Source organism: Pseudonocardia sp. Ae150A_Ps1, assembly GCF_001932315.1.
GTDB lineage: Bacteria > Actinomycetota > Actinomycetes > Mycobacteriales > Pseudonocardiaceae > Pseudonocardia.
This window is the reverse complement of the sequence record NZ_MCIJ01000001.1, coordinates 5,229,870-5,278,746: the sequence shown is the minus strand read 5'-3', so window position 1 is coordinate 5,278,746 and position 48,877 is coordinate 5,229,870. Positions and strand designations below refer to the sequence as shown.

The following is a 48,877-nucleotide window of genomic DNA, read 5'->3' as shown; positions in this document are numbered from 1 at the left end:
CCCCCCCCCCCCCCCCCCCCCGCACGCACGGGATCTACTGGCCGCGGCCGGCGACCGCACAGCCGTGCTCAGGGGGGGCTCCATGACCACGTCCGTACCGGCCCGGGACGCTCCGTCCGTCTCCGTCCCGTCGTTCGCGCGCACACCGGTGGGGCTGATCGCCGCCGTCGTCGGGGTGTACCACCTCGTGCTCGGCGCGCTCGGGCGCGGGCTGTACTTCGACGAGTCGCTGATGCTCGCGATCGGGCGGCACCACCTGGACTGGGGCTCGGCCGACCAGCCGCCGCTCACGCCCGCCCTCGCCGCGCTGGCCGACGCCGTCGCCCCCGGGGTGAACGGGGTGCTGCGGCTGGTGCCGTCGCTGGCGACCGCGGCGGCCGTCGTCGTCGCGGCACTGATCGCGCGGGAGCTGGGTGGCGACCGCCGCGCCCAGACCCTCACCGCCCTCGCCCAGGCCACGGGCGTCTGGGTCACGATGACCGGGCACTTCGTCGCGCCGTACGTCCTGGAGCCGGTGCAGTGGCTGGTGATCGTGTGGCTCCTCGTGCGGTGGATGCGGCTCCGCGACGACCGGCTGCTGCTCGTACTGGGCCCGGTGCTGGGGCTCGCCGCGCTGACCAAGTTCCAGGTGATGCTGTTCGCGGTCGTGCTCGTCGTGGCGGTGCTCGTCGCCGGGCCGCGGGACCTGTTGCGCAGGCCGGCCTTCTGGGCCGCCGCCGTGATCGCGGCGCTGATCGCGACCCCGACGCTGGTGTGGCAGGCCCTCCGCGGATGGCCGCAGCTGGAGATGGGGGCGGTCGTCGCCGGCGAGTCGGTCCTGTTCGGCGGGCCGGTCCCCAACGCCGTCCTGATGGTGCTGTTCGCCGGCGTGGCCGGGACCGTGCTGCTGGTGGCGGGCGTCCTGGGCACCGTCACCGACCCGCGGTTGCGCCCCTACCGGTTCCTGACCCTCGCCTTCCTACTGCTGTGGATCTTCTTCGCCGTCACCGTCGGACGCGCCTACTACCGGGACGGGATCCACGGCGCGATCGCGGCCGTGGGCGCGGTGTGGTTCCAGCACCGCCGGGAGGCGGGCCACCGGCGACTGTCCTGGGCCGCCTGGCCGGGCGGGGTACTGGCGGTCCTGGTGGCGGCGACCACGTTCGGTCTGAGCACCGCCTTCACCGCGCCCGACATCCCGCAGCGGATCACCGACGCCGTCGCGGGCGTGTACGACGCGCTCCCACCCGAGCAGCGGGAGCGGACCGTCGTCTACGGGGAGTCCTACATCTACTCGTCCTACCTCGACACCTTCGGCTCGGCGTCCGGGCTGCCGCAGGCCTACGGCGGCAACCGCGCCTACGGCTACTTCGCCCCACCACCGGACGACCACGACTCGGTCGTCTTCCTCGGCAAGGACCCGTCCACGCTCGCGCCGACCGGCGTCGTCCTGCGGCAGGCGGCCGACCTCGGCGACGAGACCCGGGTGTGGGTCGGCGACGGGATGCGGCGGCCGTGGTCCGCGGTGTGGCCCGAGCTGCGCACGCTGCAGGTCAGCTGACCGGCGCACGTCCTGCGGCGGGGGTAGCGTCGGCGCCGTGCCCGAGGGAGACACCGTCTACCTGGCCGCGGTGCGGCTGCACGCCGCGCTGGCCGGCCACGAGCTCCTCCGCGGGGAGCTGCGGCACCCGCGGCTGGTGGAGCACGACCTGGCAGGACTGACCGTCACCGGCGTCGCCCCGGTCGGGAAACACCTGTTCACCCGGTTCGACGACGGCCGCAGCCTGCACAGCCACTTCCGGATGGACGGCGCGTGGCACCTGTACCGGCCCGGGATGCGGTGGCGGCGGGTCGCGCACGAGGCCCGCGCGGTGCTGGAGACCCGGGAGCGGGTCGCCGTCGGCTTCGCGCTGCACGACCTCGAGCTCCTGCCGACCGCCGACGAACACACCCTCGTCGGGCACCTCGGCCCGGACCTGCTCGACCCGGACTGGGGCGCCGGCCACGAGGCCGAGGCGCTGCGCCGGATGTCCGCGCGCGGGGACCACGAGCTCGGCCTGGTGCTGCTGGAACAGCGGGTGATGGCGGGGCTGGGCAACCTGTACCGCAACGACATCTGCTTCCGGCTCGGATTGACACCCTGGGTGCTGGTGCGGGACGTCCCGGACCTGCCGGGCGTGATCTCGCTGTCGCGCACGCTACTGTCGTCCAACAAGGACAGACCCGAGCAGACGACGACGGGGTCGCTCGCCGCGGGCGAGGCACACTGGGTCTTCGAGCGGTCGGGTCGGCCCTGCCGGCGCTGCGGGACCCGGATCCGGACCGCCGACCAGGGCGAGCCACCCCGGGACCGGGTCACCTATTGGTGCCCACGCTGCCAGCGGGGTCCCGCGCCCGAGCCGGTGCGCCGCAGGACCGGCCCGCGCCGCGGCGCCCCCGGCCGTCCTCCCCCGGGCGTACGCACCCGCTGACCCGCCGTGCCCGGACGCGCAGCCCGGGCCCCGCCGCCGCACCCCGTCGCCGCCCGGCGCGCCCCGACCTCGCCGACCCACCCCGTGCCCGGCCGACGCACCCCGTGCCCGGCCTACGCACCCCCCGACCGGCCGAGGCACCCCACGCGACGGGTGCCACGACCGGCGACGGGGTGCGTCCGGGCGCGCACCCCCGCCCGCGCGGACGCCGGCGCGCCCCTGCCCGGCCGATGCACCCCTGGCCGGCTGACGCACCTCTGCCCCGCCGACGCACCGCCCGGCCCTCCGACGCACCCCACGCGACGGGTGCCACGACCGGCGACGGGGTGCGCCAGGGCCGCCGTCGCGCGGGCGGCGCGGCGGTGGGCGGCGCGGCGGTGGGCGGCGCAGGACCACGGCCGGGGCCGGACGCGCGGACGCCGCGCCCCGGAGCGGGGCGCGGCGTCCGTGTGCGGTGGAGCGGCGGCTCAGGCGGTGCCGGGCTGCTGCTGGTTCTGCTGGGTGTTCTCCTGCGCCGGCGCGGGGTTCGACGGCAGCTGCTGGGTGCTCTGCTCGCCCTGCCCGACCTGAGGCGCCTGCTGCCCGCCGGCGATCGGGGTCCCGGACATCGAGGCCCGGATCTGGTCCAGCCGCGACGCACCGGCCATGTCGGTGGTCGACTGCTGGACCTCGAGCATCCGGCCCTGCACCGAGTTCTGCGCGAGCTCCGCCGAGCCGAGGGCGTTGGCGTACCGCTTCTCGATCTTGTCGCGGACCTCGTCGAGCGACGGGGCGTTGCGCGGCGCGGACAGCTCGCTCATCTGCTGGAGCGAGCTCGCGGCCTGCTCCTGCATCTTCGCCTGCTCGAGCTGGCTGAGCAGCTTGGTGCGCTCGGCGATCTTCTGCTGCAGGACCATCGAGTTGCGCTCGACGGCCTGCTTGGCCTGCTCGGCCGCACCGATCGACTGGTCGTGCAGCGTCTTGAGGTCCTCGACGCCCTGCTCCGCCGTCACCAGCTGGGTGGCGAACGTCTGGGCGGACTGCTCGTACTGCTGGGCCTTCTGCTCGTCGCCCTGGGCGCGGGCCTGGTCGGCGAGGACCAGAGCCTGCTTGGCCGACGACTGCAGCTTCTCGATCTCCCCGAGCTGACGGTTCAGCTTCATCTCCAGCTGCCGCTGGTTGCCGATGACCGCCGCCGCCTGCTGGGACAGCTGCTGGTGCTGCCGCTGGGCGTCCTCGATGGCCTGCTGGATCTGCACCTTCGGGTCCGCGTGCTCGTCGACCTTCGACGAGAACAGGGCCATCAGGTAGCTCCAGGCCTTGGTGAATCCGTTGGCCATCTCTCCGCCTACCTCCGCTGGGGCTCGCTCACGACCGTGCCCGCGTATCGGCGGGCGCACCGGGACGGGCCGACCCCGCGTTTCCCCCCCCCGCGGTCGGCGCCGGCACTCCGGCCCTCTCCATCCTGGCACCGCTGCCAGTACGCGCGCACCCTACCGTGACGAGCCGGGCGGGGATCCGAGCATCTCCGAAAGTCGATCAGGCGGCGGAGGCGACCGGGCCGCCGGCCGACGCGGGCGCCACCACCGGCGTGCCGGGACGGCCGGCCAGGCGCAGCTCGGCGTGCCGCTGGCCGATCGGGACCAGGACGTCGTCGCGGCGCAGCTCGCCGGCCATCTCCACGGCGACCGAGGTCAGCAGGTCCGGGACGGAGATGCCGAGTGCCTCGCAGATCGCGGCGAGCAGCTCGCTGGAGGGTTCCTTGCGGCCGCGCTCGACCTCGGACAGGTACCCGAGGCTGACCCGCGCGGCCCGCGAGATGTCGCGCAGCGTGCGCCGGCGCTCGGTGCGCGCCTGGCGCAGGCCGCTGCCGATCGCTTCCCGCAGCAGCATGTGCCCTCCTCGACTCGTCCCACCGGGGTGGGGTGGCACCGTGCCCCGGTGTGAATCACCGTACCGACTCGCGGACCGGATCGGCGGGACCGATCGTGCGCGACCCTGTCCGCCCACGGCGAACACCTCAACGCCCGCGGGCGGCGGTTCAGTCCTCGCAGGTCAGGCGGGCTGGGCCCGAGCGGCCTTGACGACGTAGTCGACGCCGGTCACGACGGTCAGCACCAGCGCGACGGCCATGACCACCCACTGCACGACCAGCACCGCGGCCACGGCCCCCGGGAGCAGCAGCGGCAGCGGGAGCAGGAACAGCCCGATGGCGACGGTCTGGGCGACCGTCTTCGCCTTCCCGCCGCGGCTGGCCGGGATGACCCCGCGCCGGATCACCGCGAACCGCAGCACCGTGATGCCGAGCTCGCGGCCGAGGATCACGATCGTCACCCACCACGGGACGACGGCCAGCATCGACAACCCGATCAGCGCCGCCCCGGTGAGTGCCTTGTCGGCGATCGGGTCGGCGAGCGCCCCGAACCAGGTGACGAGGCCCCGGCTGCGGGCCAGCTGCCCGTCGAGCCGGTCGGTCAACGCCGCGACCACGAACACGGCGAACGCGATCAGCCGCCAGACGGTGTCCTCGCCGCCCCCGGTGAACAACGCCGCGACGAACACCGGGACGAGGACCAGCCGCAGGCAGGTCAGCGCGTTCGCGATGTTCAGCAGCGGCGCCTGCCCGCCGACCGGCACGGTGCCGCCGGCGGGCTGCGACGAGCTCATCCGGCCGCCACCGCGGGCACGGGGTCGTCGATCCCGGCGCGCGGCAGCAGCTCGCAGGCCTCCACGAGCAGGTCGACACCCTCGGTGTCGAGCACCCGGCAGCGGACGAGGTCCCCCGGGCGCAGCGACGACGGGTCCGGGCCGTCGTCGGCCGCGGCGACGACGTAGGACTCGCCGTCGGCGTCCGGGCCCTGGTGGGCGGCGCGGCCGGCGCAGTCGTCCTCGTCGTCGGCATCGGTCCGCTCGACCAGGACGACGACCTCGGTGCCGATCCGCTCCTCGGCCCGCTGCTCCATGAGCTCGTCGGCCAGCGCCGAGATCCGCGCGACGCGGGCCTGCACCTCGGCCGGGTCGACCTTGCCGTCGTAACCCTCGGCCTCGGTGCCGTCCTCGTCTGAGTACCCGAACACGCCGACGGCGTCGAGCCGGGCCCCGGTCAGGAACGCCTCGAGCTCGGCGAGGTCCTCCTCGGTCTCGCCGGGGAACCCGACGATCACGTTGGACCGGATCCCGGCCTCCGGCGCGAGCTCGCGGATCCGCGTGCACAGGTCCAGGAAGTCGGTGCGCGAGCCGAAGCGGCGCATCCGGCGCAGCACGGTCGCCGACGCGTGCTGGAACGACAGGTCGAAGTAGGGCGCGATCCCCGGCGTCGTCGCGATCGCGGCGAGCAGGTCCGGGCGCAGCTCGGCGGGCTGCAGGTACGACACGCGCACCCGCTCGACACCGGGGGTGGAGCCGAGGCGCGGCAGCAGGTCGACCAGCGCGCGGGTGCCGCCCGGCAGGTCCTTGCCGTACGACGTCGAGTTCTCGCTGACCAGCACCAGCTCCCGCACGCCCTGCGACGCCAGCCAGGCCGCCTCGCCGAGGACGTCGGCCGGCGGGCGGGACACGAAGCTGCCGCGGAAGGACGGGATCGCGCAGAACGCGCACCGGCGGTCGCAGCCCGAGGCGAGCTTCAGCGACGCGACCGGTCCGCCGGCGAGCCGGGTGCGGGCGATGCCCGCGAGGTCGGGAACCCAGTCGTGCCCCGGCACCGACACGTCGGCGGTGGCGGCGGGCCGCTCCACCGGCGAGATCGGCAGCAGGGTGCGGCGGTCCACCGGCACGTGCGGGGCGGGCGCGTGGCCGCCCAGGACGTCGCCGAGCCGCTCGGCGAGCTCCGGGTAGGCGTCGAAGCCGAGCACGGCGTCGGCCTCCGGCAGGTCGGCGGCCAGCTCGGCGCCGTACCGCTCGGCCAGGCAGCCGACCGCGACGACCTTCGCACCGGCCGGGCGGGCCACGTCCGAGGCGGCCAGCACGGTGTCGATCGAGTCCTTCTTGGCCTGCTCGACGAAGCCGCAGGTGTTGACGAGGATGACGTCGGGCGAGCCGCCCTCGGCGTCGACCAGCTCCCAGCCGGAGCCGGTCAGGCGGCCGGCGAGCTCCTCGGAGTCGACCTCGTTCCGCGCGCAGCCCAGGGTCAGCAGGGCGGCGCGCCGGGGCGCGTTCTCGGGGGAAGCCACGGCCTCCAGGATAGACGGCGGCCCGGCCGGCCCACGCGGTGCGGTCTAGGCTCGGCGTCCGTGGCCGATCCCGACCCCGACGTGCACGTCCGCCGCGCCCGCACCCCCGACGTCCGCACGATCCGCGAGCTGGTGGACCAGTACGCCGGGAAGGTGCTGCTCGCGAAGGAGACGGTGACCCTCTACGAGGCCGTCCCCGAGTTCCTGGTCGCCGAGCTCGACGGCCGCGTCGTCGGTTGCGGTGCGCTGCACGTGCTCTGGGAGGACCTCGGTGAGATCCGGACGGTCGCGGTCTCCCCGTCGGTGCTGGGGCGCGGCGTCGGGCACCGGATCGTCGACGCGCTGATCGCCGGCGCCCGCGACCTCGGCCTGAAGCGGCTGTTCGTGCTGACCTTCGAGAAGCAGTTCTTCGCCCGTCACGGGTTCGCCGAGATCGACGGGACGCCCGTGTCGGCCGAGGTGTTCGCCGCGATGCTGCGCTCCTACGACACCGGCGTCGCCGAGTTCCTGGACCTCGCGCACGTCAAGCCGAACACACTGGGCAACGTCCGGATGTTGCTGACACTCTGACCCCATGGCCGGACACGGGGCCGCACACGACGCCGTCGGGGCGTGGCGGTGGCGCACCTCGGCCGCGCTCCGCCCGCTGGTGCCCGAGATCTGGGCGTGGCGGTCGCCTGCCGGGCCGGCGGGCACCCACCAGGGGGTGTCGAGCGGGCACCTGACGGTGATCCTCTGCCTGGAGGGTGCGGTCGAACTGCTGCGCAAACCCGACCCGGGACGGGGAGCGGGACGCTTCGCGGCGTCCGCGGCCGGGCTGCACGCCGCCCCCGCCGTCATCGCGACCGGGGAGCTGCAGGCCGGCCTGCAGCTCGCCCTGACCTGGCGGGGCGCCCGGGCGCTGCTGGGGCTGCCCGCGTCCGAGCTGGCGTCCGACGTCGTCGACCTGGGGCTTCTCCTGCCGGACACCGGCACGCTGCTGGACCGGTTGCACGCCACGCCGTCGTGGGCGGGCCGGTGCGCCCTCCTCGATGCCGAGCTGTGCCGGATCGCCGCACGGCGCACGGGCCCGGCCGGTCCACCGCCGGAGATCGGGCGTGCCTGGGACCTGCTGGTCCGTTCCGGGGGCACGGTGCGGGTCGCGGATCTCGCCGACGACGTCGGCTGGTCGGCCCGGCACCTCGGCGAGCGGCTCCGCCGAGAGACCGGGCTCGGCACCAAGACGGCGGCGCGGGTGATCCGGTTCGAGCGGGCCTGCGCGCTGCTGCGCTCGCGTACCGCTCCTGCACTCGTCGACGTGGCCACGACCTGCGGCTACGTCGACCAGCAACACCTCGCCCGGGACTTCCGCGAGCTCGCCGGGACGACCGCGCGGGGCTGGCTGGCCGAGCGGCCCTGACCCGGGCCCGGCTCAGCCGGCGATCGCGCGGACCGCGGCGACGACCGCCCACACCAGGGCCGCGACGATCAGGACGACCAGCGACAGCACCAGCAGCACCGGTGCCAGGACCAGTACCACGCCGATGAGCACCTTCGCCGCGGTGCCGAGTGCGGCGAAACCACCCTTGATCGCGCCCCAGAGCACGTTGCGCCCCTCCGCGTAAGCGCGCCCGGCACCCACCGCCGCGCCGACGCCGGGACCGCCCTCGCTCGCGATCCGCTCCAGCCCGGCGGCCAGGTCGTCGACCTTCTCCAGGGCCGCCTGGGCGAGCCGGTCCACGACCGCGGCGAGCAGCCGCCCCCCCGCCACGCGCAGTGTCGTGGCCAGGTCCGGCGGCGGCCCCGTCCGCGGGACCGCCGTGCCGGTCGGGACGGAACGCAGCGCCGGGCGTCCGACCGCCGGCGCCGTCACCGGCGCACCCCGGGCCGGGTCCCGGTGGGGGCATCCCCCGTGCGGGTGTCGGTGGGCATCGCCGCCCCTTCCGCCGTACGTCGTCGTGGGCCGTGATCGAGCGTAGGTCGCCACGCCGCGCACCGGGGCCTCCGTCCGGCCGCACCGCATCGGCAATCGGGTGGAGCGAGGGTGCCGATCGTGCGGAGCCGGACGTACCGTCCGGCGACGAGCGCCCCCGGTGGGAGGAGTCCCGATGCGCGTCCGCGACCGAGCCACGCTCGACCTGGTGATCCTTTCCGCGGTGCAGGCCGAGCCGGGCGACGGCACGGCGATCGCCCGGCTGGTGCGCGACCGCACCGGCGGCGTCGTCGACCTCTCCCCCGGCACCCTGCACAGCACGCTGCACCGGATGCGCCGCAACCGGCTGGTGGCCAGGGCCCCGGGGTCGACCCGCTACCGCCTGACCGCGTCCGGCGCGCGGGTGCTGCGCGGACGCCGTCGCGAGTTCGAGCGCGGGGTGCGCGCGGTCCGGGCCGTGCTGCCCGCCGACGGGGACTGACCACCGGCCCCGCCGCCCCCGCCTCCTGCACGACGGCGAGTGCCCCACCACCACCCGGTGGCGCACCGGTCCACCTGGTCGACGACGACCCCGCCGGCCGGCTCGCGCGCATCCGGACCCACCCTCACCCCTCGACGCAACCGCACAGGTTTCGGGCGTTCGCACGGGTTGCAACATGTGCGGTGGGCCCGGAGCCTGTGCGGTTCAGGCGGTACCTGTGCAGCCCGACCGGTGTCTGCGCGACCGGGCCGGTACCCGCGCGACCCGACCGGTACCCGCGCGACCCGACCGCTGCCTGCGCGACCCGACCGGTGCCCGTACGAACGGCCCGGTGCCCGTGCGGTCACCGGGCGAGCCGGCGCGGCCTGATCCCGGCCGCGCCGGCCACCCGCGCCCCGGGCTCAGCCGCACAGGTTCCGGGCGTCCGCACGGGTTACGACCTGCGCGGGTGACCATGAGCGTGTGCGACGGGACTCGAGCCTGTGCGACGGGGCCCGAGCCTGTGCGGCGGCGTCCGGGGCCTCCGCGGGCGGTCGTGCGCGAACGGTGGAGCGCCGGGACCCGGCACGGCGGCCGGGGCGATACTCGGCGCCGTGTTCCGACTCGCCCTGCACACCCCGGAGATCCCGCCCAACACCGGGAACGTCATCAGGCTGGCCGCGAACACCGGCGCCGAGCTGCACCTGATCCGGCCGCTCGGGTTCTCCCTCGACCAGCGGGCGGTGCGCCGGGCCGGGCTCGACTACGGCGAGCTCGCCGACGTCGTCGTGCACGCGGGGACCGACGCCTTCGCCGCGTGGGTGGCGGACGCCGGGGCGCGGGTCTACGCGTTCACCACCGGCGCGCCGGTGCGCTACACCGACGTCGCCTACTCCCCCGGCGACGTGCTGCTGTTCGGCCGCGAGTCCACCGGGCTCCCGGCCGACGTCGCCGGGGCGGCGTGGGTGACCGGCCGGGTGGCGCTGCCGATGCGGCCGTCGAACCGGTCGCTGAACCTGGCCAACGCGGCGGCCGTCGCCGTCTACGAGGCGTGGCGGCAGACCGGGTTCCGGTAGCGCGCGAGGCGCCCGGCCGTCAGCCCTGCCGTCAGCCCTGCCGGACGGCCTGCACGTCGAGCTGGATCTCGATCGTCGAGCCGACGACCGGCAGTCCCTTCGCGATCGTCTGCTGCCAGTTGAGCGTGTAGTGCTCGCGGTGCAGCTGCCCGGTGGCGATCGCGCCGACCCGGTCGCCGTTCCACTCCGCGGAGCCGAGGAACGTGGTGTCCAGCGAGACGTCGCTGGTCAGGCCGTGCAGGGTGAGGTCGCCGTCGACGGTCCAGCGGTTCCCGCCGTGCGCGGCGAAGCGGACGCTGGAGAAGCGCAGCTCGGGGAACCGCTCGACGTCGAGGAAGTCGGCGGAACGCAGGTGGGTGTCGCGGGCGTCGGCGTTCGTGTCGACGCTCGCGGAGTCGATGACGACGTCCACCGACGACTCCTCGAACGGCTCCGCGATCCGGATCCGGCCCTGGAACCGGTTGAACCTTCCGTACACCTTGGACAGTCCGATGTGGCGGGCGACGAACCGGACCGAGCTGTGGTCGGGGTCGATCACGAACAGGCCGGGCCGCGGCGGGCGCAGCGCCGGGTCCTCGCCGAGGACGATCGTGCCCATGTCGGCGTGCTGGCCCCAGGAGACCTCGACGACGTCGGTCACCTGCTGATAGCCGCCCGCGTCGACCCGCACGCGGTACTGGCCGGGCATCAGCGACGCGGCGAACCGGCCGAACGGGTCGGTGTCGAGGTGCGCGACCCGGCGGTCACCGCCGTCGATCACGGAGATCTCGGTGCCGTGCAGCGCCCCGCCGCGGCCGTCGCGGACCTGGCTCGACAGCACGCCGCCGGTGAGGGGGATCGGGACCAGGGCGTGCCGGTCGGTGGTCCCCCGTGCCGGACGACGACGGTCCTTCTTCCTCCAGAACACCGGCCAGACCTCCTCCGCCCGGGCACCGGGCAGGACGACGTGCGGCCACCGGACAGTGACCCCGGCCGTCACTCTGGCACGTTCGTGACGGTCTCGTTAACCCGTCCAAGCCAAAGAGTGATCACGCTTGGTATTGGTCACACCACACCATCACTCGTCGTCGCCACCACCGACCTCGCCGCCGTCGGCGGTGCCGCCGCCGCGGATCAGGTACAGGGCGTTCTCCAGCTCGTCCGGCTTCACCAGCACGTCGCGGGCCTTGGAACCCTCGGACGGCCCGACGATGTGCCGGGTCTCCAGCAGGTCCATCAGCCGGCCCGCCTTGGCGAAGCCGACGCGGAGCTTGCGCTGCAGCATCGACGTCGAGCCGAACTGCGACGTCACGATCAGCTCGGCGGCCTGCAGCAGGACGTCCAGGTCGTCGCCGATGTCGGCGTCGATCTCCTTCGCCTCGCCGGCCTTGGCCGCGGTGACACCCTCGGTGTAGCTGGGCTCGGCCTGCTCCTTGGTGAACCCGACGACCTTGGCGATCTCGTCGTCGTCGACGAAGGCGCCCTGCATGCGGACCGGCTTCCCGGCGCCCATCGGCAGGTAGAGCGCGTCGCCCATGCCGATCAGCTTCTCCGCGCCCGGCTGGTCGAGGATGACCCGGGAGTCGGTCAGCGACGACGTCGCGAACGCCAGTCTGGACGGGACGTTCGTCTTGATCAGGCCGGTGACGACGTCGACCGACGGCCGCTGGGTCGCCAGGATCAGGTGGATCCCGGCCGCACGGGCCTTCTGGGTGATCCGGACGATCGCGTCCTCGACGTCGCGCGGGGCGGTCATCATGAGGTCGGCGAGCTCGTCGACGATGCACATAATGTACGGGTACGGCCGGTACACCCGCTCCGAGCCGGGCGGCGCGGTGATCTCGCCGGAGCGGACCTTGCGGTTGAAGTCGTCGATGTGCCGGACCCGGTTGGCCTGCATGTCCTGGTAGCGCTGCTCCATCTCCTCCACCAGCCAGGCCAGCGCGGCGGCGGCCTTCTTCGGCTGGGTGATGATGGGCGTGATCAGGTGCGGGATGCCCTCGTACGGGGTCAGCTCGACCATCTTCGGGTCGATGAGGATCATCCGGACCTCGTCCGGGGTGGCCCGGGTCAGCAGCGACACCAGCATCGAGTTGACGAAGCTCGACTTGCCGGAGCCGGTGGAGCCCGCGACCAGCAGGTGCGGCATCTTCGCCAGGTTCGCGACGAGGTAGTGGCCCTCGATGTCCTTGCCCAGCCCGATGCCCATCGGGTGCTGCTCGTTGCGCGCGGAGTTCGAGCGCAGGACGTCGCCGAGCCGCACCATCTCGCGGTCGGTGTTCGGCACCTCGATGCCCACGGCGGACTTGCCGGGGATCGGGGCGAGCAGCCGGACGTTGTCGTTCGCGACCGCGTAGGCGAGGTTCCGCTGCAGCTGGGTGATCTTCTCGACCTTCACCGCGGGGCCGAGCTCGATCTCATAGCGGGTGACCGTCGGGCCGCGGGTGAAGCCGGTGACCTGGGCGTCGATGTTGAACTGGTCCAGCACGCCGGTGATCGCCTCGATCATGGCGTCGTTGGCGGAGCTGCGGGTCTTCGGCGGCGGCCCGGCCTCCAGGGCGTCCGGCGGGGGCAGGACGTACTCGGTCTCGCCGACCGGCTCCCGGATCGCCATCGAGAGCTGCTCACCCTCGGTGGGCGGCGAGTCCTCAGCCGGCGGGGTCTCGACGACCGGCTTGCGCGGAGCCTTCTTCGCCGCCGCGGCGGCGGGGACCTCCGGGGGCGCACCGGGAACCTCGGCGTCGACCGGCGTGGGGGCGTGCTCGCCCTCCTCGACCCGGTAGGCGTCGGCCTCCGACGCCTGCTGACGGCGGCGCGACGGGCGCCGGCGCTTCGGCGCCTCCTCCCCGTTCTCGGCGGCCTCCTTCTCGGCGACGGCGTCGGCGACCGTGCGCGGCGCGCCGTCCTCGCCGGTCTCGTCGTCCTCGGGCGGGAGCTGCCCGGTGAGCCTGCGGAACCGGTCCGGCAGCTCCCGGACCGGGATGCCGGTCACGAGCAGCACCGAGTACAGCGTGAGCAGGACGAGCACCGGCACGGCCGTCCACAGCGTGAGACCCGCCTCGAGCGGGGTGCCCGCGACGTACCCGACGGCGCCGCCGGCACCGCGCCACGCGTCGGGCTCGGACGGACCGCCCCGGGCGAGGTGGACCAGGCCGAGTACGCCCAGCGCGAGCAGCAGCGACCCCGCCACGATCCGCGGCCGCGCCTCCGGGTGCGCCGGTGTCGTCACCAGGACGACGCCGATGCCCAGCAGGATCACCGGCAGCAGCACCCCGGTCACGCCCATCACGGCCTGGACGACGAACGTGAACCAGTAGCCGACCGAGCCGCCCGCCTGCCACCACAGTCCGGCCGCGGCGATCACGGCGAGCACAAGCATGCCGAAGCCGAGCCCGTCACGGCGGTGCGCGGGATCGATGTCCCGGGTCCGGCCGACGGCGCGGCCCGACGCCCGGAACGTCCGCGCGACACCCCGCCCGACCGCGTCGATCCCGCGGTCGATCAGGTCGGGTCCCTGGCGCTTCGGCGGCGTCCGGCGCGTGGTGGACCGCTTGCGGGACGCCGACGCGCGCGAGCCGGACCGCCCCGAGCCGCGACCCGCGGCCGCTCTCGTGGTGGTCCTGCCCGTGCCCGTACGTCCTGCCATGTCACACACGGTAGCCCGCGGTGAAGATCGAACCGTGGACCGACGCGGGGGCCTGCGGCTCGTGAGTGGTTATCGCGGTCATAGCCGCGATAACCACTCACGGGCGGCGCAGCCGCCTACACGGCGATGACAGTAGGCACGATCATCGGCCGGCGACGGTAGGTGTCCGACACCCAGCGCCCGACGACCCGCCGGACGCCCTGGGCGATCCGGTGCGGGTCGCTCACACCCTCGTTCTCCAGGCGGGACAGCTCGTTCTCGACGAGCGCCTGCGCGGCGTCGAGGGCCTTGGGGTCGTCGGAGAACCCGCGGCCGGACAGCGTCGGACGGGACAGCGCCCGCCCCGTCTTGTGGTCGATCGCGACGGTGATCTGGATGAACCCGCCCTCGCCGAGCGCGATCCGGTCGCCGAGGGTGTTCTCCCCGACGTCGCCGACAGCCAGGCCGTCGACGTAGACCTGGCCGACCTCGACCCGCCCGGTGATGCCGGCCTTGCTGTCGACGAGATCGACGACGACGCCGTTCTCGGCGATCACGACCGAGTCCTCCGGCACCCCGGTCTTGCGGGCGAGTTCGGCGTTGGCGCGCAGGTGGCGCCACTCGCCGTGCACCGGCATGACGTTCGACGGCCGTACCGCGTTGTAGAGGAACAGCAGCTCGCCGGCCGGGGCGTGCCCGGAGACGTGCACCTTGGCGTTGCCCTGGTGCACGACGGTCGCGCCCAGCCGGGTCAGGCCGTTGATCACTGCGAAGACCGCGGTCTCGTTGCCCGGGATCAGCGAGCTGGCCAGGATGATCGTGTCGTCCGGGCGGATCGTGATGCTGCGGTGGTCGCCGCGGGCCATCCGGGACAGCGCCGCGAGCGGCTCGCCCTGGGACCCGGTGGAGACGAGCACCAGCTGGTCGTCGGGCAGGCGCATCGCCTCGTCGATGTCGACGAGGAGCCCCTCCGGGATGTTGAGCAGCGAGTGGTCGTCGGCCAGGCCCATGTTGCGGACCATCGACCGGCCGGTCAGGCAGACCTTGCGGCCGTGCGCGTGCGCGGCGTCGAGGACCTGCTGGACGCGGTGCACGTGGCTGGCGAAGCAGGCCAGGATGATCCGCGACGGGGCCCGCCGCACCAGGTCGGCGATGACCGGCCCGATGTCGGACTCCGGGGTGACGAAGCCGGGGACCTCGGCGTTCGTGGAGTCGACCAGGAACAGGTCGACGCCCTCCTCGCCCAGCCGGGAGAACCCGGCGAGGTCGGTGAGCCGCCCGTCGAGCGGGAGCTGGTCGAGCTTGATGTCACCGGTGTGCAGCACCAGGCCGGCCGGGGTGCGGATCGCGACCGCGACCGCGTCCGGGATGGAGTGGTTGACCGCGAAGTACTCGCAGTCCCAGCCGCCGTGGGAGACCCGGTCTCCCTCGGAGACCTCCTGCAGGCGCGGGGTGAGCCGGTGCTCCTTGCACTTGGCCGCGACCAGGGCGAGCGTGAACCGCGAGCCGACGACGGGGATGTCCGGCCGCATCCGCAGCAGCCACGGCACGGCACCGATGTGGTCCTCGTGGCCGTGGGTGAGGACGAGCGCGTCGATGTCGTCGAGCCGGTCCTCGATGGCGCGGAAGTCGGGCAGGATCAGGTCGACGCCGGGCGAGTCGTCGGACGGGAACAGCACGCCGCAGTCGACGACGAGCAGTCGGCCCTCGTACTCGAAGACCGTCATGTTCCGGCCGACCTCGCCGATGCCGCCGAGCGCGAAGGTGCGCAGGCCGCCCTTCGCGAGCGCGGGCGGGCGTCCCTCCGGCAGCTCGGGACGGTCGATCTTCTCCGGCGGGGCGCTCAGGGACCGCCCGGGTCGGTTCCGGCGGTCGTTGCGCTGGGGACTCACTGGGGTTCGTGCCTCACAAGGTTCGTCACTGATGGATGGTGGGGCGGATCAGGTACGCGGGTACGCGATCTCGGCCCCGAGGTCGGTGGCGGTGCGTCCGCCGAGCGCGCCGTGCCCGGACTGGTAGAGCGGGACACCGGGCCGGGACAGCGGGTCCAGCGCGACACCCGCGACGGCGAGGTCCCCGGCGATCGCGGCGACCTGCTCCTCGGTGGCGGGCGGCAGCGGCAGCCGGGTCTCGCCGACGTCGATGCCGCGCAGCCGCAGCGCCGTCTTCGCGAAGACGGCGCCGCCGACGCGGCCCATCGCCCGGATCACCGGGAGCATCGCGTAGTGCAGCGCGCGGGCCCGCTGGTGCTCGCCCGCGTGGTAGGCGTCGATCATCGCACGAAGCCGGTCGGCGACGACGTGGCCGATCACGGACACGAAGCCGACGGCACCGACCGACAGCCACGGCAGGTTCACCGGGTCGTCGCCGGAGTAGTAGGCCAGCATCGTGGTCGCGAGGACCTCGGTGCCGACCCGCAGGTCGTTGCGGGCGTCCTTCACCGCGACGATCCGCGGGTGCTGGGCGAGCCGCTGGAACGTCTCGACGTCGATCCCGATCACGCTGCGCGGCGGGATGTCGTAGAGCATCACCGGCAGGTCGGTGGCGTCGGCGACCGCGGTGAAGTGCGCGATCAATCCCTCCTGCGGCGGCCGCGAGTAGTACGGCGTCACGGTCAGCAGACCGTGCGCGCCGGCCTGCTCCGCGCTGCGCGCGAGCTCGATCGAGTGCGCGGTGTCGTAGGTCCCTGCGCCGCTGATGATCGTCGCCCGGTCACCGACGGCCGCGACGACCGCGCGGATCAGCTCGCGCTTCTCGGCGTCCGAGGTGGTGGGGCCCTCACCGGTGGTCCCGTTGACGACCAGACCGTCGTTGCCCAGGTCCACCAGATGGGCGGCGAGCTCCTCCGCCTTGCCCAGGTCGAGCTCCCCGTCGGGGTCGAAAGGGGTCACCATCGCGGTGAGGACCTCGCCGAACGGACGACGTGGCGGGTGCTGCCCCGCCGGGGCGGTCTGGGAGCCGGAGTCCATGGGGGTCGACGGTACCGCCTCGGCGGTGCGATGAGACCTCAGAGCCCGGAGGGCGCGGCGCGGTAGGCCTCCACGTCGGCGGGCAGTCCCTGGACCTCGACGCGGGCCGCGTCGCGACCGAACGCGTGCAGCACCAGCTCCGACGGCTCGCCGACCACCGTGACCAGGCCGTGCCCGGTCGCGACGACCTGCTGCGCCCCCTCCGGGCGCTGCAGCACGATGCCGACCGGGCTGCGCCGGAACAGCAGCTTCGACTGCGACGACAGCAGGGTCCACAGCTGCCCGTCGCGCTGTGGCTCGGACGGCCGCGGCTCCCAGCCGGCCTCGCCCCGCCGGAGGTCCTCGTGGTGGACGAAGAACTCGGCGCCGTTGGCGATCTCGTCGACCTTGCCGACCTTGAACGGCGACCACCCCGGGGAGCCCTTGCGGAGGTCGTCGATCATGTTCGGCCAGGCCTCGGAGGCGTAGGCCTCCATCGCCTTCTCGGTGACCCCGGACAGCGCGGGCACCAGGATGCCCGCCGCGCTCCACGGCTGCCGCTCCCGCACCAGGAGGTGGGTGAGCAGGTCGCGGGCGTTCCAGCCCTCGCACAGGGTCGGGCGGTCCGGGCCGGAGCGTTCGAACTCGGCGCAGATGGCGGCACGTTCGTCGGTCGCGAGGCTCACCGTGCCCAACGTAGTGCGCGCGGCCGTCCGACGCCCACCGGCGCACGACGAGCGGCGGACGAACGGTCGACAGACGGATGACGGAACGACGACGTTTTATAGCCAGTGATACAGATCTCACCCGTCGGGGTGCGCATACTCCCCGCGTCCCGTTCTCAGCGGAGAGGACTCCCATGACGCACGCTGCCGCCACGCAGCCCCCGAACTCGATGCGCCGCATCGCGCTCGCCAGCATGACCGGCACGGTGATCGAGTTCTACGACTTCTTCATCTACGGCACCGCCGCCGCCCTCGTGTTCAACAAGGTGTTCTTCCCCGAGCTCGGGGCCGCGGCCGGGACCGCGCTGGCGCTGGCCACCTTCGGCGTCGCGTTCGTCGCCCGGCCGTTCGGGTCGATCCTCTTCGGTCACTTCGGCGACCGCCTCGGGCGCAAGGGCACGCTCGTCACGACGCTGCTGCTCATGGGCTTCTCGACGCTGGCGATCGGCCTGCTGCCGACCACCGGGACGATCGGCGTGCTGGCACCGATCCTGCTGGTCGTGCTGCGGATCCTGCAGGGTCTGGCCGTCGGCGGCGAGTGGGCCGGCGCGACGCTGCTGACCGCGGAGAACGCACCGACGAAGGCCCGCGGCAAGTACGCCCTGTATCCGCAGCTCGGCCCGTCGGTGGCGTTCGCGCTGGCGTCGGCGACGTTCCTCATCACCGCGCTGACGATGAGCGACGCGGCGTTCGCCTCCTGGGGCTGGCGGATCCCGTTCATCGCGTCGGTGCTGCTCGTCGGCGTGGGCCTGTACGTGCGCCTCGCGCTGGAGGAGACGTCGTCGTTCCGCAGCAGCAAGGCGGCGACCACCTCCACCCGGCTCCCGGTCGCGGAGGTGTTCACCAGCCGTCCGGCCGCGGTGTTCCTCGGCGCCGGCTCGACGACGGCCGTGTTCGCCTTCTTCTACATCGGCGTCACCTACCTGACCAGCTACGGCACCCAGCAGCTGGAGCTGCCCCGGCCGACCGTGCTGGCGATGGGCATCGTCGGGGGCCTCGTGTTCGCGATGACCACGATCGCCTCGGCGATCCTGTCCGACCGCGTCGGGCGACGGCGGATGGTCGTGATCGGCAACATCGCCTCGGTGGCGGCGGGCGTCGCGGCGTTCCCGATCATCGACATCGGCACGGCGTGGTCGTTCGGGCTCGGGCTGTCGCTGGTCCTCGGCGTCGTCGGCATCGCGTACGGCCCGATCGGCGCGCAGCTGCCGGAGCTGTTCCCGACCCGGTACCGCTACACCGGCGCGGGGATCGCCTACAACCTCGCCGGCGTGCTCGGCGGCGGTGTCGTCCCGCTGATCTCCGCGGCGCTGGTGCCCGTCTACGGCAGCCTCGCGATCGGCCTGCTGCTGGCCGGGGTGTCGCTGGCCAGCCTGCTCTGCACGCTGGCGCTGCCGCAGACCGACGCCGACTCGCTCGCCGCGCAGGACGCGCAGCCGGCGACCGTCTGACCGCGGGCCCCGCCGGGCCCACCGCTCGTCCGTCCGGGCCGCACCGGGACGCCGTACGGCTTCCCGGGCGGGCCGGGCCGGGCTACCGTCCGCACCATCGGACGGCAGCCGGTCCCTCGACGGCCGCAGGAGGCGGGTGACGGGTGACGGCCGGGACGGCGGACGACGCGGGCGCGGACCGGGCCCACGGCCCGGCCGGCGATCCCGTCTCGCCCTTCCTCACCGCGCCGGCGACGCCCGTGACCGACCGGCTCGCCGGTCTGGGGACCCCGCGCCGCTACGCCCGCGGCGAGCACGTCTACCGGCAGGGCGAGCTGTCCACCCGGCTCCACCTGGTCGTCTCCGGGCGGGTGCGCATCTACCTGCACCGCCCGGACGGTTCCGAGCGGTCACTGGCCTACGCCGAACCGGGCGCCACCCTCGGTGAGGCCGCCTGCGTCGACGGGCGGCCGCGGCACCTCGCGTCGGTCTGCACCCAGCCGTCGGAGATCGTCTCGGTCACCCGGGACGCGCTGCTCGACGCGGCCCGCGCCGAGCCCGAGCTGCTGCTGGAGATCACCCGGCGGATCGCCTACAAGCAGCGCGTCATGCAGCTGCACGTCCTCATCGAGGGCCTGCCGGCCCGGGAGCGGGTCATCCTGCTGCTCGGGCACCTCGTGGAGGCCTACGGCGAGGTCGCGCTCGACACCGTCACCCGGCTGTCGATCCGCCCGGCCGTCGACGAGCTGGCCCTGCTCGTCGGCCTGACCCGGGTGACCATGAGCCGGGAGCTGTCCCGGCTGGTCGCCGAGGGCCTGGTCGAGAAGGAGGGCCGCAGCATCGTCGTGCGGGACCTGCCGGACCTGCGCCGCCGGGTGCACGCCGTCCTGGCGTGAGGAGCGCTCAGCCCTCGCTGACCAGCGGGCTGGAAGCGATCTCGGTGCCGTCGTCGAGCTTCTGGATCTCGAAGTCGGCGAAGACGTTCGGCACCTCGCGCTGCAGCTGACGCAGGCACTCCACCGCCAGGTTGCGGATCTCGACGTCGGCGTGCTCGGAGGCCCGCATCGCGACGAAGTGCCGCCAGGCGCGGTAGTTCCCGGTGACGACGATCTTCGTCTCGGTCGCGTTCGGCAGCACCGACCGGGCGGCCTGACGGGCCTGCTTGCGGCGCAGCGTGCCGTTCGGGACGTCGGCGAAGCGCTTCTCCAGCCCTTCGAGGAGCTTCTGGTAGGCGCTCAGCGCGTCCGCGGACGCCTGCAGGAACAGCTCGTGCAGCTCGGGGTCGTCGGCGATGACGTCCGGCTCGACCATCGCCGCGTCCCGCTCGGGGACGTAGCGCTGGGACAGCTGCGAGTAGGAGAAGTGCCGATGGCGGATGAGCTCGTGGGTCAGCGACCGCGAGATCCCGGTGAGGTAGAAGCTGACGCTGCCGTGCTCCAGCACCGAGAGGTGCCCGACCTCCAGGATGTGCCGGACGTAGCCGGCGTTGGTCGCCGTGCGCGGGTTCGGCTTGCTCCACGACTGGTAGCAGGCGCGCCCGGCGAACTCGGCGAGCGCCTGGCCACCGTCGGCGTCGGTGGACCACGGGACGTCCGCGGGCGGGGTGAACTCGGTCTTCGCCACCAGCTGGACGGTCAGCGGGACGGTCTGCGGCGCGGTCTCCGACATGCGCCCGAGCGTAGCCTCGGCGCCCCCCGACATCACCGGTGACGGCATCTCCTTGAAATGACATCGCGAGTGACGCCATAGTGACGTCATGGACCTCACGCCGTACGTCACGCAGCTGCGTGACGACCTCGCCGCCGCCGCGGCCGCCGGGGACGAGCAGGCCCGCCGCACGGCGGCGCTGCTCGGCTCCGCGATCGAGCCCGCCGCCCGCCTCGCGATCATGAACGCCCTCTCGGACCTCGCCTCGGAGGCGACCGCCGCCCTCGGCGACCGCTCCGTGGAGGTGCGGCTGCACGGCCGGGAGGTGCGGGTCTCGGTCTCGGGCACGCCGTCCGGCGACGGGCCGCAGCAGCCCGCCGGCCAGGCCCCGACCGGGACGACCGGGGGCCGGCCCGACGGGTGGGCAGGCGGGTGGCCCGGCGGGTCCGAGGGGACCGGCGGCCCGTCCGGGCTGCCGTTCGGCGCCGACGCGGGCGACATCAGCCGGGTGACCCTGCGGATCGTCGAGCAGATCAAGTCGCAGGCCGAGCGGGCGGCGCAGTCGCAGGGCGTCTCGCTGAACACCTGGGTGTCCCAGGCGGTGCAGGGCGCCCTCGCGGGCGCCGAGGAGCGCGCCCGCGGCGGGCGCGGACCGGGCGACGGACGGAACCTCCGGGGATGGGTGCAGGGATGAACGACGAGCGTGACGACACGACCGGCCCGATCGACGGCGGCGACGCCGGGGGTCCGGGCGCTCAGGGCGCGGGCGGCGGGCCCGGCGACCGCTCTCCCGGCTCCGGAGCGGGCACCGGTGACCGCGACTCCGATCCCGGTGCCGGGACCGGTTCCGGGGCCGGTGCCGGGACCGGTCCGGTCGACGCCCGCCGGGAGAGCTGGGCCTGCACCGGCCCCGCCGAGCTGGAGATCACCATCGGTGGCGGCGACGTCCGGATCGACCTCGTCGAGGACGCCGCCGAGGTCCGCGTCGAGGTGTCGGCCGACCGCTCCGGCGCCCCGTGGTCCGGCGGCCTGGGCGGTCTCCTCGACTGGATCGGGACGTCGATGAGCGGCGGCGGGGCACCGCCCGCCGCCGGCTGGTCCGGGCGCGGCTTCGAGCCGATCGTCGGCGCCCCCTGGGAGCGGACCGGCGACCCGTCGGCCGAGGCCGTCGACGCCGTGACCATCGAGTGGTCCGGCCCCGGCGGGCGGCTGGTCGTGCGCGGGCCCGACGAGCCCGGCCTGAGCAGCGTCCCGTTGAGCGTGACCGTCTCGGCCCCGGCCGGGTCGCGGGCCGCCGTGCAGACCGGCGCGGCGGGCGTCCGGGTGACGGGCCGCGCGTCCTGGGCGGCCGTCCGGACCGGGTCGGGCACGGCGCGCCTCGCCGAGGTGACGGGTGATGCCGACATCACCACCGGTTCCGGCGGGATCGACCTCGGCTCGTGCGGCGGGCGCGCCGAGCTCCGCACCGGCGGCGGTGGGGTCGAGGCCGGGTCGCTCGCCGGGCCGTCCCGGGTGCGCACCGGCAGCGGCGACGTCCGGCTCGGGCAGGTGACGGGCGATCTCGAGATTCGCAGCGGCTCCGGGGACCTGGTGCTCGCCGACGCGGTCAGCGGCGACGTGCGGGTCAGCACCGGCTCGGGAAACGTCCGCGTGGGGGTGCACTCCGGTGTCGCCGCCGAGCTGGACCTGTCGACCGGCTCCGGCCGGGCCCGCAGCGATCTCGACGTCCGGCACGACGGCCCGCCGTCCCCCGCGGCCGTCCGGCTCTCGGGCCGCACCGGCAGCGGGGACGTGCTCGTCGGACGGGCGGCCGCCGTCGCGGGATGACGCTATTCTCTCGATGATGGAGATGGTTGTTCATCGAGGAGTACGGTCGGTGGCATGGAGCGCACCGAGATCGCCGCGATGAACGCCGCCATGACCGGGCGGGTGCTGGCCATGCCCGCCGCACCCGTCCCGGACGGCGGGTACGCCCTGCGCGTGCTGCGGACCCGGGGACGGCGCAGCGGGGAACCACGGGACACCCCGGTGGGCGTGGTCGCTCACGGCGGGGCGGAGTACGTCGTCGCGCCGGTGGCGGCCCGGGACTGGGTGCGGAACCTGCGCGCGACGCCCGGCTGCACGCTCCTGGCGAGCGACGGCGGGAGCGAGCGGCGTGCCGTCGAGCCGGGGCCCGGCGAGGCGGCCGCGGCCGTCGTCACCTACCTGCGGGCGATCGACCAGCCGCAGGCGTTGCGGGCGTTCCCGGTCCCGGCCGACGCCTCCGCCGACGACGTCGCCGCCCACCTCGGCACGATCGCCGTGTTCCGGCTCGACAGGGACTGACACCTCCCCGCCGGCCCGGCCTCGCGGGGGTCGACCGTTCGGGCCGGACGGGCTAACCTCCCGGCTCCGATCAGCCGATCCGCGGGGGACCGTTGAGCGAGCAGACAGCACCGGAGACACCGTCACGGCTGACCCGGGCACTCGGCGTCGTCGAACGGGCCGGGAACAAGCTGCCCGACCCGGTGATCCTCTTCGTGGTGCTGTCGGTGCTGCTGGCCGGGCTGTCCGCGGTGCTCGCCGCGGCCGGGCTCACCGCGCAGGTCCCCGGCCAGGACGAGATCACCCCCGTCCGTAGCCTGCTCACCGGTGACGGCCTGCGGTTCGCGCTCACCGAGGCGGTCACGAACTTCGTCGAGTTCCCGCCCCTCGGGACGATCATCGCGGTCCTGCTGGGCATCGCCGTCGCCGACCGCTCCGGGCTGCTGCCGACACTGCTGCGGGTCACCGTGCTGCGGGCCCCGCGCCCGCTGGTCACCCCGGCACTGATGTTCGCCGGGGTCTGCGGGTCGGTCGCGTCCGACGCCGCGTACATCGTGCTGATCCCGCTCGGCGCGATGGTGTTCCGAACCCTGGGCCGCAACCCGGCGGTCGGGGCGGTGGCAGCGTTCGTGTCGGTCGGGGCGGGGTACGACGCGAGCATCCTCGTGACCGCGACCGACGTACTGCTGGCCGGCATCACGAACTCCGCCGCGGCCGTCGTGGACCCGTCGATCCAGCTGACCGCGCTGTCGAACTACTGGTTCAACGTCGTGAGCGCGCTGCTCATCGCCCTGGCGGCGGCGGTCGTCGTCGACCGGGTCGTCGAACCCGCCGCCGGCCGGTCCACCGAGGAACCGGCTGACGCCTCCGGGCACGAGGAGGCGGAGGCCGCGGAGGCACGGGACGCCGAGATCTCCCGCGACCAGGTGCGTGGCCTGCGGGACGCCGGCCTGACGCTGCTCGCGCTCCTGGCGCTCTACGCGGCGGCCTGGCTGCCTGCGGGTTCCCCGCTGCGGGACCCGGACACCGGGGACCTGGTGCCGTCGCCGTTCCTGGACGGCATCGCCGTCGTGCTGCTGCTGACCTTCCTCGCGGTCGGCATCGTGTACGGGCTGCGGGTCGGGACGGTCCGCCGCGCCGCCGACGTCCCGCGGCTGATGCGCGAGGGGCTCGTCGACGTCGTCCCGATCCTCGTGCTGTTCTTCGTGATCGCCCAGTTCCTGGCCTGGTTCACCTGGACCGGGCTCGGTCAGTGGATCGCGGTGTCGGGCGCGGAGGTGCTGCAGGCGTCGGGCGCCCCCGCGCCGGTGCTGCTGTTCCTGACCATGCTGCTGGTGTTCGTGCTCGGCCTGGTGATCACGTCGGGGTCGGCGCAGTGGTCGCTGCTGGCCCCGGTGCTGGTGCCGATGCTGCTGCTCGTCGGGATCGACGCCGACCAGACGATGGCCGCGTTCCGGATCGGGGACTCCGTCGCGAACTCCCTCACGCCGATGAGTCCGTACTTCGCCGTCGCGCTCGGGTTCCTGCAGCGCTACCGGCGTGACGCCGGCATCGGCACGCTCATCTCGATGACGCTGCCGATCTGTGCGGCGATGTTCGTCGTCTGGACCGTCCTGTTCCTGGCCTGGGTATCGCTGGGGATCCCGCTCGGGGTCTGATCAGGCCGCGTCTCTGATCAGGCGGCGTCCGAGCGACGGAGCTCCGCGTGCAGCGGCGCCGCGAGGCCGCCCCGCTCCCCCACGACGACGCCGTCGAGGCCCAGCCAGCCGGCCATCGTCGTCAGCTCGGCGGCGAGCTCGGCCGCGATCCGCGACTCCGGCCCCGGGGCGCCCGGCTCGGCGAACGCGCCCGGCACCCGCAGCACACCGGCGGCGCGGGCGGCCTTGAGGTCGACCCGGCCGACGAGGCGGCCGTCGAGCAGGAACGGGAAGACGTAGTAGCCGTACTCGCGCTGCGGCTCGGGCACGTAGATCTCGATGCGGTAGCGGAAGCCGAAGATCCGCTCGGTGCGGTCGCGCTCCCACACCAGCGGGTCGAACGGGCAGAGCAGCGCCCGGCCCTCGACCGTGCGCGGTGCCCGGGCCGCCGGGTCGCGGTAGGCGGGCTTCGCCCAGCCGCGCACCGCGACCGGTTCGAGCCGCCCGCCGTCGACGAGCTCGTCGATCGCCGTGCGGGTGCGTTCCGGGCCGAGCCGGTAGTAGTCGCGCAGGTCGGTCTCGGTGCCGACGCCCAGCGCCGAGGCCGCCTTGGCGATGAGCTCGCGGGCGGCGTCGGCCGGGTCGGGTGGCAGGCCGTCGAGGACCTCCAGCGGGAGGACCCGCTCGGGCAGGTCGTAGCGGCGCTCGAAGTGCTTCCGGGTGCCCACGGCCAGGTCACCCACCGCGAACAGGTACTCGCAGACCCGCTTGACCTCGGACCGCTCCCACCAGGTCGCGCCCGGCGGTCGCGGGCGGACGGTGCCCGCCCGGCCGCCGGGTGCCAGCGCCTTCTCGATCGCACCGGCGCCGATCGGGCCGGACTCGGCGACGACGTCGCGGATGTCCCCGGCCAGCGACGGGTGCTTCTCCAGCAGCGGCCCGTAGTGCTTCCACCACCGCCGCGGCAGCGTCTCGTGGCCGAGCAGCGGCCAGTCCTGCACGAGGACCAGGCTCGCCTCGTGCGCCCAGGTCTCGGCGAGCAGCCGTGGGCGGCGCGCGCTCGGTGACCAGGCGGCGTCGTCGAGCAGGGACGCCGGGTACGCCCCGAGCCTGCTGAAGATCGGCATGTAGTGCGCGCGGACGGCGACGTTCACCGAGTCCAGCTGCAGCAGCTTCACCCGGTCCAGCACCCGCCCGAGATGCCGCCGGGTCACCGCGCCCGCAGGCCGGGGGTCGGCGAAGCCCTGCGCTGCCAGGAAGGTTCGCCGGGCCACGTCTCCCGAGATCGTCCGCACCCGCCGGATGTTGCCACGGACCCCCGACAGGAACCGGCCCGCACCCCGTGGCCCGGCGCCGCACCCGTGGCCGGCGAGGCACCCACCGCCCGGCGCCGCATCCCGTGGCCTGGCGCCGCACCCCATTGCCTGGCGCCGCACCCCATCGCCTGGCGAGGCACCCGCCGCAGAGGGTGCGCCGGTCGGGGACGGGGTGCCGCTCCCTCGGCCGCACCCCACCCAGGTCCGTGCCCGCGCCCGACCGCCGCACTTGCCTGACCCGGCATGGCGCCCCCTGATCCGTCGCCGCACCCCACGGCCCGGCGTGGCACTCCACGGTCCGGCGTGGCACCCGCTGCAGACGGTGCGCCGACCGGTGACGGGGTGCCGCACCCGGCCGGGGGGTTCCGGCGCACGTCACTGCCCGAGCGATGCGCTTCCGGGGCTGCCGATTGCCAACCGCCTCGATCCCCGCACCCCGGCCGCGCCGCACCCGCTCGCCCGGCGAAGCACCCCGTGACCCGGCGTCGCACCCATCGCAGAGGGTGCGCCGACCGGTTACGGGGTGCCACGCCCTCGACCGGCCGCCGCCGTGGCCGGCTACCGCTCCCCTGACCGGTGCGGTACCCGCTGACCGGGAACCGCACCCCCTGACCCGGCGTGGCACCCCGTGGCAGGGCACCGCACCACGTGCCCCGGCGTGGCACCCCGTGGCAGGGCGCCGCACCCCGTGACCCGGCGTGGCGCCCGCCGCAAGGGGTGCGCCGGCCAGTGGCGGGGTGCGGCGCCCTGCCACGGGTGCCGCGGCCCGCCACGGGTGGCGGGCACGGTCACGGGGTGCCGGGTGTGGGTCAGTTCCCGGGCGGCGGACCGCCGGGGCCGCCGCCCTGCCCGCCGGCGCCCCCCCACCGGACCCGCCGTCCGGTGCACCGCCGCCGGTGGGCTCGGTGGTCGTGTCCACCGCGGCCGTCAGCGCCACGGTCCAGCCGCGGGTGACGTCCCCGCTGACCGTCGCGACCTGCAGAGCCCCGCCGTCGTCGCCGAAGACGTTGTCGCTGTCGAGGGACACCTTCGACAGGTTCGTCACCGACTGCTCGTAGCCGGTCGTGGCGTACACGGCGGTGCACATGTCCTGCGGCAGCGCGACCTGCGAGGTGGCGATGGCGTTGCCGGCGTCGGTGATGTCGGCGACCGCCGGGTAGACCTCGAAGTGGATGTGCGGCCAGCGGCCGTCGTAGCAGGCCGGGACGATGCTGGTGAACCGCACCGTCCCGTCGCTGCCGGCGACCTGGACGCCGCGCAGGTAGTTCTCGTTCTCCAGCCCGGACGAGTAGAGCAAGTACTCGCCGGCACGGTCGCAGTGCCACACGTACACCGCGGCCCCGGCCATCCCGGCCGCCGCCATGTCGGTGATCGTCAGCTCGAGGGTCATGGGCACGCCCTCCGCGGTGGCACTGCCGGTCCCGAAGCTGGACCGGATGTCGCTGCGCACCACACCGGACTCGGTGAGCACGTTCGCCCCGTTGGAGCCGTCGCCCGGGTACGGGCCCGCGGTCTCGTCCGGGATCTCGCCGGTGCTCGTGGTGCTCGCCGTCGACGCCCCGGACGACCCGGACGCGCCGCACGCGGCCAGGCCCGCCGTGGCGGCGCCGATGCCGAGCACCGCGAGCATCCGGCGGCGGCTGAACAACGTACCGAGATCGAACCCGAGGCCCTGGTCGACGACCTCGTCGTCGGGGCGGGGCAGCGGGCGGCCCTCGTAGGTGGGGCGCGGGCTCATGCGGTCCTCCAGGAGCGTCGGTCGGGAACTGCCACCGACGGTAGGAACCGCACGTGGGCGGCGGCCCGGGATCATCTGTGCGTCCCCTGTGAGCGATGCCCGCCACGGACACGGTAGGCATGGGGCATGGCCACCGCGAGCGTCCGCCCCGCCACCGACGACGACGTCGACGCCGTCGTCGGGATCCAGGACCGCACCTGGCGCACCGCCTACGCCGGGCTGCTCCCCGAGGAGGCGTTCGCGAGCCTGACCTCCGACGCGGCCCGCTCGCACTGGCGCGACGCCGTGCACGCGGGCGACGACTTCCACCTGTTCGTCGCCGTCGAGGGCGACGAGACCGTGGGGTTCTGCGCCGCCGCGCACTACGCGGGAGCCGACGGCCTGTCGATCGCGGAGATCTCCGCGCTGCTGGTGGAGCCGCGGTGGGGGCGGCGCGGGCACGGCGGACGGCTGCTCGCCGCCGCCGCGGCCGCGCTGCGCGGGTCCGGCTCCGGGTCGGGGCGGGCGTGGCTGCCCGAGGCCGACGCCGCGTCCCGGGGGTTCTACGCGCGCGCCGGCTGGCAGCCCGACGGCGCGGTCCGCACCCTCGACACCGGCACCGGCACGCTGCGCGAGATCCGGGTCGGCGGGACCCTCGACCTGCACCTGACCGGCTGAGGAGCCGGTCAGACCAGGCCGAGCAGTGGCTCCAGGCCGATGGTCAGACCGGGCCGCGACCGCACTGCCCGCACGGCCATCAGCACGCCGGGCATGAAGGACGCCCGGTTCATCGAGTCGTGCCGCATCGTGAACACCTCGCCGTCGGTGCCCAGGATGACCTCCTGGTGCGCGATCAGACCGGGCATCCGGACCGCGTGCACGTGGACGCCGTCGACGACCGCGCCGCGGGCACCGTCCGGGTCGGTGGTGGTGGCGTCCGGGACGTCGCCCAGACCGGCCTCGGCACGGGCGGCGGCGACCACCGACGCGGTGCGGGCCGCGGTCCCGGACGGGGCGTCGACCTTGCCGGCGTGGTGCAGCTCGACGATCTCGGCAGAGTCGAAGAACTTCGCGGCCTGCCCGGCGAAGTGCATCATCAGCACCGCGCCGACCCCGAAGTTCGGGGCGACCAGCACGCTTCCGGAGCCGTGGGCGTCGAGGACGGACCGGACCTCGTCGAACTTCGCGGCGTCGAAGCCACTGGTCCCGACGACCGCCGCGACCCCGCGCGAGACGCACGCCCGCACGTTGTCCAGCGCCGCACCGGGGTGGGTGAAGTCGACGGCGACGTCGGCGCCGTCCAGCGCGGCGAGGTCGTCGTCCGCGTCGAGGGCCGCCACCAGCTCGGTGTCCTCGGCCGCCTCGACCGCACGGCAGACCTCGCTGCCCATCCGGCCCTCCGCGCCGAGCACCGCCACCCGGATCGTCCCGCTCACCCGCACACCTCGTTCCCAGATCTTCTGACCGCCGTCGTGACCGCAGGCGAGTCTAGGCAGTGCCGCTCAGCCGGCGACGAGCCCGCCGATCCACACCGCCGTCGCCAGCATCCCGGCGGCGAGCTCGATGAGGATGCTCCACCCGACGGCGGTGAGCGCCTCCTTCGCCGATCGCCAGGCCGTCGCGGCGTCCGGGAGCCGCACCAGCTCGGCCAGCCACACCCCGAGCACGAACCCGAGGAACAGCCCGACCACCGGGACGACGAAGAACCCGACGACACCGAGCAGGAGGCCCGCGAGCAGGGTCCGGGTCGGTACCCCGGACGCCTTGAGCCGGCGGCCGGGGAGCAGGTACTTCGCGACCTGGCCGATCACGGTGACCAGCACGGCGAGACCGAGCACCCACCAGCCGACGGCGTCGCCGCGCGGCACCGCCCACACCGCGATCCCGCCGACGATCAGTACGGGGCCGGGGAGCACGGGGAGCACGATCCCGGCCAGCCCGACCGCGATCATGAGGCCGGCGAGGACGGCGAGCCAGGTCATGGCCCCACCCTGCCAGGTCGTGATCGACCCCGGCTCACAGGTCGCGCAGGGACCCCGGGAGAGCGGACTCGTCGTCGTAGGGACCGACGACGGCGGCGGTGAGCGGCTGGTCCAGCAGGCCCGCGGCCAGCGCCGCGACCTCCGCCGGGGTGACGGCCTCGATGCGGGCCAGGCTGTCGGTCAGCGACCGCTGGCGCCCGTGGTCGAGCTCGGCCCGGCCGAGCCGGTTCATCCGGGACGCGGTGTCCTCGCAGCCCAGCACCAGTCCCCCGCGCAGCGCGCCCTTGGCCCGGGTCACCTCGGCCTCGGTGAGCCCGCCCCCGGCGACCTCGGCGAGCACGTCACGCACGACGGCCACGACCTCGCCGAGCCGCTCCGGTGCGCAGCCGGCGTACACCGACAGGGCACCGGCGTCGGCGTAGCGGGCGACCGAGGAGTAGACCTGGTAGGCCAGCCCGCGCTGCTCACGGACCTGCTGGAACAGCCGCGACGACAGGCCGCCGCCGAGCGCGTTGTTCAGCACCGCGAGCACCGGCAGCCCCGGGACGTGCCGGCCCGCGGCCGGGACGCCCAGCATCACGTGTGCCTGCTCGGAGTCGTCGGGCTGCAGGCCGAGCGCACCGGAGCGGGCCGGGCGCACACCGGTGGCGGCGCGCGGCGGGACGGCGACGGCGTGGCCGTTCGCCGCGGGTGCCAGCGCTGCGGCGACGAGTTCGGCGAGCCGGTCGTGCTCCAGGTTCCCGGCGGCGGCGACGACCATCCGTGGCGTCGTGTACTCCCCGCGCCAGAACGCGTGCAGCGTCTCCCGGCTCATCGCCCGGACGGACTCCTCGGACCCGATCACGGGACAGCCGAGCGGGTGCGACCCGAACAGGGTCTCGTCGAACAGGTCGCCGAGCAGGTCCTCCGGGTCGTCGTCGCGCATCGAGATCTCCTCGAGCACGACGCCCCGTTCCAGCTCGACGTCGGTGCGGGCCAGCTCGGCGTCGGTGACGACGTCGGCGAGCAGGTCGACCGCGAGCGCCACGTCGGTGTCGAGGACGTGCGCATAGTAGCAGGTGTGTTCCTTGGCGGTGAAGGCGTTCAGCTCACCGCCGACGGCGTCCATCTCCTCGGCGATCCCGGCCGCGGTCCGGCGCCGGGTGCCCTTGAAGAGCAGGTGTTCCAGGAAGTGTGCGGCACCGGCCTGCTCGCCGGTCTCGTCGACCGAGCCGATGCCGATCCAGATGCCGACGGCGACCGAGCGGACCCCGGGCACCGTCTCCGTGACCAGCCGGACGCCGCCGGGCAGCTCGCTGCGCCGCACCGCGTCCGGGGTCGCGAGATCGGCGGGCACGCGGGCGGCGGCCCGGGAACCCTGGGGTTCCCGGGCCGCCGCCCTGGAGTCGTGCGCGTCCGCCAACGGATCAGCTCTGGTTCGCGGCCTCGGCCGCGGCCGGAGCCTCGGCGCCGGTCTCGGCGTCCGCCGGGGCCTCACCGTTCTCCCCGCCCTCCTGGACCGGGACGAGGCTGATCTTGCCGCGGTTGTCGATGTCGGTGACCTCGACGCGGATCTTGTCGCCGACCTTGCAGACGTCCTCGACCTTGCCGATCCGCTTCCCGTTGCCGAGCTTCGAGATGTGGATCAGACCGTCCTTGCCGGGGACCAGCGAGACGAAGGCACCGAAGGCGGCGGCCTTGACCACCGTGCCCAGGAACCGCTCGCCGACCTTCGGCAGCTGCGGGTTGGCGATCGCGTTGATCATGCCGATCGCCTCCTCCGCGGAGGGGCCGTCGTTCGCACCGACGTAGATCGTGCCGTCGTCCTCGATCGAGATGTCGGCGCCGGTCTTCTCGGTGATCGAGTTGATCATCTTGCCCTTCGGGCCGATGACCTCGCCGATCTTGTCGACCGGGACCTTCACCGCGGTGACCCGCGGCGCGTACTTGGACATCTCGTCCGGGCCGTCGATGGCCTCGCCGATCACCTCGAGGATGGTCAGGCGGGCGTCCTTGGCCTGGCTCAGGGCCGCGGCCAGCACCTCGGACGGGATGCCGTCCAGCTTGGTGTCCAGCTGCAGCGCCGTCACGAAGTCCTTGGTGCCGGCGACCTTGAAGTCCATGTCGCCGAACGCGTCCTCGGCGCCGAGGATGTCGGTCAGCGCGACGTAGCGGGTCTGGCCGTCGACCTCGTCGGAGACCAGGCCCATCGCGATGCCCGCGACCGGCGCCTTCAGCGGCACACCGGCGTTGAGCAGCGACATCGTCGACGCGCAGACCGAGCCCATCGAGGTGGACCCGTTGGAGCCCAGCGCCTCGGAGACCTGGCGGATCGCGTAGGGGAACTCCTCGCGGTCCGGCAGGACCGGGAGCAGCGCCCGCTCGGCGAGGGCGCCGTGGCCGATCTCGCGGCGCTTCGGCGACCCGACGCGGCCGGTCTCACCGGTGGAGAACGGCGGGAAGTTGTAGTGGTGCAGGTAGCGCTTGGAGGTCTCCGGACCGAGCGAGTCGATCGTCTGCTCCATGCGCAGCATGTTCAGCGTGGTGACACCCAGGATCTGGGTCTCGCCACGCTCGAACAGCGCCGAGCCGTGCGCCCGCGGGATGACCTCGACCTCGGCCGAGAGCGGCCGGATGTCGGTCAGGCCGCGGCCGTCGATCCGGACCTGGTCGGTCAGGATCCGGCGGCGGATGAGCTTCTTGTTGAGCGCGCGGAACGCGTTGCCCAGCTCGGACTCGCGGCCGGTGAAGCGCTCGCCCAGCTTCTCCAGCACCGACGCCTTGATCTCGTCGGTGCGGGTCTCGCGCTCCTGCTTGCCGGCGATGGTCAGCGCCTGCGCCAGCTCCTGCTCGACGGCCTCGGTGACGGCCTCGAGCGCGTCCGGCTGGTAGGCCGGGAACACCGGGTAGTCGGCGGTCGGCTTGGCCGCGACGTCGGCGAGCTGCTGCTGCGCGACGCACAGCGAGCGGATGAAGGGCTTCGCGGCCTCCAGGCCGTCGGCCACGACGTCCTCGGTCGGGGCGTTGGCGCCGCCGCCGACGAGCTCGATCGTCTTCTCGGTGGCCTCGGCCTCGACCATCATGATCGCGACGTCGTCGCCGACGACGCGGCCCGCGACGACCATGTCGAACGCGGCGCGCTCGAGCTGGTCGTGCGTCGGGAAGGCCACCCACTGGGTGTCGGTGCCGGTCTCGTTCGCGATCAGCGCGACGCGGACGCCGCCGACCGGGCCGGAGAAGGGCAGGCCCGCGAGCTGGGTGGACGCCGACGCGGCGTTGATCGCCACGACGTCGTAGGGGTCCTTCGGGTCGAGCGACATGACCGTCACGACGACCTGGATCTCGTTGCGGAGACCGTCCACGAAGGACGGGCGCAGCGGCCGGTCGATGAGGCGGCAGGTCAGGATCGCGTCGGTGCCGGGGCGGCCCTCGCGGCGGAAGAACGAGCCGGGGATCCGGCCCGCCGCGTACATCCGCTCCTCGACGTCGACCGTCAGGGGGAAGAAGTCGAACTGGTCCTTCGGCCGCTTCGAGGCGGTCGTGGCGGACAGCAGCATGGTCTCGTCGTCCAGGTACGCGACGACTGAACCGGCGGCCTGGCGGGCGAGCCGGCCGGCCTCGAACCGGACGGTGCGCGTGCCGTAGGCACCATTGTCGATGACGGCGGTGCTCTCGTGCACGCCGTCCTCGCTGATGACGTCAGTCATGCGGGGGTGATCTCCTCGTCGTAGGGAGTTGTCTCTGCGTCCCCACCACCGACGACGTCCGGGGCGATCCCCTGCTGGGCCGGTCTTCGATCGAAGCCCCCGGCAACTCGTGCTCCCGGGAGCCACTACCGAGGACCGGCGGACGTCCGTCCGCCGGCGCGCGGTGGGCTTCTGTTCAGTTGAGTCGGTTCAGTTGTACCGCGTGGGATGCGGAACGACCCGGCACCGGAGTCCGGTGCCGGGTCGCCGGCGGGTCAGCGGCGCAGACCCAGCTTCTCGATCAGCGCGCGGTAACGAGCCACGTCGACGGCGCGCAGGTACTTGAGGAGCCGGCGACGACGACCGACCAGCAGCAGCAGGCCGCGCCGGCTGTGGTGGTCGTGCTTGTGCTCCTTCAGGTGCTCGGTCAGCCCGATGATGCGCTGCGTCAGCAGCGCCACCTGGGCCTCGGGGGACCCGGTGTCGGTGGCGTGGGTGCCGTACTTCTCGAGCGTGGTCTTCTTCTCGGCGGTAGACAGTGCCACTGCGTCTCCTTCATCTCGTGGACGGTCCGCGGGGCCGTACCGTTCGCGACCCCGGCCGGGACGGCCGGTGGAACGGCAGGTGGTCGGTCGCGGCCGCCGCTGACTGCAGCCGGACCCGGGGAGAAACGGTACCAGCGACGACATCGCCCGCCGTCGCCGACCCGCGCACCTCAGCGCCCTGCTCCACCGGACGGGACCGTCAGCCGTACCCGGTGCACCGGGGTGTAGCGCGGGCCCGGGTCGCTGCGCACCAGCAGCACCTCGTCCGCCGTCCACCAGGGCCCCGGCCGGACGCCGCCGGCGCCGGTCAGGGCGTCCGGCCGGGGCCGGTCGGCGGGCCGCCTGCGAGCGAGTGTGAGGTGCGCCCGGAACGACGACGGGTCGGCCCCGGCCCGGGCCGCGAGGTCGTCGAGCACACCGCCGGGCTCGACCCCGGCCCAGACGACGCCGGGGAAGGTGCCGGTCCCCGCGATCCGCAGCCGCGGCGCGGGCACCCCGGCGAACGCCGCGTCGAGGGCCGCGGCCCGCGCGTCCGGGTCGTCGTCGCCGTGGAAGCACAGGGTGAGGTGCCAGGTGCCGGGATCCACCGGCCGCCACGCGCCGTCCGGGTGCCAGGGCGGTGCGGACGCCAGCTCCGTCGCGAGCGCGTCGACCGCCGCCGGGGGCGGCCACAGCGCGGTGAACAGCCTCATTTCGCTCCGTCCTCCCGGCGGCCCGCCCCGATGCCACGGACGAGCACGGCGGCGGCGATCGAGGGGCGACGGTGTCCGGTGGAATCGCTGCCTCGGGCAGCGATTCCACCCGAAGGAACCCGTGCCGGACAAGGGGCGTCGCGACCGTGGAGGCCGCGGGTCGTGGCGCCGAGGGTGACCGTCTCCCGTGAGATCGCTTCCCCGGGAAGCGATCTCACAGCACCCGTCATCTCCGCGACGCCGCCGCCCGCCGGAGCACCTCGGCGATCTCCGGGAACGACGGGTCCAGCTCCGCCGCGGCCGCGACGAGGCGGGCCGGCGCGGAGACGCCGCGCAGCGCGTCGTCAGCGGTCGGCGCGGAGGCCCGCGCGGCGGTCGGCGCGGCGGTCGGCGCGGCGGTCGGCGCGGAGGTCGGCGCGGAGGTCGGCGCGGAGGCGGCCGGCCGTCGCGGGTGCGGCACCACTGCCGTGCGGACCGGAACGACCGGCGCGCCTGACGCACCCGGCGCACCCGGGACGACCGGGGCGCCGCCCGGGAGGCGATCGGGGCCGGCGAGGCCCGGGCCGGCAGCACCGCAGCGGCAGTCCCCCGCCGGCACCGGCCCCCAGGGCACCGCGGGCCCGGACCGGACGCGGTCCAGCAGCGCCTCCAGCTCACCGGGCGGGACCGGACCGCGCGCCACCCGGCAGTCGAGCGCCACCATCCGGCCGAGCACCGCGGGATCACCGATCTTGACCCGCCGGGCCCCGGACAGCTGGGACAGCATCGCCGGGCTCAGCCCCAGCGCCGACGCCAGCCGCGCCTGCGTGATCCCCAGCCCGGAGGTCAGCCGGCGTACCCGCTCCCCCAGCGGCTCGCCGTAGATCTCGCGCTGCCGCGCGCGGTTGCCCGCCACCTGGTCACCGGGACGATCGTCCATGTCGCGATCCTGCGGCCGTCCCCGTCGCGCCCGGGCCGGATCGGAACGGGTAGGGGACTTCCACTCAGCCCGGCGCGTTCGGCCCCGGTCCGGTGGGGGGATCCCCGTCCGGTCCGGTCGCGTCGCCGGCGGCGACGAGCGTCGCCCGGCTGTCCTCGACGTCGCGGGTCATCTGGGCGATGAGCGGCTCGATGCCGTCGTAGTGCTCCTGACCGCGCAGCCGGGCGACGAACTCGACGCCGACCTCGTGGCCGTAGAAGTCCTCGTCGACGTCGAGCACGTAGGCCTCGACGGTGCGCACCCGCCCGGAGAAGGTCGGGTTCGTTCCGACCGAGATCGCGGACTTCAGCCGCCGGTCGCCGATCCGGAACCAGCCGGCGTAGACCCCGTCGGCGGGGACCGCGGTGTGCGGCGGGCAGGCCACGTTGGCCGTCGGGAAGCCCAGGTCCCGGCCCCGCTTGTGGCCGTGCACGATCACGCCGTCCACCCGGTGCCAGCGGCCCAGCGCGCGGGCGGCGTCGCGGACCGCGCCGGCGTCGATGCAGGACCGGATGTAGGTCGAGGAGAACGTGATGTGGTCGTCGGAGATGAGGTCCACCGCCTCGCAGACGAAGCCGAACCGGCGGCCCAGCTCGTGCAGCGTCGTGACGTCGCCGGCGGCCTTGTGCCCGAAGGTGAAGTTGCTGCCGACGACGACGACGGCGGCGTGCAGCCGGTCGACGAGGATCTCGTGCGCGAAGCCGGCCGGCGCCATCCGCGACAGCTGCTCGGTGAAGGGGATGACGCAGAAGACGTCCGCACCGGCCTCGGCGACGAGCTCGGCACGCCGGTCCAGCGTGGACAGCCGCGCGGGGTGCGTCCCGGGGCGCACGAGCTCGGCCGGGTGCGGGTCGAACGTCACGACGACCGCGGGGAGCCCCCGGTCCCGGGCGAGCTCCACGGCCCGGGCGATGAGCTGCCGGTGCCCGCGGTGCACCCCGTCGAACACCCCGACGGTGACGACGCAGCGTCCCCAGCCGGGCGGGACGGCCTCCAGACCACGCCAGCGCTGCACGGCGGCGAGCCTACGGAACCGGTGACCGCCCCGCCCCACCGGCCGCCGGGGATCAGCCGGCCGGGGCCAGCACGACCACCGGGCGCGCGGACGGTCCACGGTCGGCCATCAGCGCGAGCGCGGCCCCGTCGGGCCCGAACACGCCGTACGTGCCGGGGATCCCCGCGGACGGCAGCGACCGGCCGATCCGCACGTCGGTGGCGGCCGCGTCGTCGACGTCGACCCGCGGGAACGCCGTCGCCACCGCCGCGGCCAGGTCGAGCGAGAGGCCCGGCTCGGCGGCCAGCTGCTCGACGGTGCGGGCGTGCTCCAGGGTGAAGGGCCCGACCCGGGTGCGGCGCAGCGCCGTGAGGTGCCCGCCCGCGCCGAGCGCCACCCCGAGATCGCGGGCCAGCGCCCGCACGTAGGTCCCCGACGTGCACTCCACGACGACGTCGAGGTCCACGAACCCGCCGTCCCGGCGCAGGCCGCGCAGGTCGAACGCCGACACCGTGACCGGCCGGGCCGGGATCTCGACCGTCTCGCCGTCGCGGACGCGCTGGTAGGCCCGCTTCCCGTCGATCTTCACCGCGGACACCGCGCTCGGGACCTGCTCGATGTCCCCGGTCAGCACGGCCATCGCCGCACGGACCTCCGCCTCGCCGGCCACGACGGCGACGGGGTCACCGACGGGCGTGCCCTCGGCGTCGTCGGTGTCGGTCGCCTGCCCGAGCCGGACGGTCGCGGTGTAGGCCTTGGTGTCCAGCGACAGGTGCCCCAGCAGCTTCGTCGCCCGCTCGATGCCGACGACCAGCACGCCGGTCGCCATCGGGTCGAGCGTCCCGGCGTGGCCGACCTTGCGGGTGCCCATGATCCGGCGCAGCTTCCCGACGACGTCGTGGCTGGTCGGGCCCCGGTCCTTGTCGACGACGACGAGACCGGGCGGCGGAGGCGGTGGCTTCGGCACGGTCGCAGACGCTAACGCGCCAGCCGGTACCCGACCCCACGCACCGTCACGACGACCTCGCGGGCGCCGAGTTTCGACCGCAGCGACGCCACGTGCGCCTCCAGGGTGCGGGCGGCGGAGCCGTCGGCGACGCCCCAGACCTGTTCGAGCAGCTCGGTCCGGGGCAGCACGGCGCCCTCGCGCCGGGCCAGCGCCGCGAGCAGGTCGAACTCCTTGCGGGTCAGCGCGACCTCGTCCCCGGCCGCGGTGACGGACCGCCGCTCCAGGTCGACGACGACGTCGCCCACCGCCACCGTGGACGCCACCGCGCCGCCGGTGGAGCGGCGCAGCACCGCGTCGATCCTGGCCAGCAGCTCGTCGGTGGACACCGGCTTGACCAGGTAGTCGTCGGCACCGGCACGCAGGCCCTGCACCCGGGCGGCGACGTCGCCGCGGCCGGTGATCGCGAGGATCGGCACCCGGGACCGCTCCCGGATCTCCCGGCAGACACCGATCCCGTCGCGGTCGGGCAGTCCCATGTCGAGCAGCACGACGTCGGGCTCCCGGTCCGCGATCGCGCTGAGCGCGGCGGTCCCGCTGCCGACCAGATCGGTCGGATGACCGTGCTTGACCAGGGTGCGCCGCAACGCGTCTCCGAGGACGGCGTCGTCCTCGACCAGCAGTACGCGCACGTCCGACAGCGTAGTCCGCACCCTCAAACCTTCCTCAAGACCGCCTCCGCTCCCGTTGGCGCGGCGGGCGGCCCTCCTTCATCGTTTCGGCACCGAACACGTCGAGGAGGACGGACATGGCCGAGGTCGCCACCGCAGCCGGCTCACCGGGACAGGGGTCGTCGACCCCCACCCGGCCGAAGAAGAAGCTCTACTCCCAGCTCTGGTTCTGGGTCCTGATCGGCATCGCGTCCGGCATCCTGGTCGGGTTCGTCGCCCCCGACTTCGCCTCGGACACCAAGTGGCTCGCCGACACCTTCGTCCAGATGATCAAGGTGATCATCGGGCCGGTCATCTTCTGCACCGTGATCGTGGGCATCGCGTCGCTGGGCAACCTCGCCCGGGCCGGCGGGCTCGCCGCCCGCGCGCTGGGCTACTTCCTGGTCATGACGGTGATCGCGCTGGCGATGGGCCTTCTCGCGGGCAACCTCTTCCAGCCGGGCGCCGGCTTCCAGGGTGCCCCGAACCCGGCCGACCTCGCGAAGGCCGCCGAGAACGCCGCGACCGGCTCCGAGGAGTCGGGCGTCATCGGCTTCATCCAGGGCTCGCTGCTGCCGGAGAGCTTCTTCGGGCCGTTCGTCGAGAACTCGGTCCTGCAGGTCCTGGTCCTCGCGATCCTCACCGCCTGCGCGATCTCGTCGCTGAACAACGACCTCCGCGTCCGGCTGGTCCGCGGCATCGAGGGCATCTCGCAGGTGATCTTCGGGATCATCAAGATCATCATGTGGGCCGCACCGGTCGCCGCGTTCGGCGGCATGGCCTACACCGTCGGTCAGATGGGCGGCGAGTCGCTCGTCAACCTGCTCAAGCTGATGGGCGTCTTCTGGGGCACCTGCGCGGTGTTCGTCCTGGTCGTCCTCGGCGCGGTCTCCTGGGCCGCCGGGTTCAACGTCCTGAAGGTCATCCGGCTCATCAAGGACGAGCTGCTCATCATCGTCGGCACCTCGTCGTCGGAGTCGGTGCTGCCGCGCTTCCTCACCAAGCTGCAGTCGGCCGGTGCGTCCAAGCAGACCGTCGGCATGGTCATCCCGACCGGCTACTCGTTCAACCTGGACGGCACCTGCATCTACCTGACCCTGGGTGCGCTGTTCATCATCCAGGCCGGCGGTGAGGTCCTCCCGATCGGCGCGCAGATCGCCCTCGCGGTCCTGATGGTGCTCACCTCGAAGGGCGCCGCGGGCGTCACCGGCGCCGGTCTGGTCACCCTGGCCGCGTCACTGCAGGCGTTCGGCGGGGAGTTCTTCACCCCCGAGGCGATCGTCGTCGGCCTCGCCCTGATCGTCGGCATCGACCGCATGATGTCCGAGGGCCGCGCGCTGACCAACGCGATCGGCAACGTCGTCGCCACCCTGGTGATCGCCCGCTGGAACGGCGAGCTCGACCGCGAGCGGCTCGCCGCCGTCCTCGAGGACCCGTCGCTCGTCGAGGCCGACATGGAGGCCGCCCACGGCAGCGGTGCCGGCGAGGAGACCGAGGAGACCGCGACCGGCACCGAGGCTCCCGCCGACGCCGACACCCGCGTCAAGGCCACCACCGGTTCCTGACGCGACCGTCCCGTCCTCCTCGTGACGGTCGCCCCGCCCGGAGCACGGTCCCCCCTCCCACCCCCGCGGTGGCAGGGTGGGGCCGTGCTCCGGGCGTTCCGCACCTCCTCGACCTCCCTGCGGGGGTCGAAGCTGGTCCGCCGCCTGTTCGTGCTGCAGGTGGTGACGGTGCTGCTGACCGTCGGCGGTCTCACCGCACTCGGCGTGTACGGCGCCGGGGAGCTCGAGCACGACGCCGCCGGGCGGCTGACCCGGGCCACTGCGCTGAGCATCGCCTCCGACCCCGAGGTCGTCGACGCGCTGCGGGCCGGTGGCGACGTCGCCACCCTGTCGTCGCGGCTGCAGCCGGTCGCCGAGCGGGTCCGGACCGCGACGAACACCAACTTCGTCGTCGTCATGTCCCCCGCCGGGATCCGCTACAGCCACTACAACCCCGCCGAGATCGGCCTGCCGTACCAGGGCAACATCGCCCCGGCGCTGGAGGGCCGGACGGCCACCGAGGTCTACACCGGCACGCTCGGGCCGTCGGTCCGCACCGTCACCCCGGTCGTCGAGGACGGGCGGCTCATCGCCGTCGTCTCGGTCGGGGTGCTGCAGACCCGGGTCAGCGACCTGGCGCTGCGCTGGCTGCCCGGCATCGTCGTCGCCGCCGGTGTCGCGCTGCTGCTCGGCCTGGGCCTCGCCGTGCTGCTGGCCCGCAGGCTGCGGCGGCAGACCCTCGGGCTGGAGCCCGAGGAGATCGCCGGGGCCTACACCCATCACGACGCCGTGCTGCACGCCGTCGGCGAGGGCTTGCTGGTCGTCGACGGCAGCGGACGGCTGGTCGTCGTCAACGCCGAGGCCCGGCGGCTGCTGGCCTCCCCCGTCCCGATCGAGGGCGGCCCCGACACCGCCGAGCCCGGACGCCCGCTGACCGGCCTGGGCATCGACCCGGCGGTGCTGGCGGTGCTGGTCCGCGGCCTGCGCGAGGACCTCCGCGACGAGCCCGCGCTCGCCGGGGAACGGGTGCTGCTGGTCAACAGCCGGCACGCCGGCCCGGCCGCGGGGCCGGGGACCCGGGTGTTCACGCTGCGCGACCGCACCGAGCTGGCCGGCGCCCTCCGGGAGCGCGACGACGCCCGCGGCAAGGTCGACGCCTTGTCCGGGCAGGCCCACGAGTTCGCGAACCGATTGCAGACCGTGCTGACACTGATCGAGCTCGGCGACACCTCGGACGCCACGGCCGCCGGGACCGCCGCCCTCGACCGCACCCGCGGACCGGGCTCCGCGGTCGTCGCCGAGGTGCTCGACCCGGTGCTCGCCGCGCTGCTGGCGGACAAGGCGTGGCAGGCGGTGGAGCGCGACGTCGCGTTCTCGGTGACCGACGTCTGCGATCCCGACACCCTCCCGGACCTGCACCTGCCGTTCGCCGCCGACGACCTCGTCTCGCTGGCCGGGAACCTCGTCGACAACGCGCTCGAGGTGGTCGCGGCGCAGCCACGCGGCGCGGAGCGGTCGCTCACCGCGACGGTCCGGACCGACGGCGGCGAGGTGGTCCTGGAGGTCGCCGACAGCGGTCCCGGTGTCCCCCAGGAGACCGCCCGCGAGCTGTTCACCTTCGGCTTCAGCACCCGGGCGACACCCGGTGGCCGCCCGCGCGGGATCGGGCTGGCCCTGGTCGACCGGATCACCCGGCGCCTCGGGGGGACGGTGACCGTCGGCCCCCGGGACGACGGCACCGGCGCGGTCTTCACGGTGCGGCTCCCGCTCCCGACCCCACCCCCGCTCGACGAGGGGCGCTCCGCGGTCGCACGCCCCTGACCGGACGGCGCGGAGCTCAGGCCCGGACCGTGCCCGGGACCGCCCACCGCCCCGAGCGCGCCCGCAGCCCGACGGCCACCAGCCGGACGACCATGAACATCGCCAGCCCGGTCCAGATCCCGGCCAGCCCCCACCCGAACGCCAGCGACAGCCAGATCAGCGGCAGGAACCCGCACACCGCGGCGAGCAGCGTCGTCGTGCGCAGGAACGCCGCGTCACCGGCGCCGAGCAGCACACCGTCGAGGGCGAAGACCACGCCCGCCACCGGTTGCAGCGCGGTGAAGAACCACCACGCGGCGGGGATCGTCGCGAGCACCGCGGCGTCGGTGGTGAACACCCCGGGCAGCACCGGGTAGAGCGCCGCGAACACGACGCCGAACACGCAGCCCAGCAGCAGCCCGTACCGCGTCACCCGGGCCGCGACGGCACGCGCCCCGGCGGTGCCCTCCCGATCCCGGGCCGCCCCCAGCGCCGACCCGACGAGTGCCTGGGCGGCGATCGCCACCGCGTCGAGCACGAGCGACTGGAACACCCACAGCTGCAGCACGACCTGGTGCGCCGCCACCGACTCCGCACCGAACCGGGAGGCCACCGCGGTCGCGGACAGGAAGCACGTCTGGAAGCCGAGCGACCGGATCACCAGGTCGCGGCCCATCGTCACCTGGGCGCGCAGCACCGCGGCGTCGGGCGCGAACCGGACCGGGTCGGACGACGGCGCCCGCCGCCGCTCCGCCGCCAGCGCACGCAGGAACAGCCCCGCCGACACCGCCTGGGCCACGACGTTGGCGACCGCGGAGCCCTCCAGCCCCCAGCCGTCCCAGGAACCGGCGCCGTGCACGAGGAACGGGCACAGCAGCGCGGACAGGCCGTTGCCCGCCAGCACGTAGTACATCGGGCGCCGGGTGTCCTGCACCCCGCGCATCCAGCCGTTCCCGGCGAGCGTGACCAGCACCAGCGGGGCGCCGAACAGGGCGATGCGCAGCCAGGAGACCGCTCCCGCCGCGATGTCCCCGCCGCCCGCGAGCACCCCGGCGACCGGGGCCGCCAGCAGCTGCCCGGCCGCGATCACCAGCAGCCCGACGACGACGGCCAGCCACGTCGCCTGCACCCCCTCGGTGACCGCGGCGGAGCGGCGCCCGGCGCCGTAGAACCGGGACGCCCGCGCCGTCGTCCCGTAGGACAGGAACGTCAGCTGGGTGGTGACCTGGGCGAACAGCACCGCGGCGACGGCGAGCGAGGCCAGCGGGAGCCCACCCAGCCGTCCGACGACGGCGGTGTCGACCAGCAGGTACAGCGGCTCCGCGGCGAGCACCGGCAGCGCCGGCACCGCGAGCCGCAGGATGTCCCGGGCCCCGCCCCGGGAGCGGACGTCCGGTTCCGAGCCTCCCGACACCGCTACGGGCGCGGGCGGCGGCAGAGGAAGCAGAACGCGGGCGGGACGTTGCGCCACACCGTCCGCGTCATGACGACCTCGTCGAAGGTCTCCTGCAGGGTCGCCTTGAACCGGCGGGCCGAGGGCATCGGCATGGTGTGCGAGTACGCGAACGTGGCGAACGCCCCGGTCTCCCCGATCACGTCGACGACCTGGCCGAGGATCTCGCGCTGGGAGGCCCGGTCGAACAGCGACCAGGGCAGCCCGGAGATGACCGCGTCGACACCCGCGATACCGCGCTCGTCCAGGAGCTCGCCCAGCTTGCGGGCGTCACCGTTGATGACCTCGACGCCCGGGTGCCGCCCCGTGAGGTAGCGGGCCATGCCCGGGTCGAGCTCGACGGCGAGGTGCCGGCCGCCGGGCGCGAGCCGGCGGGAGACCTCGGAGGTCACCGCGCCGGTGCCCGGGCCGAGCTCCACGACGACCGGCGCTCCGTGACCGGGCGCGATCCGGGCGAGCTTCTCCGACAGCCGCTGCGAGCTCGGCCAGACGGCACCGACCCGGGCGGGGTTGCGCACCCACGCTCCGAGGAACTCGCGCCAGCCGCTGGCGTCGTCGCGGGCACCGTCGTGTCCCGGGGCGGGCTCGGAACTCACGTGCAACCTCCTGGGGGGATCGCCGGACACGCTACGTCCCGGGACCGTGGCCGGTCGGACCGGCCCGTGCCTACCGGACGCGGTGGTACCGCAGGTGTATCCCGGATGACGGTCGTGACACCTCGCCGGTGCGACGCGGTGACCGGCCGGGCGTCGTGGGGCCGCGTCACGGCTGCGGGACGGCGGCGAGCTCGGCCCGCAGCAGGTCGAGCAGCCCGTCGCGGGTGCCGTCGCGCTCGAACCCCGCCGCGGCCGCGTGCCCGCCCCCGCCGAGCGCCGTCGCGACCCGGGACAGGTCCGGGCGTCCGGTGCCGCGCAGGGACACCGACCACGATCCGGGGGCGACCTCGGTCAGCAGCGCCGCGACACCGTCGTCGGCGGTGGCCAGCAGCTGCCCGACCAGGGTGACCGTCTGGTCCCGGAACCGGGTCGCCGTCGCGGCGTCCACGACCGCCCAGACCAGGGGCTCGCCACCGGCCCCGGCGGGCTCCCGCCGGGCCCCGGCCAGGACGGTCGCCTGCGCCGCCAGCCAGGCGAACGGACGGGTCCCGGTGATCTCGCGCATCAGCTCGCGCGGCTCCGCCCCGGCGTCGACGAGTTCGGCGCCCAGCCGCAGCGCGTCCGACCCGCCCCAGCGGAACCCGCCGGTGTCGGTGTAGAGGCCCGCGAACAACGCCCGGGCCAGTACGGGGTCCAGTGTGGTCCCCAGCTCGGCGAGGACCTCGCGGACCAGCAGCACGGTGGCCGGGGCGCCCGGATCGACCAGGTGGTGGGTCGCGAACGGCACGAACGACGCGTGGTGGTCGATCGCGAGCGACGACCGCGCCGTCCCGAGCCGCCCCGCCAGGTCACCGAGCCGGGCGGCCGACGAGATGTCGCAGCAGACCAGCAGGTCCGGCGCCGCGGGCGCGTCCTGCGAGGCGACGACGACGCCGCCGGGGTCGAGCGCGAGCAGCGCCTCCGGCACCGGCTCGGGCCCGCCGAACGACACCACCGCGGGCACGCCCGAGCGGCGCAGCGCCGTGGCGAGCGCGATCGCGCTGCCCGCGGCGTCGGCGTCGGGCCGGACGTGGCCGACGACGAGGACCTCGCCACGGGCCTGCCGCAGCAGCGCCGCGGCCCCGGCCGGATCGACCGGTCCGGGGCCGGGCAGCGGCGGCGCGGACGTCGCCCTCACTCCGCCTCGGTCTCCCGCGGGGCCTTGTACGGGTCCGCGTCGCCCGCGGGCGACGCGGAGGCCGCCAGCCGTGCGACCTCGGCGTCCGAGGCGCGGGTCTGGGCCAGCAGCTCCTCCATCCGGCGCGCCTCGTCCGGGACCTGGTCGAAGACGAAGGCGAGGCTCGGGGTGTGCCGGACACCGGTCTGCTGACCGACCCGGCTGCGGAGCACACCGGCGGCGCTCTGCAGCGCGGCGGCGGCACCGGCGGTGTCGGGTGCCTCCTCCAGGGAGGCCCCCATCACCGTGTAGTAGACGGTGGCTTCCCACAGGTCACCGGTCACCCGGGTGTCGGTGATCGTCACCATGGACAACCGCGGGTCCTTGACCTCGTGCTCCAACGCCTCCGCGACGATCTGCGAGATCCGCTTGGCGAGCTTGCGTGCGCGGGCCTGGTCGACCATGTCGTGCTCCTTCCACCGGTCGTGCGGGGCCGAGTCTAGGCAAGGCCGGCCCGGTCCCGCCGCGGGTTCTCAGTCGTCGTCCTCCGGGCCGAACAGGCGGGTCCGGGCGGACAGCAGTTCCATCTCGGGCCGGCGGCGACCAGCCGCTCGCACCGCTCCAGCAGCGCCGTGACCTGTCCGGCGTCGGCGGCCACGCAGCTCACACCGATCAGCGCGCGCCGGTACAGGTCCTGGTGGCCGGCCTCGGCCGCCGCCACCTCGAACCGGCGCAGCTCGGCCAGCAGCGGCCGCACCGCCGACCGCTTCTGTTTCAGCGACCGGACGTCGCCGAGCAGGACGTCGCACTCCAGTGCACCGACGAACATGCCCACCTCCGGGCGAGACGCCGACGGGGCGGCCGGTTCGCACCGGCCGCCCCGTCGGACGAGTACCTCGGTTCCGCTGCTTCCGTCCCTCGATCTCAGGGACTCAGTCGCGCGGCTTCTCCCGCATCTCGAACGTCTCGATGACGTCGTCGACCTTGATGTCGGAGTAGCTGCCCAGCGTCAGACCGCACTCGAAGCCCTCGCGGACCTCGACCACGTCGTCCTTGTACCGGCGCAGCGACGACACCGGGAGGTTCTCGTGGATCACCTTCGAGTCGCGCAGCAGGCGCGCCCTGGCGTTCCGGCGGATCTCCCCACCCATCACGAGGCAACCGGCGATCGTGCCGAACTTCGAGGACTTGAAGACCTCGCGGACCTCCGCGCGGCCCAGCTCGACCTCCTCGTACTCCGGCTTGAGCATGCCCTTCAGGGCCTGCTCAATCTCCTCGATCGCCTGGTAGATCACCGAGTAGTAGCGGATCTCCACGCCCTCGCGGTTGGCCAGCTCGGTGGCCTTGCCCTCGGCACGGACGTTGAAGCCCATGACGATGACGTTGTCCGCGATGGCGAGGTTGATGTCGCCCTCGGTGATGCCACCGACGCCGCGGTGGATGACGCGCAGATCGATGTCGTCCCCCACGTCCAGCTTCATCAGGGCCTCCTCGAGCGCCTCCACGGTGCCCGAGTTGTCACCCTTGATGATCAGGTTGAGGGTGTTCGTCTCCTTGAGCGCGGCGTCCAGGTCCTCCAGGCTGACGCGCTTGCGACGGCTCGCCAGCTCGGCGTTGCGCTCGCGGGCGCGCCGCCGGTCGGCGATCTGCCGGGCCACCCGGTCCTCGTCGACGACGAGGAACGTGTCGCCGGCACCCGGGACCGAGGTCAGGCCGATGACCTGCACCGGACGCGACGGGAGCGCCTCGGTGACGTCGGCACCGTGCTCGTCGATCATCCGCCGGACGCGCCCGGAGGCGTCGCCCGCGACGACCGAGTCGCCGACCTTCAGCGTGCCGCGCTGGACCAGCACCGTGGCCACCGGGCCACGGCCGCGGTCCAGGTGCCCCTCGATGGTGACGCCCTGGGCGTCCATGTCGGGGTTGGCCCGCAGGTCGAGCGCCGCGTCCGCGGTCAGCAGGATCGCCTCGAGCAGCGACTCGATGTTGGTGCCCTGCTTGGCGGAGATGTCGACGAACATGGTGTCGCCGCCGAACTCCTCGGCCACCAGGTTGTACTCGGTGAGCTGCTGCCGGATCTTCTGCGGGTTCGCACCCTCGACGTCGATCTTGTTGACCGCGACCACGATCGGCAGGTCCGCCGCCTGGGCGTGGTTGATCGACTCGACGGTCTGCGGCATCACGCCGTCGTCCGCCGCCACCACGATCACCGCGATGTCGGTGGACTTCGCACCGCGGGCACGCATGGCGGTGAACGCCTCGTGACCCGGGGTGTCGATGAACGTGATGAGCCGCTCCTCACCCTCCAGCTCGGCCGGCACCTGGTACGCGCCGATGTGCTGGGTGATGCCGCCGGCCTCGCCCTCGCGGACGTTGGCCTTGCGGACCGTGTCCAGCAGGCGCGTCTTGCCGTGGTCGACGTGACCCATGACGGTGACGACCGGCGGCCGGGCCACCAGCGCCTCCTCGTCGCCGAGGTCGCCGAACTCGATGTCGAACGACTCGAGCAGGGCGCGGTCCTCCTCCTCGGGGGACACGACCTGGACCCGGTAGTTCATCTCCTGGCCGAGCAGCTCCAGGATCTCGTCCGAGACCGACGCGGTCGCCGTGACCATCTCGCCGAGGTGGAACAACACCTGTACCAGCGAGGCCGGGTTGGCGTTGATCTTCTCCGCGAAGTCGGTCAGCGACGCGCCACGCGGCAGCCGGATCGTCTCGCCGTTGCCTTTGGGCAGGCGGACGCCGCCCACCGAGGGCGCGGCCATGGCGTCGTACTCCTGGCGCTTCTGCCGCTTCGACTTGCGGCCACGACGGGCCGGACCGCCGGGACGGCCGAACGCGCCCGCGGCACCGCCGCGGCCACGACCGCCACCACCGGGACGACCACGGAAACCGCCGGCCGGAGGCGGTCCACCGGGACCGCCGCCACCGGGACGGAAGCCGCCACCGCCGCCACCGGGACGACCGCCACCGGGGCCACCACGGCCGCCACCGGGACCGCCACGGCCACCGGGACCGGGGCGCCCACCGGCCGGACGCGCGGGCATCATGCCCGGGTTCGGCCGCGGCGGCATGCTGTTCGGGGTCGGGCGCGGACCACCGGCGCCACCGCCCGGACGGGGCGGACGCGGCGGGGCCTCACCGGAGCGGGCCGCCGGCTGCTGCGGGGCGGCGCCGCCACCCTGCTGCTGACCACCCGGCTGCTGCGCGGGCGGGCCGGGACGCGGGGCCGGCTTGGGCGAACCCTGGCCGACGCCGAACGGGTTGTTCCCGACGCGCGGCTGGCGCGGGCCCGGCTTCGGGCCACGCTGGCCGTCGCCACCGGGACGCGGGGCACCGCCGCCCTGGCCGCCGCCCTGACCCTGCTCACCCGGCTTCGGACCGGGCTTCGGCGCGGCCGGACCCGGCTTGGGACCGGGCTTCGGCGCCGCGGGACCGGGCCGCGGCGCAGCCGGCGCCGAGGCGTCGGCGGCCGGGGCCTGGGGCTGCGGGGTGGGTGCCGACGTGGCCGGACCCGGCTTCGGGGCGTCCTGACCGGCCGCCGGCTGTGCCGGGGACGGCGCACCCTGCGCGGGCGCGGGCGGCCCGGGGCGCGGACCGGGCTTCGGCGCCGGGCCCGGGCGCGACGGAGCCGCTCCCGGGGTCGGGCCGGGCTTGGGCGCGCTCGGGCGGGACGGCGACGGGGCGCCGGAACCGCCGCCACCGGCGCGCGGGCGACCGCCACCGGGCGCACCGGAACCGCGGCGCTGGCCGTTGCCACCGCCGTTGCCCCCACCGGCGGCCATCGCGTCGCGCAGCTTGCGCGCGACAGGGGCCTCCACGGTGGAGGAGGGAGACTTCACGTACTCCCCGAGGTCCTGCAGCTTGCTGAGGACCTGCTTACTGCTGAGACCGAGCTCCTTAGCGAGCTCGTGCACGCGGGCCTTGCCTGCCACTGCTCTCCTTGTCCTGACCGGAGGCCGGGCGGCAGCGACCCGCTCGACCTCGAACCTAGTGTCGAAGCACGTTCATGGTGCGATCTTCACTGCTGGCTCATGACTGGTCGACCTTGCTTTCTTCCGATGACGGGACCGGGAGGCTCCCGATCCCCAGCTGACGTCACTGCTCCTGCACCCATCGGCGGACAACGTCCACCTCAGGTCTGCTCCGGAGCCGCAACGCCCGGACGAACGCCGAGCGTCGCTCGGCCTTGTCCAGGCATCCCGTCGCGGGGTGCAGCCAGGCACCCCTCCCGGGGAGGCGGTGACGCGGATCCGGGACGAGACGTCCGTTCTCCGCGACCACCCGCAACAGTGCGCCGGCCCGTTCCCGTTTCCGGCACCCGACGCACGTCCGGATCGGAACCGACCGGGTGCGAGCGGGCGACGGTCCGCGATCGCGGGCCGTCTGTGAGTGTAGCGCAGCGGAGTCGTCCGGCATTCCCTCGCCCGGCCCACCGCGGTGATCGTCGCCCCGGCCGCCG

General features: G+C 74.3%; 44 protein-coding genes and 3 pseudogenes. 17 read left to right on the top strand and 30 right to left on the bottom strand.

The genetic code is table 11. The features are described 5' to 3' along the window. Nucleotides 1-82: 82 nt before the first annotated feature. Together Ae150APs1_RS24860 and Ae150APs1_RS24855 are read left to right on the top strand one after the other, a co-directional pair. Nucleotides 83-1,540 carry a glycosyltransferase family 39 protein gene (locus Ae150APs1_RS24860; protein ID WP_075300642.1) on the top strand — a complete coding sequence of 486 codons (1,458 nt, stop codon included), beginning with the start codon at nt 83-85 and terminating at the stop codon, nt 1,538-1,540. A 37-nt stretch (nt 1,541-1,577) separates the two neighbouring features. Next, entirely contained in the window at nt 1,578-2,450 is an 873-nt protein-coding gene (locus tag Ae150APs1_RS24855; protein ID WP_075300640.1) for a DNA-formamidopyrimidine glycosylase family protein, read from the top strand. 581 nt (nt 2,451-3,031) lie between these two features. Here Ae150APs1_RS24855 and Ae150APs1_RS24850 read toward each other — a convergent pair. From Ae150APs1_RS24850 to rimO, 4 genes and pseudogenes are all read right to left on the bottom strand, one after another. Beyond that, nucleotides 3,032-3,769, bottom strand: a pseudogene (locus Ae150APs1_RS24850) (PspA/IM30 family protein); the annotation flags it as partial. A gap of 199 nt (nt 3,770-3,968) precedes the next feature. Beyond that, nucleotides 3,969-4,322, bottom strand: coding sequence for a helix-turn-helix transcriptional regulator (locus tag Ae150APs1_RS24845; RefSeq protein WP_010241489.1), 354 nt, complete (start codon nt 4,320-4,322; stop codon nt 3,969-3,971). Nucleotides 4,323-4,484: 162 nt separating this feature from the next. Beyond that, nucleotides 4,485-5,096, bottom strand: coding sequence for a CDP-diacylglycerol--glycerol-3-phosphate 3-phosphatidyltransferase (gene pgsA / locus Ae150APs1_RS24840; RefSeq protein ID WP_010241490.1), 612 nt, complete (start codon nt 5,094-5,096; stop codon nt 4,485-4,487). Next, entirely contained in the window at nt 5,093-6,598 is a 1,506-nt protein-coding gene (gene rimO, locus Ae150APs1_RS24835; RefSeq protein ID WP_010241492.1) for a 30S ribosomal protein S12 methylthiotransferase RimO, read from the bottom strand. Before rimO ends, pgsA begins: the two co-directional genes overlap by 4 nt. A 60-nt stretch (nt 6,599-6,658) precedes the next feature. Here rimO and Ae150APs1_RS24830 point away from each other — a divergent pair, with 60 nt between their 5' ends. Both Ae150APs1_RS24830 and Ae150APs1_RS24825 read left to right on the top strand, forming a co-directional pair. Beyond that, nucleotides 6,659-7,168: an amino-acid N-acetyltransferase gene (locus Ae150APs1_RS24830; RefSeq protein ID WP_060573240.1), complete on the top strand. Its 510-nt coding sequence runs from the start codon at nt 6,659-6,661 to the stop codon at nt 7,166-7,168. A gap of 4 nt (nt 7,169-7,172) precedes the next feature. Further along, nucleotides 7,173-7,997, top strand: a complete 825-nt coding sequence (locus Ae150APs1_RS24825) for a helix-turn-helix transcriptional regulator (protein ID WP_075300636.1) — start codon at nt 7,173-7,175, stop codon at nt 7,995-7,997. 12 nt (nt 7,998-8,009) lie between these two features. Here Ae150APs1_RS24825 and Ae150APs1_RS24820 read toward each other — a convergent pair whose 3' ends face one another. Next, nucleotides 8,010-8,450, bottom strand: a complete 441-nt coding sequence (locus Ae150APs1_RS24820; RefSeq protein WP_083680354.1) for a hypothetical protein — start codon at nt 8,448-8,450, stop codon at nt 8,010-8,012. Nucleotides 8,451-8,685: 235 nt separating this feature from the next. Between Ae150APs1_RS24820 and Ae150APs1_RS24815 the strand changes: the two genes are divergently transcribed. Together Ae150APs1_RS24815 and Ae150APs1_RS24810 are read left to right on the top strand one after the other, a co-directional pair. Then, nucleotides 8,686-8,991 carry a PadR family transcriptional regulator gene (locus Ae150APs1_RS24815; RefSeq protein ID WP_010241499.1) on the top strand — a complete coding sequence of 102 codons (306 nt, stop codon included), beginning with the start codon at nt 8,686-8,688 and terminating at the stop codon, nt 8,989-8,991. A 593-nt stretch (nt 8,992-9,584) separates the two neighbouring features. Beyond that, nucleotides 9,585-10,046 (top strand): tRNA (cytidine(34)-2'-O)-methyltransferase, encoded by a 462-nt coding sequence (locus Ae150APs1_RS24810; RefSeq protein WP_075300634.1) that lies wholly within the window; start codon nt 9,585-9,587, stop codon nt 10,044-10,046. A 31-nt stretch (nt 10,047-10,077) separates the two neighbouring features. Here Ae150APs1_RS24810 and Ae150APs1_RS24805 read toward each other — a convergent pair whose 3' ends face one another. The 5 genes from Ae150APs1_RS24805 to Ae150APs1_RS24785 form a co-directional block, all read right to left on the bottom strand. After that, complete coding sequence (locus Ae150APs1_RS24805) at nt 10,078-11,025, bottom strand: YceI family protein (protein ID WP_083680352.1); 948 nt, start codon at nt 11,023-11,025, stop codon at nt 10,078-10,080. Nucleotides 11,026-11,103: 78 nt separating this feature from the next. Continuing rightward, entirely contained in the window at nt 11,104-13,671 is a 2,568-nt protein-coding gene (locus tag Ae150APs1_RS24800) for a DNA translocase FtsK (RefSeq protein ID WP_075300632.1), read from the bottom strand. Between the two features lie 116 nt (nt 13,672-13,787). After that, nucleotides 13,788-15,497 carry a ribonuclease J gene (locus tag Ae150APs1_RS24795; protein WP_283160273.1) on the bottom strand — a complete coding sequence of 570 codons (1,710 nt, stop codon included), beginning with the start codon at nt 15,495-15,497 and terminating at the stop codon, nt 13,788-13,790. Between the two features lie 93 nt (nt 15,498-15,590). After that, nucleotides 15,591-16,619, bottom strand: a complete 1,029-nt coding sequence (gene dapA, locus Ae150APs1_RS24790; protein ID WP_075300630.1) for a 4-hydroxy-tetrahydrodipicolinate synthase — start codon at nt 16,617-16,619, stop codon at nt 15,591-15,593. Nucleotides 16,620-16,657: 38 nt separating this feature from the next. Beyond that, nucleotides 16,658-17,284 carry a TIGR03085 family metal-binding protein gene (locus tag Ae150APs1_RS24785; RefSeq protein ID WP_075300628.1) on the bottom strand — a complete coding sequence of 209 codons (627 nt, stop codon included), beginning with the start codon at nt 17,282-17,284 and terminating at the stop codon, nt 16,658-16,660. Between the two features lie 173 nt (nt 17,285-17,457). Here Ae150APs1_RS24785 and Ae150APs1_RS24780 point away from each other — a divergent pair, with 173 nt between their 5' ends. Further along, the gene (locus Ae150APs1_RS24780) at nt 17,458-18,774 is read left to right on the top strand and encodes an MFS transporter (protein ID WP_075300626.1); all 1,317 of its coding nucleotides are present in this window, start codon (nt 17,458-17,460) and stop codon (nt 18,772-18,774) included. Nucleotides 18,775-18,917: 143 nt separating this feature from the next. Continuing rightward, a complete protein-coding gene (locus Ae150APs1_RS24775; RefSeq protein WP_010241510.1) occupies nt 18,918-19,649 on the top strand; it encodes a Crp/Fnr family transcriptional regulator in 732 nt (243 codons plus the stop codon). 7 nt (nt 19,650-19,656) lie between these two features. Here Ae150APs1_RS24775 and thyX read toward each other — a convergent pair whose 3' ends face one another. After that, entirely contained in the window at nt 19,657-20,421 is a 765-nt protein-coding gene (thyX, locus tag Ae150APs1_RS24770; RefSeq protein WP_050802541.1) for an FAD-dependent thymidylate synthase, read from the bottom strand. Nucleotides 20,422-20,509: 88 nt separating this feature from the next. On the opposite strand from thyX, the gene Ae150APs1_RS24765 reads away from it, so the two are divergent. The 4 genes from Ae150APs1_RS24765 (at nt 20,510) to Ae150APs1_RS24750 (ending at nt 24,362) form a co-directional block, all read left to right on the top strand. Continuing rightward, complete coding sequence (locus Ae150APs1_RS24765; RefSeq protein WP_075300624.1) at nt 20,510-21,094, top strand: toxin-antitoxin system HicB family antitoxin; 585 nt, start codon at nt 20,510-20,512, stop codon at nt 21,092-21,094. Continuing rightward, entirely contained in the window at nt 21,091-22,227 is a 1,137-nt protein-coding gene (locus Ae150APs1_RS24760; protein ID WP_083680351.1) for a DUF4097 family beta strand repeat-containing protein, read from the top strand. Before Ae150APs1_RS24765 ends, Ae150APs1_RS24760 begins: the two co-directional genes overlap by 4 nt. A 54-nt stretch (nt 22,228-22,281) precedes the next feature. After that, nucleotides 22,282-22,725, top strand: coding sequence for a nitroreductase/quinone reductase family protein (locus Ae150APs1_RS24755; protein ID WP_075300622.1), 444 nt, complete (start codon nt 22,282-22,284; stop codon nt 22,723-22,725). A 92-nt stretch (nt 22,726-22,817) separates the two neighbouring features. Further along, nucleotides 22,818-24,362, top strand: a complete 1,545-nt coding sequence (locus Ae150APs1_RS24750; protein ID WP_075300620.1) for an AbgT family transporter — start codon at nt 22,818-22,820, stop codon at nt 24,360-24,362. Nucleotides 24,363-24,379: 17 nt separating this feature from the next. Here the strand turns inward: Ae150APs1_RS24750 and Ae150APs1_RS24745 are convergent, their stop codons facing one another. Next, nucleotides 24,380-25,636 carry a crosslink repair DNA glycosylase YcaQ family protein gene (locus Ae150APs1_RS24745; RefSeq protein ID WP_075300618.1) on the bottom strand — a complete coding sequence of 419 codons (1,257 nt, stop codon included), beginning with the start codon at nt 25,634-25,636 and terminating at the stop codon, nt 24,380-24,382. A 932-nt stretch (nt 25,637-26,568) separates the two neighbouring features. Here Ae150APs1_RS24745 and Ae150APs1_RS33945 point away from each other — a divergent pair. Then, a complete protein-coding gene (locus Ae150APs1_RS33945) occupies nt 26,569-26,715 on the top strand; it encodes a hypothetical protein (RefSeq protein WP_249266470.1) in 147 nt (48 codons plus the stop codon). Between the two features lie 191 nt (nt 26,716-26,906). On the opposite strand, the pseudogene Ae150APs1_RS33940 reads toward Ae150APs1_RS33945, so the two are convergent. Further along, nucleotides 26,907-27,005: pseudogene (locus Ae150APs1_RS33940) on the bottom strand (3,4-dioxygenase subunit beta); the annotation flags it as partial. Nucleotides 27,006-27,045: 40 nt separating this feature from the next. Here Ae150APs1_RS33940 and Ae150APs1_RS33935 point away from each other — a divergent pair. Together Ae150APs1_RS33935 and Ae150APs1_RS24735 are read left to right on the top strand one after the other, a co-directional pair. Next, complete coding sequence (locus tag Ae150APs1_RS33935) at nt 27,046-27,378, top strand: hypothetical protein (RefSeq protein WP_249266469.1); 333 nt, start codon at nt 27,046-27,048, stop codon at nt 27,376-27,378. Between the two features lie 143 nt (nt 27,379-27,521). Then, nucleotides 27,522-28,052, top strand: coding sequence for a GNAT family N-acetyltransferase (locus tag Ae150APs1_RS24735; protein ID WP_075300616.1), 531 nt, complete (start codon nt 27,522-27,524; stop codon nt 28,050-28,052). Between the two features lie 8 nt (nt 28,053-28,060). Here Ae150APs1_RS24735 and dapB read toward each other — a convergent pair whose 3' ends face one another. The 10 genes from dapB to Ae150APs1_RS24680 all read right to left on the bottom strand — a co-directional run bounded on the left by dapB (nt 28,061) and on the right by Ae150APs1_RS24680 (nt 37,848). Then, the gene (dapB, locus tag Ae150APs1_RS24730) at nt 28,061-28,810 is read right to left on the bottom strand and encodes a 4-hydroxy-tetrahydrodipicolinate reductase (protein ID WP_212567256.1); all 750 of its coding nucleotides are present in this window, start codon (nt 28,808-28,810) and stop codon (nt 28,061-28,063) included. Nucleotides 28,811-28,876: 66 nt separating this feature from the next. Further along, the gene (locus tag Ae150APs1_RS24725; RefSeq protein ID WP_010227241.1) at nt 28,877-29,356 is read right to left on the bottom strand and encodes a DUF456 domain-containing protein; all 480 of its coding nucleotides are present in this window, start codon (nt 29,354-29,356) and stop codon (nt 28,877-28,879) included. A 34-nt stretch (nt 29,357-29,390) separates the two neighbouring features. Further along, nucleotides 29,391-30,692 (bottom strand): pitrilysin family protein, encoded by a 1,302-nt coding sequence (locus Ae150APs1_RS24720; protein WP_075300612.1) that lies wholly within the window; start codon nt 30,690-30,692, stop codon nt 29,391-29,393. A gap of 70 nt (nt 30,693-30,762) precedes the next feature. Next, nucleotides 30,763-33,042 carry a polyribonucleotide nucleotidyltransferase gene (locus tag Ae150APs1_RS24715; RefSeq protein ID WP_075300610.1) on the bottom strand — a complete coding sequence of 760 codons (2,280 nt, stop codon included), beginning with the start codon at nt 33,040-33,042 and terminating at the stop codon, nt 30,763-30,765. A 254-nt stretch (nt 33,043-33,296) separates the two neighbouring features. Then, nucleotides 33,297-33,566: a 30S ribosomal protein S15 gene (rpsO, locus tag Ae150APs1_RS24710; protein ID WP_010227233.1), complete on the bottom strand. Its 270-nt coding sequence runs from the start codon at nt 33,564-33,566 to the stop codon at nt 33,297-33,299. 170 nt (nt 33,567-33,736) lie between these two features. Further along, nucleotides 33,737-34,258 carry a 2'-5' RNA ligase family protein gene (locus tag Ae150APs1_RS24705; RefSeq protein WP_075300608.1) on the bottom strand — a complete coding sequence of 174 codons (522 nt, stop codon included), beginning with the start codon at nt 34,256-34,258 and terminating at the stop codon, nt 33,737-33,739. A 226-nt stretch (nt 34,259-34,484) separates the two neighbouring features. Then, nucleotides 34,485-35,177, bottom strand: coding sequence for a helix-turn-helix domain-containing protein (locus tag Ae150APs1_RS32255; RefSeq protein ID WP_170918128.1), 693 nt, complete (start codon nt 35,175-35,177; stop codon nt 34,485-34,487). Between the two features lie 64 nt (nt 35,178-35,241). Beyond that, a complete protein-coding gene (locus Ae150APs1_RS24690; RefSeq protein WP_075302560.1) occupies nt 35,242-36,231 on the bottom strand; it encodes a bifunctional riboflavin kinase/FAD synthetase in 990 nt (329 codons plus the stop codon). A 52-nt stretch (nt 36,232-36,283) separates the two neighbouring features. Next, complete coding sequence (gene truB, locus Ae150APs1_RS24685) at nt 36,284-37,177, bottom strand: tRNA pseudouridine(55) synthase TruB (RefSeq protein ID WP_075300602.1); 894 nt, start codon at nt 37,175-37,177, stop codon at nt 36,284-36,286. Between the two features lie 11 nt (nt 37,178-37,188). Further along, a complete protein-coding gene (locus Ae150APs1_RS24680) occupies nt 37,189-37,848 on the bottom strand; it encodes a response regulator transcription factor (RefSeq protein ID WP_010242647.1) in 660 nt (219 codons plus the stop codon). A gap of 116 nt (nt 37,849-37,964) precedes the next feature. Here Ae150APs1_RS24680 and Ae150APs1_RS24675 point away from each other — a divergent pair, with 116 nt between their 5' ends. Next, on the top strand, nt 37,965-39,431 hold the full coding sequence (locus Ae150APs1_RS24675) for a cation:dicarboxylase symporter family transporter (protein ID WP_075300600.1): 1,467 nt from the start codon (nt 37,965-37,967) through the stop codon (nt 39,429-39,431). Nucleotides 39,432-39,515: 84 nt separating this feature from the next. Then, nucleotides 39,516-41,231 (top strand): ATP-binding protein, encoded by a 1,716-nt coding sequence (locus tag Ae150APs1_RS24670; protein ID WP_170918127.1) that lies wholly within the window; start codon nt 39,516-39,518, stop codon nt 41,229-41,231. Nucleotides 41,232-41,247: 16 nt separating this feature from the next. On the opposite strand, the gene Ae150APs1_RS24665 is transcribed toward Ae150APs1_RS24670, so the two are convergent. From Ae150APs1_RS24665 to Ae150APs1_RS24635, 7 genes and pseudogenes are all read right to left on the bottom strand, one after another. Then, complete coding sequence (locus tag Ae150APs1_RS24665) at nt 41,248-42,624, bottom strand: MATE family efflux transporter (protein ID WP_075300598.1); 1,377 nt, start codon at nt 42,622-42,624, stop codon at nt 41,248-41,250. 2 nt (nt 42,625-42,626) lie between these two features. Continuing rightward, the gene (locus Ae150APs1_RS24660; protein WP_083680348.1) at nt 42,627-43,259 is read right to left on the bottom strand and encodes a methyltransferase domain-containing protein; all 633 of its coding nucleotides are present in this window, start codon (nt 43,257-43,259) and stop codon (nt 42,627-42,629) included. Between the two features lie 166 nt (nt 43,260-43,425). Then, the gene (locus tag Ae150APs1_RS24655) at nt 43,426-44,436 is read right to left on the bottom strand and encodes a DHH family phosphoesterase (RefSeq protein ID WP_083680347.1); all 1,011 of its coding nucleotides are present in this window, start codon (nt 44,434-44,436) and stop codon (nt 43,426-43,428) included. Further along, nucleotides 44,433-44,879 (bottom strand): 30S ribosome-binding factor RbfA, encoded by a 447-nt coding sequence (gene rbfA, locus Ae150APs1_RS24650; RefSeq protein WP_075300596.1) that lies wholly within the window; start codon nt 44,877-44,879, stop codon nt 44,433-44,435. The genes Ae150APs1_RS24655 and rbfA overlap by 4 nt, the downstream gene beginning before the upstream one ends. A gap of 69 nt (nt 44,880-44,948) precedes the next feature. Further along, a pseudogene (locus tag Ae150APs1_RS24645) lies at nt 44,949-45,244 on the bottom strand (DUF503 domain-containing protein). Nucleotides 45,245-45,347: 103 nt separating this feature from the next. Beyond that, nucleotides 45,348-48,350, bottom strand: a complete 3,003-nt coding sequence (gene infB, locus Ae150APs1_RS24640; protein WP_075300594.1) for a translation initiation factor IF-2 — start codon at nt 48,348-48,350, stop codon at nt 45,348-45,350. Between the two features lie 163 nt (nt 48,351-48,513). Then, complete coding sequence (locus Ae150APs1_RS24635; protein ID WP_139317051.1) at nt 48,514-48,834, bottom strand: YlxR family protein; 321 nt, start codon at nt 48,832-48,834, stop codon at nt 48,514-48,516. Between the last annotated feature and the right edge of the window lie 43 nt (nt 48,835-48,877).

Bases quoted from the DNA above. Each gene is read 5' to 3' on its own strand.
- Ae150APs1_RS24860 (WP_075300642.1), top strand. From the start codon at position 83: ATGACCACGTCCGTACCGGCCCGGGACGCTCCGTCCGTCTCCGTCCCG.
- Ae150APs1_RS24845 (WP_010241489.1), bottom strand. From the start codon at position 4,322: ATGCTGCTGCGGGAAGCGATCGGCAGCGGCCTGCGCCAGGCGCGCACC.
- pgsA (WP_010241490.1), bottom strand. From the start codon at position 5,096: ATGAGCTCGTCGCAGCCCGCCGGCGGCACCGTGCCGGTCGGCGGGCAG.
- Ae150APs1_RS24825 (WP_075300636.1), top strand. From the start codon at position 7,173: ATGGCCGGACACGGGGCCGCACACGACGCCGTCGGGGCGTGGCGGTGG.
- Ae150APs1_RS24815 (WP_010241499.1), top strand. From the start codon at position 8,686: ATGCGCGTCCGCGACCGAGCCACGCTCGACCTGGTGATCCTTTCCGCG.
- Ae150APs1_RS24800 (WP_075300632.1), bottom strand. From the start codon at position 13,671: ATGGCAGGACGTACGGGCACGGGCAGGACCACCACGAGAGCGGCCGCG.
- dapA (WP_075300630.1), bottom strand. From the start codon at position 16,619: ATGGACTCCGGCTCCCAGACCGCCCCGGCGGGGCAGCACCCGCCACGT.
- Ae150APs1_RS24780 (WP_075300626.1), top strand. From the start codon at position 17,458: ATGACGCACGCTGCCGCCACGCAGCCCCCGAACTCGATGCGCCGCATC.
- thyX (WP_050802541.1), bottom strand. From the start codon at position 20,421: ATGTCGGAGACCGCGCCGCAGACCGTCCCGCTGACCGTCCAGCTGGTG.
- Ae150APs1_RS24765 (WP_075300624.1), top strand. From the start codon at position 20,510: ATGGACCTCACGCCGTACGTCACGCAGCTGCGTGACGACCTCGCCGCC.
- Ae150APs1_RS24760 (WP_083680351.1), top strand. From the start codon at position 21,091: ATGAACGACGAGCGTGACGACACGACCGGCCCGATCGACGGCGGCGAC.
- Ae150APs1_RS24755 (WP_075300622.1), top strand. From the start codon at position 22,282: ATGGAGCGCACCGAGATCGCCGCGATGAACGCCGCCATGACCGGGCGG.
- Ae150APs1_RS33935 (WP_249266469.1), top strand. From the start codon at position 27,046: ATGGGCACGCCCTCCGCGGTGGCACTGCCGGTCCCGAAGCTGGACCGG.
- Ae150APs1_RS24735 (WP_075300616.1), top strand. From the start codon at position 27,522: ATGGCCACCGCGAGCGTCCGCCCCGCCACCGACGACGACGTCGACGCC.
- Ae150APs1_RS24725 (WP_010227241.1), bottom strand. From the start codon at position 29,356: ATGACCTGGCTCGCCGTCCTCGCCGGCCTCATGATCGCGGTCGGGCTG.
- Ae150APs1_RS24715 (WP_075300610.1), bottom strand. From the start codon at position 33,042: ATGACTGACGTCATCAGCGAGGACGGCGTGCACGAGAGCACCGCCGTC.
- Ae150APs1_RS24705 (WP_075300608.1), bottom strand. From the start codon at position 34,258: ATGAGGCTGTTCACCGCGCTGTGGCCGCCCCCGGCGGCGGTCGACGCG.
- Ae150APs1_RS32255 (WP_170918128.1), bottom strand. From the start codon at position 35,177: ATGGACGATCGTCCCGGTGACCAGGTGGCGGGCAACCGCGCGCGGCAG.
- Ae150APs1_RS24675 (WP_075300600.1), top strand. From the start codon at position 37,965: ATGGCCGAGGTCGCCACCGCAGCCGGCTCACCGGGACAGGGGTCGTCG.
- rbfA (WP_075300596.1), bottom strand. From the start codon at position 44,879: ATGGTCGACCAGGCCCGCGCACGCAAGCTCGCCAAGCGGATCTCGCAG.
- Ae150APs1_RS24635 (WP_139317051.1), bottom strand. From the start codon at position 48,834: ATGCCGGACGACTCCGCTGCGCTACACTCACAGACGGCCCGCGATCGC.